Genomic DNA, 56,093 nt, shown 5'->3' on the forward strand with positions numbered 1-56,093 from the left:
GCGGGCCGGCGCCGGCAATCCGGACGATGTCGCGGCCAGGGTGCGTGCCGAGGGCGGCGTTCCCGACGCGCAGGTCATCGGCGACACCGAGGGCGCAGTGAAATGGGTGCGGGCGCTCAAGGAGCACAACGGCAAGGTCGGTCTCTTCGGCTCCTGCTCGGGCGGCCGGCACGCTTTCCTCTATGCCTGCCAGAAGCACGACGTCGACGCCTGCGCGGAGCTCTGGGGCGGGCGTGTCGTGATGGCGCCGGAGGATCTCAACGCCAAGACGCCGGTCTCGCCGATCACGCTGACCGAGGGCTTGTCCTGCCCGCTCATCGGCATCTTCGGCAACGAGGACCGCGCGCCGAGCCCAGAGCAGGTGAACCAGCACGAGGCGGAGCTGAAGAAGCACGGCAAGGCTTACGAGTTCCACCGCTATGACGGCGCCGGCCACGGCTTCTTCTACTGGAATCGCCCGATCTACCGGCCCGAGCAGGCGATGGACGCCTGGGGCAAGATCTTCGCGTTCTTCGGAAAGCATCTGTCGTAAGATATTCCCGCGTTTCTCCGAAAACGCGGGAATATCTTACCTTTTTGTTTTTCGCATTTTCTTCACGCGAACCGGTATCCACTTCGCTCGAAAATGCTCCTATCGGAGGCCCATCATGTGCACGTCGATTGTCGAGATCGTCCCGGTCGAGGGCATGGCCAAGCGCGGCGATGACTGGTTTTCGCTGACCCAGGCCGTCGTCGCCTATGACCATGCCCGCCACGCGCCGCTGGCGGATGTCGTCACGCTGGACTTCATCAACGCTTCGCTCGATGTCGGCGCGCGGGCCGGCGTCGAATTGACGCTCGAGACCGCGAAGGCGCTGCATGCGGCGCTGGGGCGGGCGATTGCCGAGGCGGAATTCGAGGAGGCAGAGGTGCGCGGCAAGGGCGCGCCGGCGAGTTTGGTCAGGGCGGCCTGAGGCGGTTGTTTCCGCCTGGTTTTTCCGCCGCTGCATTCAGGGCGGAGCGGTCGAGAGCCACCAGCTCCCTGCTTCGAGCCAGCAACTGTCGTCGGGCTCTCCATCGAAGCGGATCGACTGCACGCTCTCGATATCGCCCCGCTGGAAGGCGGCCACCAGATCGCGGCCGAGCTCGGCGTTCTGCTCGGTCTGGCATGCGATGAAACTCGCCCGCGAGATGAAGCGAGCAGGCCAGGACGATCCATCATCCTGTGGTTTCTCCACGAGAAGCATTCCACCGCGCGTCGTCTCGGCCTGTAGCGGGAACAGCAACCGGCCGCCCGGGTGCAAGGCTTCGAGCCAGTTGACACTGGGGTGGCTGATCCCGGCATTCACATAGACGATGTCGGCCTTCGGGAGGGGATCGGTCGTCCCGGATCGGGCCATCACCTTCGCCTGCGGCCAAGGGCCGAGATTGCTCGTCGCCCTCTCGGCCAGCGCGGGGTCGATCTCGTAGGCGTAGACCCGACCTTCGGGGCCAGCGAGCGTGGCGAGGATCGCCGTGTAATAGCCGCTCCCCGCACCGATCTGCAGGACGGTTTCGCCCGGCAGGACGCCGACGCAGTCGAGGCAGCGCGCATGCAGGCTGGGCTCGCCGATATTGATACCCCGCGCCGGATCGAGCGCGATCAGGACATCCTGATAAAGAAAGGCGGGATCGGCATCCGGCGTCTCGATATAGCCGGAGCGCTCGGGACCCCGCCTCCACGGGCTGGCGACGCGGATGAACCACGGCCCCGGCCCGGCAAAGGGCTCGCGGGGCACGGATGCGAAGGCGGCTTCGATGCGCGGATCGCGAACGGCGCCCGTATACGCCACGTAGCGCGCGAAGAAAGCCCGCAGCTTCGCAATCCGCTGCACCTCGGCGGTTGCCGATCGCTCATCTGCCATGCTCGCCTCCAAATGCGCCGCCACCTGACGGTATCGCTTCGGAGACGCGGATCAATCGCCGCGTGGCGACAGCAACCGATCCGCTGCCACGCGGCCGCTACTCCGCCGGCTCTTCGATGGTCGAGCGGAAATCGCTCGCCGGATAGACGCCCATGATCTTCATCTCCTTGGAGAAGTAGGAGAGTTCATCGAGCGCACGCCGCAGCGCCGGGTCGTCCGGGTGGCCCTCGACATCGGCGTAGAACATCGTGGCGGCGAACAGGCCGTCGACCATGTAGCTCTCGAGCTTGGTCATGTTGATGCCGTTGGTGGCGAAGCCGCCCATCGCCTTGTAGAGCGCGGCCGGGATGTTGCGGACGCGGAACATCAGCGTCGTCACGGTCTTCCCCGCGCCCTGGCGGGCATATTCCGGATATTTGGAGAGCACGACGAAGCGGGTGGTGTTGTGCTTCTCGTCCTCGATGTCCTCCATCAGGATGTTGAGGCCGTAGACCTCCGCCGCGATGCGCGGGGCGATGGCGGCGCGCGTCACGTCGCCGGTCTCGGCCACCTGCCGGGCGGAACCGGCCGTATCAGCCGCGACCTCGGCCTTGAGGCCGAGCTTGCGGATAATCTTGCGGCACTGGCCGAGCGCATGGATATGGCTCTGCACCACCTTGACCGTCGCCAGCGTCGCGCCCTCGACGCCCATCAGATGGAAGCGGATCGGCAGGAAATGCTCGCCGATGATGTGCAGGCCCGAGCGCGGCAGCAGATGATGGATGTCGGCGACGCGGCCGGCGATCGAATTGTCGATCGGGATCATGCCGTAGCGGGCCTTGCCGTCGCTGACGGCTGAGAGCGCGTCCTCGAAGGTGGGACAGGGCAGGAGTTCGCAATCCGGAAACACCTGGAGAGCCGCCTGAGAGGAGAAGGCTCCGGGCTCACCCTGATAGGACACGACGAAGGACATGGGGTCTCTCAGGCTCCTCAGCTTCTTGTCTTCGCCGTTCCAGCGAAGCCGCGATGCGGCTTCGCTGGAACGGCTTTAGCGGGACTTCAGGATCGCGCGGGCGCGATCGAGATCATGGGGCGTGTCGACGCCGAGCGGCACATCGTCGACGACGATGATGTCGATGCGCATGCCGTCCTCGACCGCGCGCAACTGCTCGAGGCGCTCGCGCTTCTCCAGCGGTGAAGGCGGCAGCGAGACGAAGCGGTCGAGCGCGCTGCGGCGATAGGTGTAGAGGCCGATATGATGATAGAGCGGCCCCTCCCCGCCCGGCGCGGTGACGCGGGTGAAATAGAGCGCCCGCATCCGGCCGGGGCCGATCTCGCTGCCGATCGCCTTGACCACGCTGGACTCGGTCTTCTCCTCCTCGCGCGTGATCACGGCGGCCAGCGTAACGATGTCGACCGCGGGATCCTCCAGCGGCGCCACCGAGGCGATGATCACGTGCGGGTCGATGGTCGGCAGGTCGCCCTGGACGTTGACGATGACGTCATGGCGGCCCTGCGGATCGACGATGTCGGCGGCCTCCTTGATGCGGTCGGAGCCGGAGGGATGATCGGAGCGCGTCAGGGCGGCGCGGCCGCCCGCTTTTTCCACAGCCGCGACGATCTCGGGCGTGTCGGTGGCGACCACGACGGGTCCGAGCCCCGTCTCCATCGCACGGCGCCAGACATGCACGATCATCGGCTCGCCATGGATGTCGGCGAGCGGCTTACCCGGCAGGCGGGTCGACTGCATGCGGGCGGGGATCAGAATCAGCGGATTCGGCATGATCGGCGGCGGGTCCGGCTGGGATGCCGCTTCGGGACGGGAAGCAGCGTCGAAAGGTCTCAAAACGAAGCGCGCTTATACGAGTTGCAATCGGGCGCGCAAAGCGGTTAAGCAGCATCCGAGGCTGGAGGCGTTGAAGACTTCGGCTAAGGCTCTATCTCGTCTCCCGCGCCTCGGCCGCGGAGGGTCCAGGGTTCGGATACGATGAATATCGAAGCCAACAAGATCGCCGGCGCGGTTCTGTCCACGCTCCTCGCGGTGATGGGTCTCCAGATGGTCGCCGGAATCGCCTTCACGCCGCATAAGCCGGCCGTGCCGGGCTACGACCTTCCCACCGCCGAGCCGGCCTCCGCCGGCGGCGCCGCTCCCGCGGCCGTGGAAGATCCGCCGATCGCCGACCGCCTCGCCAAGGCCGACCCGGCCAAGGGCGAGAAGGCGACCGCCGCCTGCAAGGCCTGCCACACCTTCGAGAAGGGCGGCCCCAACAAGGTCGGCCCGCATCTCTTCGGCGTCGTCGGCCGCAACGAGGGCACCGTCGAGGGCTTCGGCTACTCGGCTGCGATGAAAGGCCGCAACGACAAGACCTGGGATGCCGACGGGCTCGACCACTTCCTGAAGAACCCGAAGGCCTATGTCGCGGGCACCGCGATGTCCTTCGCCGGCATCAGCAATCCCCAGACCCGCGCCGACGTGATCGCCTATCTCAGCACGTTGAAGTGATCGGTTTCGATCTCACCTCTCGCTGACCCTTCCGAGCCGGGCTTAACGCCCGGCTTTTGCTTGCGGTGCCCTGCTCCCGCCTTCACCATGGCGATAATCACCGCCATTGCCGTTCCGGCGCCTACGGGCGACAAGGAACAGGCGAATCGGAGAAGGAGACGCGAGACGATGGCGATGCGCATCACACGCCGCAGGCTGCTCGAAGCCGGAGGCGTCATGGCGGCAACGGCCGCTTTGCCGGAACTGTCCGGGACGGTGCTCGCACAGGAAGCCGAATCGCACGGGCTCTCGACCTTCGGCGAGCTCGGCCTGCCGCCGGATTTCCCACATTTCCCCTATGTGAACCCGCAGGCGCCGAAAGGCGGCACGCTGACCCTGCAGATCAAGCAGGCCGGCGGCAACCAGAGCTTCGACACCTTCAACACGCTCAACACCTTCGTGCTGCAGGGCGACGGTGCGGCCGGCATGGATGCCTGCTTCGACAGCCTGATGGCCGGTTCGGGCGACGAGCCGGGCTCGCTCTATGGACTCCTGGCCAAGAGCGTCGCGGTCTCCGTCGACAGGCTGACCTATCGCTTCCGCCTCAGGCCCGAGGCGAAATTCCAGGACGGTTCGCGCGTCACGGCGAAGGATGTCGCCTTCTCGCTCAACATCCTCAAGGAGAAGGGCCACCCCTCATACCGGCTGACGCTGAACGAGATGGTCTCGGCCAGCGCCGAGGGTGACGACATCGCCATCGTGCAGTTGTCGCCGAAGCGCAGCCGCGACCTGCATCTGGTCGTCGCAAGCCTGCCGGTCTTCTCCGAAAAATACTGGTCGACGCGGGATTTCACCGCCGCGACGCTGGAAGCGCCGCTCGGTTCCGGCCCCTACAAGGTCGGGCGCTTCGAGCAAGGCCGCTTCATCGAGTTCGAGCGCCTGCCGGATTACTGGGGCAAGGATCTGCCGGTGAATGTCGGCACCAATAATTTCGACCGGGTGCGCTGGGAATATTTCCGCGACCGGCAGGTGGCGTTCGAGGGCTTCAAGAGCGGCGTCATCACCTTCCAGGAGGAGTTCACCTCACGCATCTGGGCGACCGGATACGACTTCCCGGCGCTGAAGGAGGGCAAGGTCAGGAAGGAGTCCCTGCCGCGGACGGAACCGGTGGCCTCGCAAGGCTGGATCTATAATCTGCGCCGCGAGAAATTCGCCGATCCGCGCGTCCGCGAAGCGCTGGGCCTCGCATTCGACTTCGAGTGGACGCGCAAGAACATCATGTTCGGCTTCTACGAGCGGCTGACCTCCTATTTCGAGAACTCGGATTCGAAGGCCGTCGGCAAGCCCTCGCCCGCGGAGCTCGCGCTGCTCGAGCCCTGGCGCGGCAAGGTGCCGGACGAAGTCTTCGGCGAGCCCTGGCTGCCGCCGGTCTCGGACGGCTCGGGCAGCGACCGCAACCTGCTGCGCAAGGCCGACGAGATGCTGCGCGCCGCCGGCTGCAAGCGCGACGGCAATGTGCTCAAGCTGCCGAACGGGCAGCCCTTCGAGATCGAGTTCCTCGATTCGAACCCGGCGCTGCAGCCGCATACCCAGCCCTTCCAGGCGAATCTCAAGCGGCTCGGCATCAATGCCACCTCGCGCTTCGTCGACCCGGCCCAGTATCAGCGCCGCCTCGACGAGTTCGATTTCGACATCATCACCCGCGCGCTCAGCGGCAGCGCCATTCCGAGTGACACGCTGCGCATCGTTTATGGCTCGGAAGCGGCCAAGACGCGCGGCTCGCGCAACCAGAACGGCATCAGCGACCCGGCGGTCGATGCGATGATCGAGAAGATCGGCCAGGCGCATAGCTATGCCGACGCCGTCACCGCCGCGAAATGCCTCGACCGGCTGCTTCGCGCCGGCCGCTACTGGATCCCGATGTGGTGGAACGACGAGGTCTGGCTCGCCCATTGGGATATGTTCGACCGGCCGCAGACCAAGCCGAAATTCAGCTCCGGCGCTCCGGGAACCTGGTGGTACGACGCCGAGAAGGCCAAGCGGATCGGGAAGGCGTGATGACCGCACCGTTCTCCGTCGGCCAGGTTCAAGGCGCGCCGCGCCTGCTGCTGCGGTTGGAAGGGCTCGCGCTCGGCCTGCTCTGCATCTGGCTGTTTCACAAGTCGGGGGCCTCATGGTGGCTGTTCGGCAGCCTGATCCTGGCGCCCGATCTGACAATGCTGGGCTATCTCGCCGGACCGCGTTTCGGCGCGGTGCTCTACAATGCCGGGCACACGCTGCTCTGGCCGGTCCTTCTCGCGGTCATCGGTTGGGGTGTCCAAGCCTCCCTCGCGCTCGCCCTCGCTTTGATCTGGGCAGCTCACATCACCCTCGACAGGGCACTCGGCTACGGCTTGAAATATTCGAGCGCGTTCAACCACACGCATCTGGGAACCATCGGCCAGCCCGGAAAGGCGCAGTGAGCGAATGCTGAGCTATATCGCCCGGCGTCTCGCCCTGATGGTGCCGACCCTGTTCGGCATCCTGCTGGTCGCTTTTACCATTGTACAGTTCGCGCCGGGCGGACCGGTCGAGCGCGTGATCTCGCAGCTCCAGAACCCCAATAGCGGCGCGGCCGACCGCGTCGGCGGCGGCCAGGGCGGCGATGCCGGCGCCCATGGCGGCGAGGCATCAGCCTATCGCGGCGCGCAGGGCCTCGACCCCGCCTTCATCAAGGAGCTGGAGAAGCAGTTCGGCTTCGACAAGCCGGCGCCCGAACGCTTCTGGAAGATGCTGACCGACTATGCCCGCTTCGATTTCGGCCGCTCATACTTCCGGGGCGCGCCGGTGCTCCAGCTCATCAAGGAGAAGCTGCCGGTCTCGATCTCGCTCGGCCTGTGGATGACGCTGCTCTCCTACATGATCTCGATCCCCCTCGGCATCCGCAAGGCGGTGAAGGAGGGCTCGCGCTTCGACACCTGGACGAGCGCGGTCGTCATCGTCGGCTATGCGATCCCGAGCTTCCTCTTCGCGATCCTGCTGATCGTGCTCTTCGCCGGCGGCTCCTTCTGGCAGATCTTCCCGCTCCGCGGGCTGACCTCCGACAACTGGAGCGACCTCTCCCTGATCGGCAAGGTGAAGGACTATCTCTGGCATATCTGCCTGCCGGTGACGGCGATGGCGCTCGGCGCCTTCGCGACCTCGACGCTTCTGACCAAGAACTCCTTCCTCGACGAGATCAGGAAGCAATACGTCCTGACCGCGCGGATGAAGGGCCTGACCGAGCGCGGCGTGCTCTACGGCCACGTCTTCCGCAATGCGATGCTGATCGTCATCGCGGGCTTTCCGGGCGCCTTCGTCAGCGCGCTCTTCGCCGGCTCGCTGCTGATCGAGACGATCTTCTCGCTCGACGGGCTCGGGCTTCTCTCGTTTGAAGCCATCGTCAACCGCGACTATCCGGTTGTCTTCGCCAATCTCTACATCTTCTCGCTGATCGGCCTCGTCGTGCATCTCATCACCGACCTGACCTATAGCTGGGTCGACCCCCGCATCGATTTCGAGACGCGGGAGAGCTAGGGATGAGTGACACGCTGCTCGATGTCCCGCCGCCCTCTCTCCGCAGCGACGCGCCGCTCGCGCCGGTCGAGGCGAATGAAGGCTGGCTCAAGCTGACGCCGATCAACCGGCGCCGGCTCAACAATTTCAAGGCCAACAAGCGTGGCTGGTGGTCGTTCTGGCTGTTCCTGGCGCTGTTCGTGTTGTCACTCTTCGCCGAATTCATCGCCAATGACCGGCCGTTGCTCGTCCGCTACAAGGGCGAGTGGCTGTTCCCGGTCGCGGTGACCTATCCCGAGGAGAAATTCGGCGGCTTCCTCGCCACGACGGATTATCGCGATCCGGTGATCGCCAAGGAGATCGCGGCGCATGGCTTCGCGATCTGGCCGCCGATCCGCTACAGCTACAACACCAACAATCTCGACCTGCCCGTCCCTGCCCCGGCCCCGCCGACCTGGCTGCTCAAGGACGAGCAATGCAAGCCGATCGCGGAGCGCAATGGCGGGGCGACCTGCCGCGACCTCGAATGGAACTGGCTCGGCACCGACGACCAGGGCCGCGATGTCGTTGCGCGATTGATCTACGGCTTCCGCATCTCCGTGCTGTTCGGACTGATCCTCTGCGCCTTCTCCTCGGTGATCGGCATCGCGGCCGGCGCGGTGCAAGGCTATTTCGGCGGCTGGACGGATCTGATCTTCCAGAGGCTGATCGAGATCTGGACCTCGATACCGGCGCTCTATCTGCTGATCATCGTGGCAGCGATCATCACGCCGGGCTTCTTCGTGCTGCTCGGCATCCTCCTGCTGTTCTCCTGGGTTTCGCTGGTCGGCGTCGTCCGCGCCGAATTCCTGCGGGCGCGCAACTTCGAATATGTCAGGGCGGCGCGGGCACTGGGCTTGTCCAACCGCACGATCATGATCCGCCACCTCCTGCCCAACGCGATGGTGGCGACGCTGACCTTCCTGCCCTTCATCCTGAACGGCTCGATCACGACGCTGACCTCGCTCGACTTCCTCGGCTTCGGCCTGCCGCCGGGCTCGCCCTCGCTCGGTGAGTTGCTGGCGCAGGGCAAGGCCAATCTCCAGGCGCCCTGGCTGGGCTTGTCCGGCTTCGCCGTGATCGCGCTGATGCTGTCGCTGCTGATCTTCATCGGCGAAGCGGTCCGCGACGCCTTCGACCCGCGGAAGACCTTCGCATGACGGCCCCTCTCCTCTCCGTCGAAGAGCTCTCCGTCGCCTTCCGCCAGGGCGGCAGGGACACGCTCGCGGTCGACCATGTCTCCTTCCAGGTCTCCAAGGGCGAGACGCTGGCGATCGTCGGCGAATCCGGCTCGGGCAAGTCGGTCTCGGCGCTGTCGATCCTGAAGCTCCTGAACTATCCGGCGGCGCATCACCCTTCCGGCAAGGTGCTGTTCAAGGGGCAGGACCTGATCGCGGCCGACGAGGACGCGATGCGCAAGGTGCGCGGCAACGACATCACCATGGTGTTCCAGGAGCCGATGACCTCGCTCAATCCGCTGCACAGCATCGAGAAGCAGATCGGCGAGATCCTCGAACTGCATAAGGGCCTGCGCGGCGAGAAGGCGCGCGCCCGCACGCTCGAACTGCTGAGCCTCGTCGGAATCCGCGATGCGGAAAGCCGGCTCGGCGCCTATCCCCACCAGCTCTCCGGCGGGCAGCGCCAGCGCGTGATGATCGCCATGGCGCTCGCCAACGAGCCCGATCTGCTGATCGCCGACGAGCCGACCACCGCGCTCGACGTCACCGTGCAGGCGCAGATCCTGAAGCTGCTCAAGGAGCTCCAGGGCCGGCTCGGCATGGCCATGCTGTTCATCACCCATGATCTCGGCATCGTCAGGCGCATCGCCGACCGCGTCGTGGTGATGCTGAAGGGCAAGGTCGTCGAGGAAGGTCCGGTCGCGGAGATCTTCGCCAACCCGCAGCACGCCTATACGAAGCGCCTGCTGGCGGCCGAGCCGAAGGGGCGGCCCGAACCGATCGCACCCGACGCGGCAACGCTGCTCGAAGCCGGGCCGATGAAGATCTGGTTCCCGATCAAGTCGGGCTTCCTGCGCCGCGTCACCGGTCATGTGAAGGCGGTCGACGGCATTTCCGTGAAGGTGCGCGAGGGCGAGACGCTCGGCGTCGTCGGCGAGTCCGGCTCGGGCAAGACCACGCTCGGGCTCGCGATCCTCAGGCTCATCTCCTCCGAGGGGCCGATCGTCTTCCTCGGCGACCGCATCGACGGGCTGTCGAGCAAGCAGGTTCGCCCCAAGCGCAAGGACCTGCAGGTGGTCTTCCAGGACCCCTATGGCTCGCTCTCGCCGCGCATGTCCGTGGCCGAGATCGTCGCCGAAGGGCTCGGCGTGCAGCAGCAGGGCCTCTCCTATGCCCAGCGCCGCGAGATCGTGGCGCAGGCGCTCGCCGATGTGGGCTTGGATCCGGCGGCGATGGATCGCTACCCACACGAGTTCTCCGGCGGCCAGCGCCAGCGCATCGCGATTGCGCGGGCCATGGCGCTCGATCCCAAATTCGTGGTGCTGGACGAGCCGACCTCGGCGCTCGACATGTCCGTGCAGGCGCAGATCGTCGATCTGCTGCGCGGGCTGCAGGCGAAGCGCAAGCTGGGCTATCTTTTCATCAGCCATGATCTCAAGGTGGTCAGGGCGCTCTCGCACCGGCTCGTCGTGATGCAGAACGGCAAGGTCGTCGAGGAGGGCCCGGCCGAGGAGGTCTTCGCCCGGCCGCGCGAGGCCTATACGCAGGCGCTGCTCGCCGCCGCGCTCAATCTCGAGCCGGCCGGCGGCGACGCCGTCAGGGAGTGAGCATGGCGCGCGCGCTGCTCATCGTGCTGGATTCGGTCGGCTGCGGCGCAGCCGAGGACGCGGGCGCCTATGGCGATGCGGGCTCCGACACGCTCGGCCATATCGCGCAGGCCTGCGCGGAAGGGCGCGGCGACCGGGAGGGGCTGCGCAGCGGGCCGCTGAACCTGCCGAACCTGTTCCGCCTCGGCCTCGCCCATGCCTGCGAGGCCTCGACGGGCCGCCCGCTCGCCGGCGTCGCCAAGCCGGCCCAGCCGCAAGGGCGCTGGGGCTACGGCGTCGAGGTCAGCCAGGGCAAGGACACCCCCTCCGGCCATTGGGAGATCGCCGGCTGCCCGGTGAGCTTCCGCTGGGGCTATTTCACCGCGCTGGAGAACTCCTTCCCGGCCGAACTGGTCGCTGGAATCGTCAAGGAAGGCTCCCTGCCCGGCATCCTCGGCAACAGGCATGCCTCCGGCGTCGCGATCATCGATGAGCTCGCGGCAGAGCATATCCGGACGGGCAAGCCGATCTGCTACACCTCGGTCGACTCCGTGCTGCAGATCGCGGCGCATGAGGAGCATTTCGGTCTCGACCGGCTCTACGCGCTTTGCAGGACGGTCCGCACGCTGGTCGATCCGCTCAGGATCGGCCGCGTCATCGCCCGGCCCTTCACCGGTTCGCCGGAAGAGGGCTTCACCCGCACCGGAAACCGCAAGGACTTCGCCATCCCGCCGCCGCAGGAGACGATCCTCGACCGGCTCGCGGCGCTGGCGCGGCCCATCGTCACCGTCGGCAAGATCGGCGACATCTTCGCCCACCGCGCAACCGGCGTGGAGATCAAGCCCTTCGGCAACGCCGCGATGGTCGAGGCGGCGCTCGAAGCCTGGGACGGGCTGCCCGATGGCGGCTTCTGCTTCGTCAACCTCGTCGATTTCGACACCGAGTTCGGCCATCGCCGCGACGTGCCCGGCTATGCCGCCGCGCTGGAAGCCTTCGACCGGCTGGTGCCCCATCTGGAAGCGGCGCTGCGCCCTGGCGACATCGCCGTGATCACCGCCGACCATGGCAATGATCCGACCTGGCCCGGCACGGATCATACCCGCGAGCATGTGCCGATCCTCGCCTTCGGCCCCGGTATCCCGCGCACGCCGCTCGGGCGGCGCGAGAGCTTCGCCGACATCGCCGCCAGCCTCGGAATCTGGCTCGGGATCGGGCCGGTCGGACCCGGCCGTCACTGGTAGGGATCAGGCGGCGGCGACGTTGTTGCAGAAGACCGCGACATCCTGCCGGATGGTCTGGGCCTGCCGCGCGAGACCGGCGGCCGTCTCCTGCAGATTCTCGGCCGCGCCATGCGTCTCGACCGTCATGGCCTCGAAGCCACCCGCGATGTCGGCGCTGCGCTGCGCGCCCTCGAAGGACAGGCGCACCTGATAGGCGATCTCGGAGGTCGCCCGGCTCTGCTCGTCCACCGACAGGGCGATCGCATTGGCAACGCTCTCGACCTCGCCGACGGCCTCGACGATCTCGCGGATCGCCCGGAGCGAGCGCTGGGTCGCATCCTGCATCGCCCCGATATGGGCCGATACCTCGTCGGTCGCCTTCGCGGTCTGGGCGGAGAGCGTCTTGACCTCGCTGGCGACCACGGCGAAGCCGCGCCCCATCTCGCCGGCGCGCGCCGCCTCGATCGTCGCGTTCAGGGCCAGCATGCTGGTCTGGGAGGCGATGCCGCGGATGATCTCGACGACCGCGCCGACATCCTGGCTGCGTCCGGCGAGATCCTGGATCTCGCGGCTGGCATGGCGCGCCAGCTCGGCCGTGGATTTGGAGCCGTTGGCGGATTCGTCGGCATTGCGGCCGATCTCCGCGATCGAGGCCGCGAGTTCGGTGCTGGCGGCCGAAAGCTGGTCGATGCTCCCCATCGTGCCCGCCGCGGCGTCGGCGACCAGCGCGGTCTGTCCGCGCGCCCGGTCGGAGGTCTGCGTCAGGGCACTTGCCTTCACCTTCATGTTCTCGGCCGAGTGATCGAGCATCGCCATGGCCTGCTCCATCTGGTGGCGAAAGCGCGAGACGAGCGCCTGCAGCGCCTCTGCCCGGCGCCCCATCTCCTCCGACAGCGCCTTCTCCTTTTCCGTCGCCCGCCTTTCGCGCTCGGCCACTTCCTGCGCGTGGGCGAGGCCCGCCTCGCTCTCCTGGAGCCGGCGCTGCAGGAAAACCGCGAAGGTCGCGAGGAACGCGGTTTCGATGACCACGATCACCGCATGCAGGAGAACCCGCAGAATGCTGCCGCCCTGATAGAAGACGGCGGCCGGCAGGACATATTGAAGAACCAGATGGTGCAGCGCGGTCAGGGCCGCGCCCAGAATGATCGGCCGCCAGTCGCAGAAGCCCGCCAGAAGCGCCAGCACCGCGAAATAATACATATGCATGTCCGGCTGCCACGGATGGCCGGCGAAGCTGTAGACCAGTGCGGACACCTGCCCGATCAGAACCACCACGATGGCCAGCTGCGTCACCAGCGCCATGCCCGCCACACGGTAGAGAACCGGCAGGATCGCGGCCGCGATCGCGATGATCAGGATCGGCGCGAGGCCGGACTGGCCGTGAATCCAGAAGCTGAGCATGAGCAGCGGCACATGAAGCAGCGCCAATGCGATCAGCGACAGGCCGACGCGACGCCGGACGAGCCGTAGAGACCAGTTCATTGCCGCTCTTCCGCTAAGGATTGACTGTCGAGACAGCCTGCGAGCCCCGCCAGCCGCAATGAAAACCAGGCACCGCGCGGCAATTCTCCCGAGCGGGAGCCCGGAACCGTCACCACGATGGAGCCGAGCCGCCCCGTTCGCAGCACGCGCTCGCCCGCCTCGAAACTGCGCGCCAGCGCTTCGTCTCTCGCCATCCAGAAGGGGAACACGATGGCGACGGGCTCGTCGCGGCCATCAGCGCCGGGCAAGCTCGCGAAAACGCCGATGCCGACGAACACGCTGAGCGCGACAAGCAGGAGCGCAGCTGGAGCCGTGAGCTCCTGGCTGCGGCCGTCGGCCGGGGGGATTTTCGCGGCACAGACGGCAGGCATGGGCGTGGCATTTCCGGGCGCAAGCAACACGCTCCACGCAACGGCAACCCGGTAAAATTTTACTTAAGTTCAAAATCTTTCACCAAGCAAAATCCCGCTTAAATCCGCCTGTTAAGGGTTCATAAACGCGAAAAATACAACCTATGAGAGCGATCTTTGCTGGAGCTCTCCTATGGCTGCTTCGCTAGAACGTTTGACAAGGGACGAAGGCGGGACGAGCGCCATCGAGTTCGCCTTCGTCGCGCCGGTGCTGCTGATCCTGCTCTTCGGCATCATGGGCTACGGCTACGTCTTCGGCATCTATCACAGTATTCAACAGATCGCGGCCGAGGCGGCCCGTTCTTCCGTGGCGGGGCTGAGCGATACCGAAAGGGCCCAGATCGCGAAGGACTACGTCGCGGCCAACGCCCAGGCCTATGCCTTCATCGACCCGTCGAAGGTGAAGGTCCGCACAAGCCAGACCGGGCCACAGCAGCAAAGCTTCGAGATCGCGGTCAGCTACGACATGAGCGGCACGGTCTACGACCAGCTCAGCCGGCTGGCAGCGCTGCCGCCCCCTCTGATCGAACGCCGCGCGGTGGTGCAACGCGGCGGCTACTGAATTCGTCATTTCGGGCTGGGGAGGCCTCGATATGCGCAAATTCCGGAATTTCGCAAGCGACGAGCGCGGCGCCACCGCCATCCTCTTCGCCTTCTCGCTGGTCGCCCTGCTGGGCTTCGGGGCGATGGCGGTGGATGTCGGCAGCTTCTTCTACGAAAAGCGCAGGCTGCAGACCGCAAACGACCTCGCGGCGCTGGCCGCGGCGAGCGACATCCCCCGGGCGCAGGCAGCCGCACAGGCGAGCGTGACGCAGAACGGCTTCCAGAACGGCAACATCCGGGCCATCCAGCCGGGCGTCTATACCCCCGACCCGGCCAAGGCTGCCGAAGACCGCTTCGTGTCGGGGCCGGCCGCCACGGCGAACGCCGTCAGGATCGACATGCGGATGACGACGCCGCTGCTGCTCGGGCGCGCCTTGGCCGCCTCCACCACGACGAAGCCGGAGCCCGGCACCAAGGTGGCGCCGATCCAGGCGAGCCTCGATACGGGCGAGGTGCCGATCGGCAGCAGCGCCATCGCCTATCAGGATGCGCAGGCCTCCTTCGCGATCGGCTCGCGCCTCGTCAAGCTCGAGGGCGGCTTGCTCAACGGTCTGCTGAGCAGCCTGCTCGGCGGCGGCGTCTCGCTGTCGGTGATGGACTATGAAGCGCTGATCAAGGCGCGGGTCGATCTCTTCGATTTCTCGAAACATCTGGCGACGCGGCTCAACCTCACCGCGGCCAGCTATGACGACGTGCTGAAGGCCAATGCGCGGCTCGGCGACGTGCTCTCCGCGATCGTCGACGCCTCGCGCGACAACGACGCGCGCAGCGGCACCGCCACCGCCGCGCTGGGCAAGCTCGCCTCGGTCGCCGCCAGCGGCCTGCCGGTCGACCTGTCCCAGCTCGTCTCCTTCGGCCCGGCCGGCGACCGGCCGGCCTCGGGGCCGAAGCCGCTCGCAGCGTCCGTCTCGGCGCTCGACATCGTCTCGGCGGTGGCGCAGATCGCCAACGGCAAGCGGCAGATCGATGTCGGACTTGCGCTCAACCTGCCGGGCATCGCCGCGATCAACCTCAAGCTCGGCATCGGCGAGCGGCCGGTCGGCAGCCCGATGGTCCGGGTCGGCCGGACGGGATCGAGTGTCCATACGGCGCAGACCCGCCTGCTGCTGACCGTCGACCTCATCGGCTCGGGCGCCGCCTCGCTCGTGCGGCTGCCGGTCTATCTGGAACTCGCCGCCGCGACCGCGAAGCTCAACGCGGTGCAGTGCTCGCCCGGCGACGTCTCGACCTCGCGCGTGACGCTGGGGGTGAGGCCGGCGCTGGTCGATGCCTGGATCGGCCAGGTCTCGATGACCGAGTTCAACAATTTCAGCACCGCGCCCAACCCGCCGGCCGCGACGCTGGTCAACGTCGCCGGTCTCGCCAAGGTCAGCGCCCGCGCCCATGTGACGATGACGAACCTGGCCGACACGCCGGTCACCTTCAGCTATGCCGAGATCCTGCGCGGCGACAAGAAGACGACCTCGACCCAGGATTTCGTCGCGACGCTGCTCGGCCGCCTCGTCGGCGATCTCGAATTGCGGGTCGAGGCGCTGGGTCTGGGCATCGGCCTGCCCGGGCTCGACGGGCTGGTCAGCGGCATCGTCGGCAAGGCCGTGACGCCGCTCGACCAGTTGCTCAACGGCGTTCTCGGCACGCTCGGCATCGGGCTCGGCCAGGCCGATAGCTGGGTGACGGGCGTGCGCTGCGGCGGGGCGGTGCTGGTGCGGTAACGCCCTCAGCTCCTGAGCCTCTCCTTGATGCGCCGGGTCAATCCGTCACGCAGGTCACGATAGGCGTCGAGTTTCTGCTCGCGCGAGCCCTGGACGAGGGTGGGGTCCATGGTCGGCCAGTATTCGACCTCGGCCGCCAGCGTCCGGGTCAGCTCCAGAGCCCTGTGGTGAGCCTCCGGCGAGAGCGACACGATGAGGTCGAAATTGAGCCCCTCCCATTCCTCCAGCTCCTCCACCGATTTCGGCTTGTGGCGGCTGAGATCGATGCCGATCTCTTCGAGAACCTCCCGGGCGAAGCCGTCGATCTCCCCCTTCCGCGCACCGGCCGACTGGACGTAGATCGACTTGCCGAAGAAATGCTTGGCCAGGGCTTCCGCCATCGGCGAGCGCACGGCGTTCATCGCGCACATGAAGAGCACGCTCTGGACCTTGCGCGGAGCGGTCCATGCATTCGGCGCATTTTCTTCAGGCGAACCGGTAGCCACTTCGCTCGAAAATGCTTTCTGCTCCAAGCGCGTCAGCCTTTCCAGTGCAGCGCATAGATCAGCGTGAACAGGCGCCGGGCGGTATCGAAGTCGATCTCCACCTTGTTCGACAGCCGATCGACGAGGATGGCCGCCGCCTCGTCGTGCAGGCCGCGGCGGCCCATGTCGATCGCCTCGATCTGCTCGGGCGTCTGGGTGCGGATCGCGGCATAGTAGCTCTCGCAGATCAGCTCGTAGTCCTTGACGATGCGCCGGAACGGGCTGAGCGAGAGATGGTGCGTGACGACCGCAGACCCGTCCGACTCCTTGATGTCGAAGACGAGGCGGCGCTCGACCAGCGCGAGATGGGCGAGGTAGGGCCCGCCCTCATGACCCGGTACGTTGAAGCGGTTGCGCTCGATCAGATCGTAGATCGCGATGGCGCGCTCGTGCTCCTGATCGGGCGAGCCGCGCCCGAGCGAGGATTCATCAAGGGTGACGCCGACGAGGGACTGCTTTTCCGAAGACGGGACGGCCGACATCGCTCCTCCTGTTACGGCACGGCCCTTTCGGCAGCGCCGAAAGAATGCGCCGGTCAGATTGCAACGCGATCTGATCGGATCACGCTTTCTCTATCAAACATCGAGAGACGGATTCACCGATCGGGCCGATTCAATCCGACCGAATCCGTCTCTAGAGATTGAGCCTGATCGTCACGGAACGGCCATGCGCCTGCAAGCCCTCCGCTTCGGCCAATTGCGTGGCGGCGGGTGCGAGCCTGCGCAGCCCCTCCGGCCCGCATTTCAGCAGCGAGGTGCGCTTCATGAAATCGCCGACGCCGAGACCGGATGAAAAGCGGGCCGAGCGGGCGGTCGGCAGCACATGGTTGGGGCCGCCGACATAATCGCCGATCGCCTCGGGCGTATGACCGCCGAGAAAGATCGCGCCGGCATTGCGGATGAGGCCGGCAAGACGCTCGGGATGTTCGGTGATGATCTCGAGATGCTCCGGCGCGAGGCGGTCGACCAGCGGCACGGCCGCCTCCAGATCGGCAACGAGCAGGATCGCGCCGAAATCCTGCCAGCTCTTTCCGGCGATCCCGGCGCGCGGCAGCGTCGCAAGCTGGGCCGCGACGGCCTTCTCCACCTCGGCGGCGAGCGCGGCATCGTCGGTCATCAGGATCGACTGGGCGGAAACGTCGTGCTCGGCCTGCGCCAGAAGATCGGCCGCGATCCAGTCGGGATTGGCGGTCCGGTCGGCGATGACAAGGACTTCGGAGGGGCCGGCGATCATGTCGATGCCGACCTGGCCGAAGACGCGGCGCTTGGCGGCCGCGACATAGGCATTGCCGGGGCCGACGATCTTGGCGACGGGCGCGATCGTTTCCGTGCCATAGGCCAGCGCCGCGACGGCCTGCGCGCCGCCGATGCGGTAGACCTCGTCGACGCCGGCGAGCCGGGCCGCTGCGAGGACGAGCGGGTTGGTCTCGCCGCGCGGCGTCGGCGCGACCATGACGATGCGCGGCACGCCGGCGACCTTGGCGGGGATCGCGTTCATCAGCACCGAGGAGGGGTAGCTCGCCGTGCCGCCCGGCACATAGAGGCCGACGGCCTCGATGGCGCTCCAGCGCCAGCCGCTCTCGACGCCCGCCTCGTCCTTCACCCAGGAGTCTTCGGGCTTCTGACGGCGGTGATAGGTCTCGATGCGCGCACGCGCCGTTTCCAGCGCTTCCAGCAGCTCCGGCGAGCAGGCCGCGACGGCGGCGTCGATCTCGGCTTCGCTGACACGCAGCGTCCGCGGCGCCAGATCGAGGGCATCGAAGCGGCTGGTATAGGCGATCAGCGCCGCATCGCCCCTGGCGCGGACCTCGGCGATGATGTCGGCGGCAACGCGATCGACCTCCTCGGAGACCTCGCGCTTGGCGGAAAGCAGTGCCGCGAAGCCCTCGGCAAAGCGCGCATCGCGGTCGTCGAGCCTGATCGGCATGGATATCCTCGCTATTGGCAGACCGGACCGCGCTTCCGGGAAAAAAGCCGAACCAGCAACCGCCATCCCAGGCGGACCGACGCGGCCGAAGCCGCTTGTCCGGGATGACGCGCGTTCTTTAGACGAAGGGTGGCGGCGATTAAAGTTGTCGCCGGAGGAAAAGCGGCGCGCTCAGGTGTCCGGATGGCCGGGCGTCGCCACCGCTTCCCAGACCGGGCCGAGATCCTTCATCTGGGCCTCGACGCATTCGACGGAGAGCCGGATTGCGGCCCCTTCCGAGAAGTGCAGCGTCACGTCGCCGGCAGGCTCCGCGCTATGGTCGAAGGTGATCGCCAGCAGGTTCAGCACCTTGCCGGGCTCTGCCTGATCGAGCCTGGCGCTGCGGACGGCGAGCACGCGGTCGAAATGCAGCGCGGCCAGCCGGCGGCGACGCTTGCCATGCGCCGCGCCCTCCCAGTCGAAGCGGCGCGCCGCGAGGGCGAAGCGCTTCTCGGACGGCAGATAGACGATATCTGCCGTCTTCAGCACCGCATCCTGAAGATGGGCGGAGACAATGGCGAGGTCGTCGGCGTCGAGCGCGACGAGCTTCAGCGGTTCGGCGGCATCGTCAGACATGAGATTGTTCTGACGAGCCGCCTCAAGAAAATCAACAACCTAAAATCGGGAGCCCGCAATCAGCTGCTGATGCGCTCGACGACGGCGCCGCAACGGCCGAGCTTGGCCTCCAGCGCCTCGAAGCCGCGATCGAGGTGATAGACCCGGTTGATCGTGGTGTCGCCCTCGGCGGCGAGACCGCCGATCACGAGCGAGACCGAGGCGCGCAGATCGGTCGCCATCACCGGCGCGCCGGTCAGCTTCCGGACGCCCTCGACATGGGCGACATCGCCGTCGAGCCGGATCCTGGCACCGAGGCGGGCGAGCTCCTGCACATGCATAAAGCGGTTCTCGAAGATGGTTTCGCGGATGCGCGAGGTGCCCTTGGCCTTGGTCATCAGCGCCATGAACTGCGCCTGCAGATCGGTCGGGAAGCCGGGGAAGGGATCGGTGTCGACATCGACGGCATCGATGCCGTGGCCGTTGCGGCGCACGCGGATGCCCTCGTTCGTCTCGCTGATATCGACGCCGGCCCTCACCAGCGCGTCGAGCGCCGATTGGAGCAGGTCGGCGCGGGCACCCTCGAGCATGACATCGCCACCGGTCATGGCGACGGCCATGGCATAGGTGCCGGTCTCGATGCGGTCAGGCAGGACGGCATGGTGAGCGCCACCCAGGCGCGCGACGCCGGTGACGACGATCCGCGAGGTCCCCGCCCCCTCGATCTTGGCGCCCATCTTGACGAGGCAGGCCGCGAGATCGGTGACCTCGGGCTCACGCGCCGCGTTCTCGATCACGGTCGTGCCCTCTGCGAGGACGGCGCCCATCAGCGCGGTATGCGTGCCGCCGACCGTCACCTTCGGGAAGACGATCTCGCCGCCCTTCAGCCCCTTAGGCGCCCGCGCCAGCGCATAGCCGTTCTCGATGACGATCTCGGCGCCGAGCTTCTCCAGCGCCATCAGCAGCAGGTCGACCGGGCGGGTGCCGATGGCGCAGCCGCCCGGCAGCGAAATCTTGGCCTCGCCCATGCGCGCCAGGATCGGCGCGATGACCCAGAAGCTCGCCCGCATGGTCGAGACCAGCTCGTAGGGCGCGCAGGTGTCGACGATCTGGCGCGCGGTCAGCGAGATCGTCTGACCGGTCTCGGCCGACTGGCCGATGCGCTTGCCGGCGACGGTGCGGTCGACGCCGTGGTTGGAGAGGATGCGCGACAGGGCGGTGACATCGGACAAACGCGGGACATTGGTCAGCGTCAGCGTCTCGTCCGTCAGCAGGCTCGCGATCATGAGCGGCAGGGCGGCGTTCTTGGCGCCGGAAATCGGGATGGCGCCATTGAGGCGCTGGCCGCCGGTGATGCGGATCTTGTCCATCGTCAGGTCCTGCTCGGCCGGCGGGGTCAAGGGCCCGCGGCGCGTGGAAATCGGGAAAATCAGGTCCGCGGAGTGTCGGCCTGAGCTGGCGGCGCCGGTTCATGCGCTTGCGCCTCCTCCACACGGCGAGCGCGAGCCTGCGCCTTGCGGCGCTTCAGGTTCTCGCGAAGGGCGGCGGCAAGGCGCGCCTGCTTCTCGTCGTCGGCGGTCTGGCGAGTCACGGCATCAACTCGGCATCGGTGTTTGAACGCGGGAACGCGGCGAATTCGCGGCATCATGGTTAGCCGGACAGCCGGCCGCGGACAAGCGCGGCCGCAAAGCGGGCCGTGGGACGCAGCTGTGCCATGGCGGCGCCGGTTCCGTGCCGTTCCGTGACAACGCATGGACAGCCGCGCGCTCGCTGGAATCGGACGCGCCCGAAGGTTTCGCAGACAGCCGCAACGAAACCATTTTTAGCCCATTAATCAACAAATCTCGCAATTTTATTGCACGATCTTTGGCCGAGCTCCGAGGCCCGTTTTTTGCCGGGTGGACGCGACAGACGCGCATCCGAGGGAAACCATGACGATAGGTAAATCGGAAATATTAATGAAATTAACCATTTCCGCCGGAATGCGTTTACAGTTTGTTAAGCTCGTTTACCCTGACTATGTCGATATTGCGGGGATTGCGTCATGCTCGAGTCCTTCACGATGAATGGAGATCATGCCGGCTCTGCGCTCATCGAGAGCTGCGAGGTGATCGACGCCATTCGTTACAAGGCGGGATTTCTGCCAGAGGTGGAAATCGCCTATGAATCGGCGATCAAAACGCTCTGGGTGACGATCCGACCCGAGCTGAAACCAGTCTTCACGCTGCAGTTGCTCGACAGCCTGGTGAAGATCCAGAGCGCGATCGTCGCGCTCTGGGGCGCGCCCGACCAGTATCACCGTGCACCGGTGCGCTTCCTCGCCTTCCGCGGAACCGGCCCCTTCTTCACGCTGGGCGGCGATCTCGACTTCTACCTGGATTGCCTGGCGAAGAACGACCGCGCGGCCCTGGCGGAATATGCGCGCCTCTCGGCCGAGGGCGCGATCTGGAACACCGGCGGCCTGAACGGGCTCGTGGTGACGCTGTCGACGATCCATGCCAAGGCGATCGGCGGCGGCATCGACGCGCCGCGCTCATGCAACGTCATGATCGCCGAGGAGCAGGCCTCGTTCGTCTATCCGGAGATCAAGTTCAACCATTTCCCGATCACGGCCGTAGCGATCCTGTCGCGGCGGATGGGCCCACGCGCGGCGGAGAAGCTGCTGATGTCCGGCGAGGAAATGAGCGCCGAGGCCTTCATGGAGGCCGGCGGGCTCGAGGCCGTCGTGCCGACCGGGACCGGCGAGGCCTGGATCCGCAAGTACTGCGCCGATACCCTGCCGATCCATGCCGCCAGGACGGCTCTCTTCAGGGCCTTCAACCGCCGCGCCGGCGATCTGCGCGAGGAATTGTCCCATCTCGGCCAGATCTGGACCGACTGCATGCTGCGCCTGAGCCCGAGCGCGATCTCGAAGCTGCAGCGCATCGCGCAGACTCAGGACCGGATGCTGGCGCGCGTCTATCAGCGTCAGGCGGAAACCGCCTGACGCCTACCGCCGACTGTAAAACTTCCGACAATTCAATCGGGAGGATATATGGCGTTGCGTCATCCGCACGCCTGATCGAAGATTGGACCAGAATCTCACGAAGCATTTACTTCTACTCGCCTACAGCTTCAGATCACGTGGGACGTCCGGAAATCTCACGCATCGAGCCGCCAGAGGTGGCAAAGGCAGGAGTGAATGGCAGACGCTTTCCAGCGTTTGATCGCCACAGGACAGCGCGACCGGGGCGATGATTTCGACCTGACCGGCTATACCCTGCTGGTCAATTCCCTGTTCTCCTCGCCCGCCTCCATCATTCCCGGCGGGATCGCCGGCATCCTCACGCCCTTTCTCTGCTGGATTTCGACCGGGTCCGACATCTTCATCCAGCTGACGTTGCTGGTGGCCCTCGTCGTCGTGCTGCGCATCTCGACCGTCATCACCTATCGGCGCCGCAACCATGCGCATGACAACTATGCCCAGACGCGGCGCTGGGATCGCGACTATTTCCTCGGGGCGACGGCCTTCAGCGCCGTGCTCGGCTACAGCTGCTACGTCGCGCTCGTCCACACCGACGACCCCGCCGCTCACATCACCTCGGTGTCGTCGACGATCGCATTGGCCTCGGGCTATGTCTCGCGCAATGCCGGGCGGCCGAAATTCGTCGCGGTCCAGCTGCTGACCTTCTGCGTCCCGATGGCCATCGGCCTGATCGCGGCCAGCAATCCCTATTACAAATATATCGGCTATTTCGCCTTCCTGTACGTGGCGGCCAATATCGCGATCACCAACTCGCTCCATCGCAACCTGCTCGCGCTGAGCGACGCGACGAAGCAGTCGAAGGCGCTCGCCACCGCGCTGCATTCGCAGAACCTGACGCTGGATGCGGCGCTCAACACCATGATCGACGGGCTGGCGATGTTCGACCGCAGCCTCAAGCTCGCCGTCAGCAACGCCCCGCACAGCGCGCTCTACGGCCTGCCGGAGACGCTCGCCCTGCCCGGCACGCCGCTGACGGCGATCGCGCGCTTCCTGGTCGAGCGGCAGGTCATCAGCTCCGAGCAATTGCGCGACATCCGCTCGGCCCTGGTCACCGTGCAGTCGACACAGCAGGCCGCCAGCCAGGAGGTCGTCACCCGTGGCGGCCTCGTGCTCGTCGTGACCTTCGCCCCGGCCGCCGAAGGCGGCATCCTGATGCTGACGGAGGACGCGACCGAGCGGAAGCGGACGGAAGCCCGCATCGAGCAGATGGCCCGCTTCGACGAATTGACCGGGCTTGCGAACCGCTTCGAGTACAACCGGCATATCGACGAGGCTTTCGCGCGGCTCGAGCGGACGGGCGAGACCTTCGCGCTGCTCTATGTCGATCTCGACGGCTTCAAGCAGGTCAATGACAGCCTGGGGCACGATATCGGCGACCAGGTCCTGATGGAGACCGCCAGCCGGCTGCGCAGCGCAATCCGCAGCAACGACATGCTGGCGCGCTTCGGCGGCGACGAGTTCCTGCTCATCCTGCCCTCCGCCGACCATGCGGTGGTCACGGCCGTTGCCCAGCGCATGATCGACAGCATGACGCGCTCCTTCGACGTCGACGGGAAGACCGTCTACGTCACGGCCAGCATCGGCATCGCGATGGCGCCCGTCGACGGCGCGTCGTCGGCCGACCTGCTGCGCCACGCCGACACCGCGCTCTACAAGGCGAAATCCGCCGGCCGCAACATGCTGATGTTCTTCAACCCGGCCATGGCCGAGGAGATGATGGAGCGGCACGAGATCGAGGTCGACCTCCGCAAGGCCAGCGTCGACGGCTCGCTCGAACTCTTCTACCAGCCCATCGTCGACCTGAAGACGCAGGTGGCCGTGTCGCGCGAGGCGCTGATGCGCTGGCGCCATCCGGTTCGCGGCATGGTTCCTCCCGGCGTCTTCATCCCCATCGCCGAGCAGTCCGGGCTGATCGCGGCCATGGGCGACTGGGCCATCCGGCAGGCCTGCAAGGACGCCGCCGGCTGGGAGCCGGGAATCAGCGTCTCGGTCAATGTTTCGCCGCTGCAATTCCGCGAGCCGCGGCGCCTTATCGACACGGTGAAGGAGGCGCTGATCGCCTCCGGCCTCAGCTCGCGGCGGCTGACGCTCGAGATCACGGAATCGCTGCTGATCGAGGACAACAAGCTCACGCTCTCCGTGCTCGAGGAACTCAGGGCACTCGGCGTGAGCTTCGCCCTGGACGATTTCGGCACGGGCTATTCCGCCCTCGCCTATCTCTCGACCTACCCGATCGCGCAGGTCAAGATCGACCAGAGCTTCGCGCGCGACGTGCACAACAGCGAAGCCCCCAAGGCCATCATCGAGGCGGTCTGCCAGCTCGCGCGCCGGCTGCAGATGAACGTGGTGGTCGAAGGCATCGAGACCGAACAGCAGCGCATCGCGGTGCAGCTTCTCGGCGCCCATCGCGCCCAGGGCTATCTGTTCGGCAGGCCGGAGAGCCTTTCCAACCTCAAGCAGGGCGGCGGCAACCGCAGCGTCGCCTGAGACGTCCGAACGATCTCCCGCCAGGCCGGCCTTTGCCAAATCGGCCTTGATTCCGCCCACTCGACAACGCATCAGCGATGGGGACAGCAGGCGGAGCGGATCACCCGGTGAGCAATGCCAAGGCCAAGGCGGCGAAACCCGCCGCGTTGACACCCGATCTTTGCGTCATCGGCGCCGGCGCCAACGGCATCGCGCTGGCGATCGCGGCAGCGGCCTTCGGCGCGCCGGTCGTGCTGATCGACCGTCAGGCGACGGGCGGGCGAACGACGTCGCTCGCCACCAAGGCGCTGGTCGAGGCCGCCGCCCGCATCCAGGACATGCGCGAAGCCGGCCGGCTCGGCGTCCCGGTCGAGGTGCCTGAGGTCAACGACGCGCTGATTCACGACCATGTGCAACGGGCGCTGGCCACGACCGCCACCAACCAGCAGCCGGAGCGGCTCAAGGCACTCGGCATCCATCTGATCCAGGGCGAGGCCCGCTTCATCGACCGCGGCAGCGTTCAGGTCGGCGACATCGCCATCAAGGCCCGCCGCTTCGCCATCGCGACCGGATCGCGGCCGGACATCCCCGCATTGCCGGGGCTGGCCGAGCTCAATCCGGCACTCATCCTGAGCGAGGACGCGCTGTCCGAACTGACGCGTCTGCCGGGACGGCTGGTCGTCCTGGGCGGCAGCGGCCCCGCCGTCGCCCTCGCCCAGGCTTTCCGTCGCCTCGGCAGCACCGTCGCGCTGATCTGCCCTGCCGGGATTCTGCCGGAGCATGATGCCGAGGCGGTGATGATCCTGCGGCAGAAGCTGCTGCGGGAAGGCGTGACGCTGCACGAGGACAGCGAGGCGGTGCGGGTCGAGAACCGCCGGTCCGGGTTCAAACTGACCCTCGCCGGGTTGTCGGGAGAGGGGACGCTCGAAGCCTCGCATATCCTCGTCGCCGGCCGCAGGCGGGCCGATATCGAAGCGCTCGACCTCGATCTCGGCGGCATCCGCAGCGATGCGGACGGCGTGGTGGTCGACCGCAGCCTGCGGACGGCCAATCGCCGGGTCCATGCGCTGGGGAGCTGCGCCGGCGGCGCCGCGGCCGGCTCCCGCGAGCTTGCGGGCAACGACCATGTCGGCATCGTGCTGCGCAGCGTCCTGTTCCGTCAAAAGGGCTCGCTCGATCCGAGCGGCAATCCCCGCATCGCCTGGAGCCGGCCGGAGATCGCCTCCATCGGCGACTGGCGCGCCGTCAAGGATGCGCGGCCGGGCACGCTGCGCTTCCTGCGCTGGCCCTTCGCCGAGGTGCCGGCGGCAATCGCGGCCGGACGGACCGAGGGCTATGTCAAGCTCGTGACTGACCGGAAAGGGCGGCTGCGCGCCGTCACCATCGTCGGCGATGGCGCAGGCGAGCTGATCGCGCCCTGGTGCGTCGCGCTGAACGCCGGGCTCGACGTCAAGGCCATGGCCGGGATCGCCCTTCCGGAGCTGGCGGCCTCCGATGCGTCGCGGCGTGCGGCGCTCAGCTTCCTCGCCTCCGCCACGACGAGCCCGCGCCTGCGCAGGCTCATCGGCTTTCTGCGCCGTTTCGGCTAAGATTGGGTCGATGCATCCACCCGGCCTGCCCAGACACAACCTGTCGATCAGCGTACCGCGCGGCCTGACCCGGCTCGGTCTTTCGGCCAAGCTCCTGCTCGTCACCGTGCTGTTCGTGATGCTGGCGGAGGTGCTGATCTACGTCCCCTCCATCGCGAATTTCCGGCGCAATTGGCTGAACGACCGGATCGCCGCGGCGCAGGTCGCGGCGCTGGTGCTGGAGGGCGCCCCCGAGGACGGGTTGCCGGAAGGCAGCGAGAACCGGCTGCTCATGGGCGTCGGCGCCCGCTCCATCGCGGCCCGCGTCGCCGGCGCCCGCCGGCTGCTCAGCCTGGATTCGATGCCTCCGCCCGAGGTCTCGCGCTCCGTGGACCTGCGCAATCTCGACTGGTGGACCTCGATCCGCGAGGCGATCTCGGTGCTGGTCGCGCCCGCCACCATGCCGATCCGCGTCGTCGGCGAGGCCGTCGGCGGGGCGGATTTCGTCGAGATCGTCATCGACGAGGCGCCGCTGCGGCGGGCGATGCTGAAATTCTCCTGGAGCCTGCTGCTGATCTCGCTCTTGCTGACCGGGCTCACCGCGCTTGCCGTCTATATCGCGCTCAACGCGCTGATCGTCGGGCCGATCCGGCAGCTCGCCGCCAATGTGATGGAGTTCGAGGCCGATCCGGAAAACCCGCAGCGGATCATCGAGCCCTCGCTCAGGGCCGACGAGATCGGCGAGGCCGAGCGCGCGCTCGCCCGCATGCAGGGGACGCTCGCAGACGAGCTGCGCACCAAGAAGCATCTCGCCGAGCTCGGGCTCGCCGTCAGCAAGATCAATCACGATCTGCGCAACATGCTCGCCGCAGCGCAGCTCATGTCGGACCAGCTCGTCGAGACGCGCGACGCCAAGATCAGGCGCTTCGCGCCCCGGCTGATCGCGACGCTGGGACGCGCCATCGAATTCTGCCAGGCCACCCTCGCCTATGGCCGCGCGGCCGAGGCGACGCCCGCGATCAGGCAGGTAGCGCTGCGCCAGCTCGTCGCCGAGCAGGCCGAATTGCTGGGGCTCTCCGACAACAGGCACTTGCGCTTCGACAATCAGGTTCCGGCCGAGCTCGTCGCACCCTGCGACCCCGACCAGATGGCCCGCGTGCTGACCAATCTCATGCGCAACGCCATCCAGGCCCTGACCCAGGCAGGCACTGAGGGCGACAACCAGCCGATGCTGACCGTGAGCGGGATGCCGGCGAACGGCTCGGCCACGCTGCGCGTCATCGACAATGGCCCGGGCGTGCCGCTGCGAGCGCAGGCCAATCTGTTCCAGGCTTTCCGCGGTTCGGTCACGCCCGGCGGCACCGGTCTCGGCCTCGCCGTCGCGGCCGAGCTCGTCCGGCTCCATGGCGGCACCATCGAACTCGAACCCTCGCCGGTCGGAGCCGTCTTTCGGGTCTCATTGCCGCTGCGCCGCAACGGGCACTGAATCGCGGCGCGCGATGTCCCGCCGCTACTGGCTCGCCCAAATCACGCGGGCCATGAAGGCGATCTCGGCGAGGTTCAGCACCCTGTCGGAATGCTCCGGATTGAGCGAGGCGAGTTCGACGGTCTTGGCGGTCTGGCGCTTGAGCTGCTTGGCCAGCACCTCGCCTTCCACCGTCTTGACCACGACCCGGTCGCCGCGCCGGACCGTCGCGGTCGGCGAGACGATGATGGTGTCGCCGTCGCGATAGAGCGGCAGCATCGAATCGCCCGAGATCTCCAGCGCATAGGCCTTCTCGTCGGTCACGCCGGGGAAGGCGACCTCTTCCCAGCCGGTGCCGGCCGGAAAGCCGCCATCGTCGAAGAAGCCGCCCGAGCCGGCCTGGGCGAAGCCGATCAGCGGGATGGTGCGTGCCGGCGCGGGCGCGCGCTTGAGCACCACGCTCATGAACTCGTCGAGCGAGGCGCCGGTCGCGGCCAGGATCTTGGCGATCGATTCGGTCGAGGGCCAGCGCTCGCGGCCATCGGGCCCGAGGCGCTTCGAACGGTTGAAGGTCGTCGCGTCGAGCCCGGCCTTGCGAGCCAGCCCCGAGGCGGTGAAGCCATAGCGCTGGGCGAGCGTGTCGATCGCCCCCCAGATCTGGTCATGTGACAGCATCGCTCAGGGCCTCGCATGGCTCTTGCCGTTCGGCGGGGATAGGCAATAGGAAATATCCCCTATCTCATAAGATTTCAATCCGATTCTTGCCACATTCACGGCATGGCTTGCGGAAAGCTCCTGCCACTGGCCATACCGTCCATGACCGTTCTCGCACGAGACTCAACGATGCCGCTGATCTACAAGATATGCCCGGCCGCCCTCTGGCGCGAAGCCGAGGAAAAAGGCCGCTTCGAGGGTGCGCCCGTCGATCTCGCCGATGGCTACATCCATTTCTCGACCGGCACGCAACTCGCCGAGACCGCCGCGAAGCATTTCGCCGGACAGGACGGACTGCTCCTGATCGCGATCGAGGATTCGCGGCTCGGGACCACGTTGCGCTACGAGCCGTCGCGCGGCGGCGCGCTGTTTCCGCACCTCTATGGGTCGCTCGATCCCAAGGCCGTGCGCTGGGTAATGCCCCTGCCGTTGAAGAGCGACGGCAGCCACGCGCTTCCGGCCGAGATCTGAGCCCATCACAGCCTCGCGGCTGCGGCGAAAAATCCATATCCAACAGCGCGTAGGATGCTCTAAAGACCCCGGCATGTTCGCAAGCCTCTTCCATCTCGCCCGCCCCCTGATTCACCGGATGGACGCGGAGGCAGCGCACCGGCTGACGGTCGCGGCGCTGGCGGCGGCGCCGGCGCTGAAGCCGGCTCCCGACGACCCCGTGCTGGCGATGGAAGCCTTCGGCCTCTCCTTCCCGAATCCGGTCGGGCTTGCGGCCGGCTTCGACAAGCATGCCGAGGCGATCGACGGCGCGCTGGGGCTGGGCTTCGGCTTCGTCGAGGCAGGGGGCGTGACGCCGCTGCCGCAGCCCGGCAACCCGCGCCCGCGCGTCTTCCGGCTCGTCGAGGACGAGGCCGTGATCAACCGCTACGGCTTCAACAGCGAGGGCGTCGAGGCCATGGCGCGGCGTCTCGCGGCCAGGCAGGGACGCGGCGGCATCGTCGGCATCAATCTCGGCGCCAACAAGGAGTCGGCCGACCGGGAGGCGGATTACGCGATTCTGGCACGGCGCCTCGCGCCGCTCGCCGATTTTCTCACCATCAACGTCTCCTCGCCCAACACGCCGGGCCTGCGCAACCTGCAGGCCGAGAGCGCGCTGGACGATCTGGTGGCGCGTACGCTCGCAGCCCGCGACGAGGCCGCGGCCGGGGGCAAGCGCACGCCGGTCCTGCTCAAGATCGCGCCGGACCTGACGCTGCCCGAGCTCGACGGCATGGTCGCGGTCGCGCGCAAGCGCGGCATCGACGGGATGATCGTCTCGAACACCACCGTCGCGCGGCCGCAGAGCCTGCGCAACGCGGCGAAAGCCGAGACCGGCGGGCTTTCCGGCAAGCCGCTCTTCGCCGCCTCGACCAAGATCCTGGCCGAGACCTTCCTGCGCGTCGAGGGACAGTTTCCGCTGATCGGGGTCGGCGGCATCGATTCGGCCGAGGCCGCCTTCGCCAAGATCCGGGCCGGCGCGACCCTGGTGCAGCTTTATTCGGCGCTGGTGTTCAAGGGGCCGGGGCTGGTCAAGGAGATCAAGACGGGGCTGGCCGCGCAGGCACGCCGGGCGGGGCTGCCGCGCCTCACCGCCCTGATCGGCCGCGACGCTGCCGCGATCGCGCGTGGCGAGGGGCTTTAGCCGCGGCTATTTCCGCGCCGCGAAGAGCCGCATCAGCAGCCAGAGCGGCACGACGACCAGCGCGCCGGCGATGAGCCAGTCACCGACCTCGCGGATGGCGCCGAAGCCGAGCCCCGTGATCGAGCGGATGAAGCGGGAGGCCGCCTCGAAGAGCCCGCGCGGCGAGAGGCCGAGAAAGGCCATGGCGGCGCCGACGAGCAGCGAGATGAAGATCAGCCTGACGAGGACGCTGAGCGGCGAGCCGCCGATGAACCGTTCCATGAAAGCCCTGGCATCCTGCTACGCGCCCACGGATCTGCGGGGCGCTTTCCACCTGTCTTAACCTGAAACCCGCCGCGCTTGAACGGCGCCTGAACGCCGTTTGCACAGCCGCGCTGCGTCCGGGCGGGAGCCCCGAGGGGGGCCCGGCAGCCTCAGGCGGAGGCGCCGGCTCCGGTGGTCGCCCAGGCGGTGCCGGCGATCTTCGAGGCGGCGATGACGGCCTGCGTGCGGCTGTCGACGTCGAGCTTGGTCAGGATCGCCGAGACATGCGCCTTCACCGTCGCCTCGGAGACGCCGAGCTCATAGGCGATCTGCTTGTTGAGCAAACCTTCCGACAGCATCATCAGCACGCGCACCTGCTGCGGCGTCAGCGTCGAGAGGCGGCGGACCATGTCGGCCACCTCGGCATCGACGGGGGCTGCGAGATCGACGCCGGGCGGGGTCCAGACGCCGCCGTCGAGCACGGCGCGGATCGCCTCGCCCATCTGGGCGACATCGGCCGTCTTGGGAAGGAAGCCGAGCGCCCCGAACTCGATGCAGCGGCGGATCACCGCCGGGTCGTCATTGGCCGAGACGACGATGACCGGGATCTCGGGATGATCGGCCCGCAGGAAGAGCAGGCCGGAGAAGCCCTGGACGCCCGGCATGGTCAGATCGAGCAGGACGAGATCGGCATCACCGCCGCTCGCCAGCGCCTCGGTCAGCGCTTCGAGCGAGCCGACCTCGCTGACCTCCGCGCCCGCAATGGCGTGCGAGACGGCCTGTCGCAGCGCCCCGCGAAAGAGCGGGTGGTCGTCCGCGATGACGATCCGTGTCGAAGGCTGCTTGCTCATCGCGCCACTCCGTATTGTCCTTATTGCGACCCTGTGGTTGCGACTCTTTTATTTTGCCTCAGGCGCGAGGCGGATCACAAGCATTGCCAGCGCATGGGCGCAACCCATCCGCCGTCAGCCATTGGTCGGCAATAGCGCTTCCAGCACCTCGATATGGTCGGCCTCACCAGGCGGCTTGTCCCAGCGGATGCGGTTGATGCGGGGAAAGCGCATGGCGAGCCCGGATTTGTGCCGCGTCGAGCGCTGCAACCCCTCGAAAGCAACCTCGAAGACGAGGCCGCTTTCAGCCGTGTGCACCACCTCCCGCACCGGGCCGAAGCGGTTCAGCGTGTTCTTGCGGACATATTTGTCGATCTCGAGCAGTTCCTCGTCGGTGAAGCCGAAATAGGCCTTGCCGACCGGCACCAACTCGAGACCGCCCTCCTCGCCCACCCGCCAGACGCCGAAGGTGTAGTCGGAATAGAAGGAGGAGCGCTTGCCGTGGCCGCGCTGGGCGTACATCAGCACGCAATCGACCAGCCGGGCATCGCGCTTCCATTTCCACCAATAGCCCTTGGGTCGGCCCGGCAGATAAGGCGAGTCGCGCCGCTTGATCATGCAGCCCTCGACCGCTTCCGCATCGGCGCCCGCCCCGGCCGAGGCCGGATCGGCCCGCGCCGTGGTCAGTTCCTGCCATGACCCGAAGGGGATCAGCGGCGAGAGATCGAAGCGCGGGCTGGCAAGCCGCGACAGGAAGGCCTCCAGCCGCTCGCGCCGCTCCCCGAAGGGCAGGTGGCGGATGTCCTCCTCGCCATCGACCAGCAGATCGTAGACGCGGATATGGGCAGGGAATTCGCCCAGCATCTTCACTGTGACGGTCTTGCGGTTGAGCCGCTGCTGCAAGGTGTTGAAGCTCTGGACCGCGCTCTCGCGCATCACCAGCAACTCGCCGTCGAGCGCGCCATCCTGCGTCAACTCCTCGACGAGATCGGGAAAGGCGTTGGCGATATCCTCTCCGGTGCGGGAATAGAGCCGGGTCACGCGGCTTCCGTCACCGCGCCGGCCGCTGGCGGCCTGGACGCGGATACCGTCCCATTTCCACTCGGCTGAGAATTCGGCCGGATCGAGCTTGTCGAAATCGCCGTCCTCGATCGGATGCGAGAGCATGACCGGGCGAAACGGTGCGGGATCGCGGGCCTCCGGCCGCGGGCCCCTGCCCTCCAGCCAGGCGAAGAGCGCGGCATAGGGCGGCTCCAGCCCGTGCCAGACCTGCTCGACCTCGTCAGCCGGCACGCCGCCGAGGCTCGCCGCCGCCGTCTTGGCGAGGCGAGCCGAGACGCCGATCCGCAAGGCGCCGGTGATGAGCTTCAGGAGCGCCCAGCGGCCGGTCTCATCGAGCGCGTCGAGCCAGGAGGCGACGAGGCGCGGCAGGTCGGTCTTGCCGGCCTCGCGCAGACTCTCGACGACCTCGGGCAGATGCGGCACCGCGTTAGTGCCATGCCGGGCCGGCCACATCAGTGCGACCGTCTCCGAGAGATCGCCGACATAGTCGTAGGACAGCGCGAACAGCACCGGATCGGTGCGCTCGGCGATCAGCGCGCGGATCAGCCCGGCCTTGGCGTTGCGGAAGACGAGCCCGCCGGTCATCGCCGCCAGCGCATAGCCGCGATCGGGGTCGGGCGTGGTGCGCAGATAATCGGCGATCAGCGCGAGCTTGGCGTTGCGGCGCGGCTCATAGGCGAGGCGGTCGAGCAGCCAGGCGAAGCGATTCATGGTGTCACCGCGCCGCCACATCGAATCGTTGCATGCTTCTTGCAGCGCATCGTTCAGATACCGTTCATGAAGCAAACCTTAACGGCAGCAGTGTAGCTAGGAGACAGACGCCAATGCGTGCCGCGATGCGGTTTCTTGCCTTGCCTGCCGTCATCGCTGCCACGCTTTCGGTCGGAGCCCCTGCCCAGGCAGCCGGCTTCTCCTGCCGCGAGACGCCGATCGTCCAGTCGCGTGCGGTTCTCGCGCCGCTGGCCGACAAGGTCGCGCAAGGGCGCCCGCTCACCATCCTCGCCATCGGCTCCTCCTCCACCGAGGGGATCGGCGCCAGCGCCAAGGACAAGACCTACCCCGCCCGTCTTCAGGCTTTGCTCGGCAAGGCCTGGTCGAAGGCGCCGGTCGAGATCGTCAATGCCGGCATTGGCGGCGAGACCGCGCCGCAGACGCTCGCGCGCCTCGAAACCGCGCTGGCCGGGCGCCATTACGATCTGGTGATCTGGCAGGTCGGCACCAACGACGCCGTCAAGGGCGGCGATCTCGAGGCCTTCCGCGGCATGGTCCGCGAGGGCATCCGGCTGGTGAAGCAGGCGAACACCCCTCTCGCCATCCTCGACCCGCAGTTCTTCCCGACGGTGCGCGATTCCGACAATTACAAGCGCTTCGTCGCGGTTGTCGGCGATGTCGCGCGGCGCGAGGCCGTGCCGGTCTTCAGCCGCTACGAGACGATGCGGGAATGGCACGACAGCGACGCCGAAGCCTTCAAGGCCGCGCTCTGGACCGACGGCTTCCATATGAGCGATGCGGGCTATGACTGCCTCGCCCGCGACATGGCGAATGCGCTTGTCGGCATGACCGCGCCGAGCCGCCCGGTCGTCGCCTCGGCGCGCTGATTCACGCTCCCAGCCGTCGTTTTCACGCCACCGGCGCATCGGCTGCCTCCCCTTCCGACTCCGCCTCGCCCTCGTCGCCATAGCCGACGAGATGCAGCGGCTTGGCCTTGAGGCCCGCCGTGCCGCACCAGTGGACGAGGGCTTCGGCCTCGCCATGGGTCACCCAGATCTCGCCGGCCTGAACCTCGCGGATCGTCGCCAGCAAATCGTCCCAATCGGCATGGTCGGAGATCACCAGCGGCAATTCGACGCCCTTCTGGCGGGCACGCGCCCTGATCCGCATCCAGCCCGAGGCGAAGGCCGTGACGGGGTCGGGGAAGCGCCGCGCCCAAAGGTCCTGTGTCGCGCTGGGCGGGCAGATGACGATCTCGCCACCGAGCGTCTTGCGGTCCATGCCCGCGACCAGGCGGATCTCGCCGAGCGGGATGCCGTCCGCTTGATAGAATTCGGTGATCGTCTCGACGGCACCGTGGATGTAGATCGGCTTTTCGTAGCCGGCCTCGCGGATCAGGGCCATGACGCGCTGCGCCTTGCCCAGTGAATAGGCGCCGACGATATGCGTCCGCTCAGGGAAGAGCCTGACGGATTCCAGGAGCTTCCCGACCTCGCCATCGGCCGGCGGATGGCGGAAGACCGGCAGGCCGAAGGTCGCCTCGGTGATGAAGATGTCGCAGGGCACCGGCTCGAACGGCGCGCAGGTCGGGTCACGCTCGCGCTTGTAGTCGCCGGAGACGACGATCCGCAGGCCGCGGCTTTCGACCACGATCTGGGCCGAGCCGAGGACATGGCCGGCGGGAACGAAGGTGAAATCGACCTCGCCGATGCGGACCACCTCTCCAGGCACCGCGACCTGCTGCGAACCGGCGAACCCCTCGCCATAGCGCAGCGCCATGATCGCCAGCGTCTCGCGCGTCGCCAGCACGCTGCCATGGCCGGCGCGAGCATGGTCGGAATGGCCATGGGTGATGAGCGCGCGCGGCACCGGACGCACCGGATCGATATGGATATCGGCCGGCGGGCAGAAGAGCCCGGCCGGGGTCGGCACGAGCAATTCGGCGGGGCGCCAGCGCGGGCTTTGTCTGGCCAGTGTCATTCTCCTCGGCTAGACCGGCTGGCATGAGCGAGACCGGCCAGACCACGCATCATTCCAGTTCCGGCGATCCGATGCTCGACCGACGCTACGCCTGGGCGGAAGCCGCGCTCAAGGAGGGCGACGCACAAGCCGCCGTCGAGATCCTCGACCAGACCCTGGCCGGGGCCTATCACTTCACCGCAGCCTGGCATCTCTACGGGCTCGCCAAGGAGGCGCTCGGGCACCGGGAGGACGCCGCCACCGCCTGGCGGCAATGCCTCGACCTCGACCCCAACGACCATTTCGGCGCCAGGCTCGACCTCGCCCGCATCGGCGCCATGCCGGCCGAGGAGGCGACCTCGGAGAATTTCTCCGGCGCTCTGTTCGACGGTTACGCCGAGCGCTTCGACAGCCACCTGACCCAGACCCTGCACTACAATGCCCCTGCTCTGCTGAAGGATGCGCTGCGGCGCTGCTGCGACAACGCCGCGCGGCCCTTCCGGTTCGACACCGTCTACGATCTCGGCTGCGGCACCGGGCTGATGGGCGAGGCGATCCGCACCGAGAGCGGTTTCCTCGCTGGCTGCGATCTCTCGCCGCGCATGATCGCGCGGGCCCAGGTCAAGACGCGGGAGGATGGCGCGCCGCTCTACGACAAGCTCGCCGTCGCCGGGCTGACCGCCTTCCTGGCGAGCCGCCCGGACCAGTCGGCCGATCTGGTGATCGCGGCGGACGTCTTCGTCTATCTCGGCGAACTCGCGCCGAGCTTCGCCCAGAGCGCGCGGGTGCTGCCGACCGGCGGGCTCTTCGCCTTCACGGTGCAGAGTCATGCGGGCGAGGGCGTGGTCGTCGGCGATGACAGGCGGTTCGCGCATGCGGAAGGCTGGCTGCGGGAGCGGCTGGGGGAAGCGGGGCTTACCCCCCTACTCGTCGAGCCCGCCAGCACGCGGCAGGATCGCGGCGTGCCCGTGCCGGGGCTGCTGGTCGTGGCGGAGCGGCGGTGAAGGCATCCCGCCGGGGATGCCCCCCCGGCATTTCCCGGCCGGCAGAACAAGCGGATCGCGCCAATTTCACCTGCCGGATGGTGGGCAGGCGCAGAATCTCGCGAAAGCGGATCGCCCGAAGACGGGCATCCTCGCCCGCAGGCCGTGCAACTCCGTATACACATTGACGGCCCTTGAAGCGGCGGCTTTCGCCTGAGCAATAGGGACATCCACACATCGTCTCAATGGGAGTGCCCGCATGGCCAAGGAATTCACCGGCAAGCGCGTGATCGTGATGGGTGGCAGCCGTGGCATCGGGCGCTCCATCGCGCTGGGCTTTGCAGCAGGCGGCGCGTCCGTTTCGATCTGCGCCCGGGGAGCGGGGCCGCTGGAAGCGACGCGCCGGGAGATCGAGGCGCTCGGAGTCACGGCTCACGCCGCCTGTGTCGACCTCGCCGACGCGGAGGCGATCGCGACCTATGTGCCGGAGGCAGTGAAGGCTCTCGGCGGTCTCGACATCCTGGTCAACAACGCATCGGGCTTCGGCCATTCGGATGACGACGAGGGTTGGGCCGCGTCCTTCAACATCGACATGATGGCGGTCGTCCGCGGGAGCCATGCAGCCATCCCGCACATGAAACCGGGTTCGTCGATCGTCAATATTTCGTCGATTTCGGCTCTGCGAGCCTCGTCACGCTCGGCACCTTACGGCGCGATCAAGGCGGCGGTCATGCATTACACCGCCAGCCAAGCGAAGATGCTGTCGCGGAAAGGCATTCGGGTCAATTGCGTCGCGCCGGGCTCGATCGAATTCCCAGGCGGCTCTTGGGAAGATCGAAAGACATCGAATCCCGAGCTCTATCAGGCGACGCTGGCCAACATCCCCTTCGGCCGCATGGGAAAGCCCGAGGAGGTCGCCGCGGTCGCGCTCTTCCTTGCCTCCGACAAGGCCAGCTGGGTCACGGCCCAGACCGTTGTTGTCGATGGGGGGCAGCTCGTAGGCCCCTGATCGCGAATCGGCGACGAGCCGCCACAACGCGTTATTCCCCTTTCGTTCTCCTGTGCCACCCCCTATCTTCGGCCGGCATGGCCGCCCCCTCCCCGCTCCCTCCCGCCTTCGAGGCCTGGTTCGCCAGCCGCGGCTGGAGCGTGCGGCCGCATCAGCTCGCCTTGCTGGAAGAGGCCCGCGCCGGGCGCTCGACGCTGCTGGTGGCGCCGACCGGCGCCGGCAAGACCCTCGCCGGCTTCCTGCCTTCGCTGATCGAACTCGCAGAGCGCGGTGGCCGGCATGACGGGTTGCATACGCTCTACATCTCGCCGCTGAAGGCGCTCGCCGTCGACATCGCCCGCAATCTCGAAGCGCCCGTGCGCGAGATGGGATTGCCGATCACGATCGAGACGCGCACCGGCGACACCTCCGCCGCCAAGCGCACACGCCAGATCCAGCGCCCACCCGATATCCTGCTGACGACGCCGGAGCAGCTCGCGCTGCTCGTCTCCCATCGCGACGCCGCGCCGTTCTTCTCATCCTTGCGCCGCATCGTGCTCGACGAGTTGCACGCGCTCGTCACCTCCAAGCGCGGCGACCTGCTTTCGCTCGATCTCGCGCGGCTGAAGGCGCTGGCGCCGCAGGTTTCCGCCGTCGGCCTCTCGGCGACGGTGCGCGAGCCCGCCGATCTCCAGCGCTATCTCGGCGGCAGCGAGACACCGGCCGGGCTGGTCACGGTCGCGGGCGGCGCCAAGCCGCGCATCGGCATCCTCGACACGGAACGACGCCTGCCGATCGCCGGCCATACGACCCTGCATGCGATGGCCGAGGTCTATGAGGCGATCCGTACGCACAAGCTGACATTGGTCTTCGTCAACACGCGCATGCAGGCGGAATTCGCCTTCCAGGCGCTGTGGAACCTCAACGACGACAATCTGCCGATCGCGCTGCATCACGGCTCGCTCGACGCCCAGCAGCGCCGCAAGGTCGAGGCGGCGATGGCGGATGGGCGGCTCAAGGCCGTGGTCTGCACCGCGACGCTCGATCTCGGCATCGACTGGGGCGATGTCGACCTCGTCGTCAATCTCGGCGCACCGAAGGGGGCGAGCCGCCTGATCCAGCGCATCGGCCGCTCCAACCATCGCATGGACGAGCCCTCCGAGGCGCTGCTGGTGCCCTCCAACCGTTTCGAGCTGCTGGAGTGCCGCGCCGCGCTGGAGGCCGTCCACGAGGCCGCGCAGGACACCCCGCCGCCGCGCATCGGCGCGCTCGACGTGCTCGCCCAGCATGTGCTCGGCGTCGCCTGCTCGGACGGCTTCCAGGCGGATGCGCTCTATGAGGAAGTCCTCACGGCTTCCCCTTACGCCGAGCTTGCCCGCGCGGATTTCGACGCAGTCGTCAATTTCGTCGCGACCGGCGGCTATGCGCTGAAGAGCTATGAGCGTTTCGCCAAGCTCCGGCAGGACAAGGCCGGTCTGTGGCGCGCCAGCAATGCCCGCGTCATCCAGCAATATCGCATGAATGTCGGCACCATCGTCGAGGCGACGATGCTGAAGGTCAGGCTCGGCCGGGCGCGCGCCGGCAGGCCTGGACAGCCCGGCATGATCACCCGCGGCGGGCGCGTGCTCGGCGAGATCGAGGAGTATTTCGCCGAGACCATGGTGCCGGGCGACACCTTCGTCTTCGCCGGCGAAGTGCTGCGCTTCGAGGGCATCGTCGAGAACGAGGCGGTCTGCTCGCGCGCCACCGCCGGCACCGATCCGAAAATCCCCTCCTATGACGGCGGCAAGTTTCCGCTCTCGACCTTCCTGGCCGAACGCGTGCGCGCCATGCTCGCCTCACCGAACCTCTGGCATACGCTGCCGGAGGAGGTTTCCGCCTGGCTGCATGCGCAGAAGCTGAAATCACGGCTGCCCAAGCCCGGCGAATTGCTGGTCGAGACCTTCCCGCGCGGCGGGCGCTTCTATCTCGTCGCCTATCCGTTCGAAGGCCGCCTCGCCCACCAGACGCTCGGGATGCTGTTGACGCGCCGGCTGGAGCGCGCCCGGATGCGCCCGCTCGGCTTCGTCTGCAACGATTACGGCATGGCCTGCTGGACGCTCGGCGACATGACGGCGGCGATCGCCCGCGGCGCACTCGATCTCGACGAGCTCTTCGCGCAGGACATGCTCGGCGACGATCTCGAGGAGTGGATGGCGGAATCGGCCCTGATGAAGCGCACCTTCCGCTCCTGCGCGATCATCGGCGGCTTGATCGAGCGGCGCTATCCCGGCCAGGAGAAGAGCGGCCGGCAGGTGACGATCTCGACCGATCTCGTCTACGACGTGCTGCGCCGGCACGAGCCCGACCATATCCTGCTCAAGGCAGCGCGGGCCGATGCGGCGACGGGCCTGCTCGACATTCGTCGGCTTGGTGAGATGCTGACACGGATCAGCGGCCGAATCGTGCATCAGCCGCTCGACCATGTCTCGCCGCTCGGCGTCTCGGTGATGCTCGAGATCGGGCGCGAGGCGGTCTTCGGCGAGGCGGCCGACGAGATCCTGGCGGAGGCAGAGGCGATGCTGACGGAAGAGGCGATGGCGTGACGGTTGCCGCGCCAGGACCAGACAGAGCGCTGGCGACAACGGGCGAGGCCTTCATGCTGGGCCGGCTTGCGCTCGTGCCGGATATTTCGGGCGCGCTCTGGCTGCCGGAGGAGCGCACGCTCGTCGTCGCGGATCTGCATCTGGAGAAGGGCTCGGCCTATGCGGCGCGCGGCGTGATGCTGCCGCCCTATGATTCGACCGCGACACTGGCCGCACTTGGCCACGCGATCCTGCGCCATCAGCCGGCGCGCGTGATCGCGCTCGGTGACTCCTTCCACGACCGGCAGGCCGAGGAGCGGCTCGCGCCACAGACGCTCTCTTCGCTGCACCTGCTGCAGCAAGGCCGCGACTGGCTCTGGATCACCGGCAATCATGACCCGTCGATCAGCCACCGCGTCGGCGGCGAAAGCGCGGCAGAGATCAATCTCGCCGGCGTGACGCTGCGCCATGAGCCCGATCCGGCCGAGAGCGGCTACGAGATCGCCGGGCATCTGCACCCTGCCGCCAAGGTCAGGATGCGCGGGCGGGCGGTCCGGCGGCGCTGCTTCGCGCTGTCGACGCGCCGCTGCGTGATGCCGGCGATGGGCGCCTATGCCGGCGGGCTCAACCTGCGGGACGCCGCTTTCCGGCCGTTGTTCGGCGGGCGGCTCAGCGCGCATCTCATCGGCGACGGCCGTCTTTTTCGAATTGATCCACGGTTATTGCTGCCGGATTGAGAGAGCGGGTTGCGTCCGCCCCGCGCTTATGGCATCAGGGCGCCGCTTCGCAACGATGCCGCGCCGCAGCCGCCCTCCGGGACGACCCAGCGCGACTTGGCTGACGATCCTGCTGCCGTAGCTCAGTGGTAGAGCACTCCCTTGGTAAGGGAGAGGTCGAGAGTTCAATCCTCTCTGGCAGCACCAGCCGGCTCTCGAAGAGCAAAACACCTCACATGACGTCGGCCGGCGAGCATGCGGGCTCAATGCGCGATCGACTGGCATAAGCCTGGCCGGCTCCGGACATCATCGCCGATGCTCCGGTCAAGCCCGAGCATCGGCGGCGGAGGCTGTCGAAGCACAGCAGGCTTCGACTCAGACCAATTCCGAGACGAGCTTGGACACCAGGCTGTTGGAGAGGATGACCGGCAGCCCCGCCGCCGCGGCCGCCCGCCGATGGCTTTCGACGAAGCCCATGCAATCCATCAGCAAGATTTCGGCGCCCCGGTCGCGGAGGTCCCGAGCGGCGACGGCGACGGCGTCGAGATCGCCTTGATAGGGCGAGGCGGCCGCGTAGAGCGGCGCCGGATCGAGACCGGCCCATTTGCCGGCCTCGCTGTCGATCTGCTCGACGAGCGGCACGATGATGCCGAGCCGCGCGCCGCGCACCAGCGCCGCCACCGTCGGCGGCAGGATGCGGTCGGGCTCGAGGAAGCGGGCCTTTCGGGTCGAAAGCTTCTCGAAATGCCCGGTGCACAACATCAGGATGGTGGTGCAGCCCGCGGCTTCCAGAGCGTCGAGCTTGTGCTGGGCGGCAGCTTCCGTGCGGGCGCGGTCGATCACGACCGAGGAGCCGTCCAGCAGGCGGGTGATCAGCGGAGCCCTGCCGGGAAGCGGGGTGAAATCCCGCGCGATCTCATCGCGGCTGAGGCCATCGAGCACGCCGGCATGGATGCGCGGAAGACCGGCGTCCAGCACCGCATCGAGAATCGGGGTGATGTCGGCGCGCGGCGCCTGCCCGATGGTGAGCGTTCCAAGCTTGCCCATGGCGATGATCCTCTTCCGGACGCGAAAGGCCCCGGGATGCTGGTCCCGGGGCCTGTTTTGGTCAGGGCTTGGTGACGTTCTTGATGACCGAATCGAAGAACGAGAAGATCGCGTCGCCGGCGATGATGCCGGCGGCGAAGACCTCCATGTCGCCCTCGCCGCTGTCGCCGCGCAGCTTCTCCCAGATCAGCCGGCAGACGATGCCCGCCAGCACCGCCCAGCCCGCCATCGGAAAGCTGATCAGCAGGCCGGTGGCGAAGAGCACGCCGATCTGCCGCTTCGGCCCGCCGATGAACTGCAGGATCGCGCCGGGGATGGCCCAGAGGAACAACTGCCAGGCGACGCCCGGCGCCACACCGGCCTTGATCGTCGCGGCATAGACCTTGTCGACGGGCGCCACGAGGTTCCGGTCGAAATAGGACTGGTAGGAGAACAGCACCACGATGCCGGCGATGACGAAGGCGAACATCGCGGCGAAGAGCTGCTGGCGGCGGCCTTCGCGCTCGAAGGCCGGATCGACGCCGTGGCCGCGCAGGATGTAGCCGGCCTTGAGGTCATAGCCCATATCGGCGAAAGCCGGGCCGGTCGCCGCCGAGAAGCCGACCAGCAGCGCCAGCGCCGGCATCGGGAAGCCGATGAGCATGCCGATGATCAGCGTGATCAGCGCCACCGCGAAGGCCGGGAACCAGCCGGAATGCATCGCGGCGAGGCCGACGATCAATTCATGCACATAGGCCGCGAAGGCGGCGTAGAGCACGAACAGGATCAGCATACCGATCGACATGTCGCTGATCAGCCCGCCGACCAGCGCGATGAAGACCGCGATGACGAGATAGCCGATGGTGCCGAGGCCGAGCGCCCGGCGGACTTCGGTGTCGGTGACACCCTCTTTGGCAACCCCGGATGTCTCGCCGCGCTTGAAGAGCAGCATTCCGACCTGGATCAGGGCGACGAGGCCGGCGCCGATCATGAAGCCGTGCGGAATATAGGCGGCCATCAGATCCCCCTTGGGGATGATGGTCTCGAAGAGCGGGCCGCCGAAGAGCTGGCCGGAATAGCCGCGCAGCAGCAGGCCGATGCCGAACATCGTCAACGCCCAGACATTGCCGATGAAGGCGACGCCGAAGGCCGACATCGGAATGCCGCTCACCGCCGTCGAGCCGGCGAAGCCGATCCAGGCCAGCGGAACCTTGACGAAGGAGACGACCACGCCGGTGAGGAAGCCGACGCCCATCAGGGCCGCCTTCCGCCCGCCCTCGTCGCCGGCCTTGATCGCCTCGGCGGCGGCGACGCCCGGCGGCCAGGCGCCCTGGGCGGGGAAGACGCGGGAATCGAACATCCGGTAAAGCAGATAGCCGTCGAGCAGCATGGCGAAGAAGGCGCCGGCCAGCATCGGCAGCACCAGATCCGGCCGGTTGAGCAGCCAGGGAATGCCGACCGGCAGGAGCAGGCTGTTCGCAGCGCCGAAGGTGGCCGAGGAGATCGCGCTCTGAGCCAGGTTCTGCACATGGATCGAGCGGTAGCGGGCGAACATGGCAAGCGGCACCCGCGCCAGTGCCATCGCCGCCAGCGCACCGATCAGCGAGGTGTTCGCGGTGATGCCGAGCGACACCAGAAGCTGCATGCCGATGATCGAGCCGAAGACGCAGAGAATGGCGATCAACGCCAGCGTCGCCGGCTCGAACAGACTCGGGTGCCGCTGAGGCACTCCGTTGTTTTGGTGTGTCATGCCTCAGTCCCCTCATTGCCCCTGTCGGGCTGTTGTCAATCTCGATGTCTGCCGTCAGGCAACAAGGATGCCGGCCTTGGCCTCGCCCACATCCTGCGTGGCATGCGCTCCCTGCACGCCGTAATCGCGCTTGGCCGCATCCGGAGAGACCAGACCAAGCGCGATGTCGCGGGCGATCGCCTCCCGCGAGCGCTCGGAGGCCGGGCCGTAGCCGGCGCCACCAGCGAGCACGAGCTCGACGATCTCGTGCGGCTGGTGGACCTGGACGAGCTCGCCGGTGCCGACGTCCTTCAGGACATGGCCCTGCTCGTCGATGACCCGGCCGGAGGCCCCGCCACCGGCCTTGCCGCCGAACAGGCCGGGAATCGGGTTGTTGACGCCTTCCGGATAGAGCGAGACCAGCGTCGGCAATCCGTCATCCGAAAGCTTGCGCAGCCGCACACGCTGGCCGAGGCCGCCGCGATGCTGACCGGCGCCGCCGGAATCGGTGAGATAGGCCTTCTCGACCACCAGCACCGGCACCCGCGATTCGAAGGTCTCGATCGAGGTGTTCGCGGCGGAGGTCGGGTAGAGCAGGCCGGACTTGCCGTCGCCCTGGGCCGAGCCGCCCTGGCCGCCGCCGCAGAAGAGCATGTCGGAATAGGTGTCGCCGGCCGAGTCCCGGCCATAGACACTCGCCGCAACGGGGAGGCCGGTGAAGGCCTGGACCTGCTTCGGCGCTGCTTCCGACAAAGCGCGGAAGATGTTCGGCGCCAGATACCAGCCGGTGCGGGTGCGCAGGTTTACCGCCAGCGGCTTGTCGCAGTTCAGGATCGAGCCCTTCGGGGCCTCGACCGTGAAGGCGCGGTAGCAGCCGGCATTGCCGCGGACATTCGGCGTCAGCATGCATTTCAGCGGATAGGTCGCATGCGCCATCGTGTAGTTGAGCGTGCAGTTGAGCCCGCCCTGCGGCAACTGCGGTGGCGCTCCGGCGAAGTCGAGATGGATCGTATCGTCCTTCACCGTCAGCGCCAGCGGATAATGCATCGGCGTGCCCAGCGGGTTGTTCGAGGCGGTGCCGTGATAGATGCCGTCCGGAATGGCGCGGATGGCGTCGCGCATCGCCTTCTCGGAACGGCTCTGCACGACATGGGCGAGCGCCCTCAGGTCCTGCATGCCGTAATCGGTGAGGAAGGACTGCAGGCGCTCGGCGCCGATGGCGTTGGCCGCGACGAAGGAGTGCAGGTCGCCGAGCACCTGCTCGGAATTGCGCACGTTCTCGGCGAGCAGGCGCACCAGGGTCTCGTTGATCCGGCCGGCCTCGTAGAGCTTCATCGGCGGGATCTGGAAGCCCTCCTCGTAGATCTCGCGGGCCCGCAAGCTGTCCTTGGTGCCGCCGATATCCGAGACATGGCCGACCGTGCCCATCAGCCCGACGACGCGCTCGCCGAGGAAGACCGGCGTCACCACCGCGATGTCGAAGAGATGGCCGGCGCAGAGCCAGGGATCGTTGGTGATGAGGACGTCGCCGGGCTTCAGCGTCTCGGCCGGATAGCGCTCCAGGAGCGCCTTGACCGCGCGCGGCAGCGTCAGGTTGAACACCGGCATGGCGCGGGGCGAATGCGCCAGCGTCTCGCCTTCGGGGTCGAGCAGTTCGCAGGCGAAATCCTGCGCTTCCGAGATCACCAGCGAGAAGGCGGTGCGGCAGACCGTCAGCCACATCTCCTCGACGACGTTGATCATCCGGCTCCACATGATCTCCAGCGAGATCGGATCGGCCTCGATCCGGCGCGCTGCCTCGGCCAGCGGCATGTCGGCGGTGATCGTCGTCTCGGCCGCATTCGGCTGGGCGACATGGACGATGAGGTTCAGGACATCGTCGATGGCGACGCTGTCGCCGGGCGGCACGATCGTGGTCGCCTCGCGCTCCTCGATGATCGCCGGCCCCGTGACGGTGTCGCCGGAGCGCAGGGCGTATCGGTCATAGACGGTCGCCTCGCTCCAACCGCCTTCGAACCAGGCCTTGCGGGTGCCCTTGATCTTGTTCTTGGCATCGCCGCCACCGGCCGCGCCCGAGAGCGAGAGCGTCGGCACCGGGCCGGCGCAGCGGACGCGGAAATTGATCGCCTCCAGCCGGGCGCCTTCGTAGACCGAGGTGTAGCGGGCGGAATAGGCCTTGCTGAAGGCCGCGCGGATGGCCTCCAGGCTCGACGCATCGATGGTGCCGGCCGGCAGCGTCACGGCGATGTCGTGCATCTGGCCGACGAGGCGCATATCGGCTGAGCGCTCGACCGTGACATCCTTCGGCTTCACGCCGGCCTCGATCAGGTGCTTGCGGCCCTCGGCTTCGAGATCCCTGAGCAGCGCGTTGACGGCGTCGGCGTCGAAGCCCTCCGAGAACTCGACCGGCAGCGAGCGCACCATGTCGAAGGAGAGCGGCGCGGCGAGAAAGCCGAGCGCCGAAGCTGCGCCGGAAGCCGGCGGTACGATGACCTGCTTGACGCCGAGCACGCGGGCGACATCGACGGCATGGGCCGGGCCGGCGCCGCCGAAGCCGACCATGGCGTAATGGCGAGGGTCCTTGCCCTTCTCGACGAGATGGACGCGGGCGGCAGCGCCCATGCTCTCGACCACGACCTTGTGGATGCCCCAGGCGGCTTCCTCGATCGAAAGGCCGAGCGGCGCAGCGACGGTCGAGACGGCCTTGCGCGCCGCCTCAAGGTCGAGCGCCATGCGTCCGCCCAGGAAGAAGCCGGGATCGTAATAGCCGAGCACGAGATTGGCGTCGGTCACGGTCGGCTTGGTGCCGCCCATGCCGTAGCAGGCCGGACCGGGATCGGAGCCGGCCGAATGCGGACCGACCTTGAGCAGGCCGACCTCGTCGATCGCGGCGATCGACCCGCCGCCGGCACCAATCTCGATCATGTCGATGACAGGGGCCTTGATCGGCAGGCCGGAGCCCTTGGCGAAGCGGTTGACGCGGCCGGCTTCGAGCATCGGCGCAATCTCGGCGCGGCCGTCCTCGATCATGCAGGCCTTGGCGGTGGTGCCGCCCATGTCGAAGGAGATCACGTCCTTATGGCCGGCGAGCTCGCCGAACAGGGCCGTGGCGAGGCCGCCGCCGGCCGGGCCGCTCTCCAGCAGGCGGATCGGGAAGGTGCGCGCCGTCTCTGGCGAGACGAGGCCTCCAGCCGAATGCATCAGACGGAGCGCCCCGGTGAAGGCGCGGGCCGCAAGCTCGCGCTCCAGCCGCTGCAGGTAGCGGCGCATCAGCGGCTGGACATAGGCGTTGGCCGCGGTGGTGACGAAGCGCTGATATTCCCAGATCTCGGCGACGACCTCGCTCGACAGCGAAACGGTCAGCTCCGGACAGGTTTCGCGGACGATCCGGCCGGCTTCCTGCTCGTGAGCGGGGTTGCGGTAGCTGTTGAGGAAGCAGACCGCGATCGCCTCGCAGCCGGCGGCTTCGAGCTCGCGGGCGGCCTTGCGCACGGCGTCCGCATCGAGCGCGGTGACGACTTGGCCGTCGCGATCCATGCGCTCGGCCACTTCGAGGCGATGTTCGCGCGAGACCAGCGGATCGGGGAAGGTCAGGAACAGGTCGTAGATGTCGTAGCGCTGCTCCGTCCCCATCTCGAGGATGTCGCGGAAGCCCTTGGTGGTGATCAGGCCGAGCTTCGAGCCCTTGCGCTCGATCACGGCATTGGTGACCAGCGTCGTGCCGTGGACGATATCGCCGACATCGGCCAGCGTGATCCCGGCCATCTCGGTGAGCTCGCCCAGCCCGATCAGCGCCGCTTCGGAGGGGTCATGCGGCGTGGTCAGGCGCTTGTGCAGGCGGACGGAGCGCTCCTGCGAATCGTAGAGGATGAAATCGGTGAAGGTGCCGCCGATGTCGAAGCCGATACGCCAACGATTGCTCATGGAGCGGTCTCCGCGATGGAAAGGTTCAAGGGATAGAAGCGCTTGTCCTGGGTCAGGGCCGCGATCTCGGCGGCCCCCTCTCCCAGCGATCGGATGATGGCGAGGCGCTCGGCCGGCTCGACGATGGCGGCCGGAAAGGAAATGCAGAGCGCGACCTCGTCGCCCGTCTCGGGATCCCCGACGGCGACCGAGACGGCATGCACCCCGCGCACCGCCTCGTCGTCGGATTCGGCATAGCCCACGCGGCGGGTCAGCGCGAGGCGGGCGAGCAGGTCGTCGATATCCTGCGGGGCGGTGACCGAGGGCGGGACGAGCCCATTCGGATAGAGCGCCCGGACCTCGTCGTCGCTCAGCCGGGCCAGCAGGGCGCGCCCGGTGCTGGAGGCGAAGGCAGGCAAGCCATCGCCGATCGTCGTGACGACCCTGAGCGCATGTCGGCCGGAATGGGCGGTCACGCCCATCACCTCGGTGCCGCGACGCACGCTGATATAGCCGGTATGGCCAACCGCGTCGGAGATGCGGCGGACAACCGCATCGCTACGGTCAACCAACGATGCGGCGAAACGATAGAACTGGCCAACCCGGCAGAGCAGCACGGCCGGACGGTAGCGCTTGCTGTCGCCGACCGTTTCCAGGAGCCCCTCGTCCCGCATCGCCCTGAGCAGGCGCGAGGCGTTGCTCTTCGGCATGCCCAGCAGCGTGACGAGATCCGTGACGGTGACATCGTGCCGCGTGCTGGAAAAGCAACGAAGCACATCCGCAGCCGCCGACAAGATCGACATTCGCACGCCTCAGAAAATGTTCCAAAAAATGGAACTTAAGTTCCATTAATAGAAACATGGCACCGAACGGGCGCAGCGTCAATCGGACGCGGCGGCTCGGATCGCTGAAAGATGGGGCGACCGCCGGGTTGGGCATCGCGGCCTCGGGCACCCGGCAAGTCGCGCACCGAAAACCCCGTCCAGGCCTCGCCTGCGGGGTTTTCGGGCCTGTTGCATCCGAGGGATGCGCGGAGCCGGGCGGCGTTCGCAGTCGACGGCTGCGTGCCGATGTCGAGTCGATGTCGATGGTGTCGAACAGCGACGACCTCGCGCCGTCCGGCTCCGCGCACGGGTATCTGGGGGTCCGCCTCGCTTGATGACGCCCGGCAAGGGCGGGGGCCTGCCTGTTCGGCCCGTGCGAAGTCGGCACCTCCGCGCCACCAAAGAGAGGACCACCGTGATCGCGTCCTGTCGGACGCGCGGCGATCCAGCGGACCCGCAACGGCCCGGGAGCGCGAAACCCGCAATCCCATCCGGCCGCACGATGCCTCGCGAAGCCCCTCGGTCGAATGGGACGAGGCGAGAATAGGCATGGGGCGGAAGGGCGGGGATAAGTTCCTCTTCCCTTCTCCCCTTGCGGGAGAAGGTGACAGCGCGAAGCGCTGACGGATGAGGGTCTCTCAACCTTGATCGTCAGCGCCCGATACCATCGACCCTGCCGGGCACCTTCTCCCGCAAGGGGAGAAGGGAGGGGCGCGTCCTATGCCCGCGTCATAACGAACACCGGCAGCACGCTCAGCGCGGCTCCTCGACATAGGTGGCGACGAAGCGGACGAGCTCGCTCTGGCGCGCGGTCCCGGTCTTGGCGAAGAGGCGCTGGAGATGGGTGCGGGCGGTGGTCGGGGCAATGCCCAGGCGCTTAGCCGCGACGATGGTGTCGAGCCCCTCGACGATCAATGCCAGCATGCGCTCCTCGGTCGGCGTCAGCCCACAGGCTTCCGCGACCTGATCGAGCTTGCGGCCCATGGCGACCTCGGGATCGTCGACCGAGAGGACGAAGAGGTCGATGCTTTCGAGATGGACGGCATCGATCGCGACCTGCCGGCCGCAGCGGAGCGCCAGCGGCAGCCGCGTCTCGCCGGCCATGCTGCCGGTACGGCAGCGCTTCAGCCAGGAATGGAGCCGCGCCATGAATTCCTTGTCGGCGGCGGTGAAGCGGTCGGGGGCGCCGAGCCCCTCGCCTGACAGGGCCCGGGCGCCGCGGTTGCTGAACTGGATGTTCAGATTGGCATCGATGACGAAAACGGGTTTCGAGGCATGGCAGGCGGGTTCAGGCATGGTCTCGCGGCGCGCCGAAAGGGGCGGGTAATTCGCGTGGCTGGAAACCGAGAAGTGGAGCGACATCGAAACATCCATCCCTGTTGTCTCGGATCGTCGCGACGCCCCCGCAGCGGCCGGTTCATCCAGCCGGGGCGGGCAGAGCGCGCGTCCGCATTCCTTCGTCGCGCCGGAATGCGAGCAGGTTCAAAGCGGATGCTGTTTTTTGGACTGGTATTGGACTGATTAAAATGCGAGCGACCTGCCGCCGCCGTCAAATATGGAGCGAGAGCCGGTAAGTGTAGCTGTCGCCGCGGAACAGGCCCTCGACATATTCCAGCATCTCGCCATCGGCGCCATAGCTGCGGCGCTTGATCAGCAGGCACGGAACCGGCCTCTCGAAGCCGAAGATCGCGCATTCTTCCGGCGTCGGCGCAGCCGCCTCGATCGTCTGGTCGCAGCGGATGAGAGGCGCTCCGAGATCGGCCAGCATCGCATAGACCGAGCCGCTGAGATCGGCCTGCGCCAGCCCGGGAGCCCGCTCGAGATTGTACCAGGCGATCTCGCGCGACATCGGCATCCCGTCGCCCGAGCGGACGCGCACGAGCTTGAGGAGATCGATATGCGAGGAGTGGCCGAAGATCGAAGCGATGGAGCGGTCGTTCACGATCTCCCGTTCGAGAATGCGCGACGACGGAACGCGCCCCAGCTCGCGCATCTCCTCGGTGAAGCCCTTCAGCCGGTCCATGCCGGGGTGCAGACGCGGCCCCGGCCCCTGCACGATGGAGCCGAGGCGCCCCTGCGCGCTGAGCAGCTTCCTTTCCCGCAAGGCGTTGTAGGAGCGCTGCACGGTGGTGCGGCTGATCTTCAGCCGCTCGGCCAATTGCCGTTCGGCCGGCAGCGTCGTGCCAGGCGGCAAGGTGCCGTCGCCGATCAGCCGCGTCAGCTGGTCTTCCAACTGCTGATAAAGCGGTTTGGCCGTGTCGTCGCGTAGGTCCAGCAGGTCCTGGAACACCGGCTTGGGCGTAGGCAATTCAAGCTCTGTCGATGGTTGCATGAGTGTGGCACAACCCGGGTAGCAGCAGTCGAGCGGGGAAATCAAACGCCATGACCGACCGGCCTGTCTTCGTGCTCGGAAGCTTCGTGGTTGCCTGCACGGCAACAGTGCCGCGCGTGCCGCGCCCCGGCGAGGCGCTCGCTGCCGAAATCGTAACGATCGAACCCGGCGGCAAGGGCCTCAATCTCGCGATCATGGCCCGACGGCTCGGCATGACGGTCGATGGGCTCCTCGCGATCGGCGACGATCTGGCCGCGGCCTTCGCCGCTCCGGCGCTGCAACGCGCCGATCTGCCGCAGGCCATGCTCGTCGAGATCGCCGGGCCGACCGGCAGTGGCGTCGGCTTCATCGACCCCCGCGGCGAGACCAGCGTGGCGATTGCCAGCGGCGTCAATTTCGCGATCACCCGCGCGCATATCCGCGAACGCGCCGGCGCCATCGCCGGCGCGGCCCTCGCATTGGCACAATTCGAGACCTCCGACGAGGCGGTTGCCGAAACCTTCGACATCGCCCGGCGGGCCGGCGTCCCGACATTGCTCAACCCCTCGCCGTTCCGGCCGGTCACTCCTGAAATCCTGCAGCGGACCAGCATCCTCATCGTCAACGAAACCGAAGCCGGAGACCTTGCCGCCGCCATCGGCCACGACCCGGCCATCACGGTCGATCCCGCCCACTTCGCGAGCACGCTGGCGCCGGCCATCATGGCGCTGGGGCCCGACCTCGTCGTCATGACGCGCGGTGCGGCCGGTGCCGTCGCCGTCCCCCGCGACGGAGCGGCGCTCTCGCAGGCCGGCATCGCCGTCACCACCGTCGATGCGCTCGGCGCGGGGGATGCCTTCGCCGCGACGCTCGGCGTCAGCCTGGCCCGGAAACACGGCCTCGCCGAGGCTCTGCGGCTGGCTGCCGCGGCCGGGGCGCTGACGACGACACGCCATGGCGTGTTCGACGCCTTGCCGACAGGCGAGGCCATTCGGGCACTGCTCGGCAAGAGCTGATTGAGCGATCGACAGCCTGCTAAATTTTTGGATTGCTTTTGGACTTCACGAAAGCGACGCGTCCTGCTAGCTTGACGTTGCTGCCGCCGGGCCCCGGCAGCTGTCGCGAGCGAGGTAGCGTCATGCCGGCACCGAATCTCGATACCGTCATGTCCGCCGTCGATCAGCTCCTGAGCGGAGCGATGGATGAAGAGCAGATGCCTGCCGCCGCCGAAACGCTGCGACAGCTCTTCAATGGCTCGAAAGCCTGTTTCGCCAGTGTCGGACCGAATCCCGAGGACTGGGTGGCCTATGCCACCAATGTCGACGAGGCCCTGCAGGCGCGGTGCTTCGGCGATCTCGCGCAGGATTTCGTCGAGATGGGCTTTGCCCTGCGCAACATCCCTCTCGGCCAAGTCTATCACGACCATGAGGTCTACGGCCGCGAAAGGCTGCACAGCAGCCGCATCTGGCAGGAATGGATGCAGCCGCAGGACATGCATGGCGGCATGGCCTGCCGCCTCGCGGAGAACGGCGAGGCGTTCTGGTTCTTCGACGTGCAGCGCGGCCGCCACCAGGAGGGGTTCGATCGGGAGGACGTCGCCCTGCTCGGCAAGCTCTATCCGGTCCTGCGGCGGATCGCCGAGGTCCGGCGCCATCTCGGCCGGGTCGCGATCCAGCGGGACGAGGCGCGCGGTGCCCTCGACAGCCTCGCCATGGGCATCGTCATCGTCGATCAGGACCTGCGCATCATCTACGCGAATGAAGGCGCCGACGAGATTTTGGCCGAGCCCGACGGAGCGCTCTCGCTCCGGCAGGGGCGCGTCTTCGCCCGTCAGCCGAGCGACCACCGGCAGTTCAGGCAACTGGTCGAGGCCGCGGCGCATGGCAGCCGCGACCCGCTGGGCCAGCAGCGTAGCAGCCTGATTCTGCGGGGCGACGACCGCGCTCATTCGCTGTCTGCCTGCGTCATGCCTGCGGCCCTCTCCCTCGCGCCCGCTGGATCACACAGCAAGGTCATGATCGCGCTCCGCCGGCTCGAGATGGCGACCGACATCGTCGCCTGCTCGCGCCAGCTCTTCGACCTGACCGAAACCGAAGCCAAATTTGCCTCCGCCCTGGCGAGCGGATTGTCACTGACGGAAGCGGCCGCTGCTCAACGCGTCAGGATCTCGACCGCACGGACCCATCTGGCGCGGATTTTTCAGAAGACCGACACCCGGCAGCAAAGCCAGCTCGTCTCCCTGCTGCGCAGCGCGGACCTCCCCCTCCGCTCTCGTTGAGAACAGTTCGGCGAAGCGCTTTTGCTTCGCGGGCTGGCTCGTTCAGGAGCACAGGGCAAAATTAGTCAGCTTCAGCCTAAATCTTCATCATCCAAATGACGGAGAAGACGGGTTTTTAGACTGAGACGGCCGGCCGGTGCAGATGCCCGCCGGTCAGCGGCTGCGGCACGCCCGTGGTCGAAGGCAGGCTGAGGGGCAGGCCACGGACAGAGCGGATCGCGAAATAGGCGAAGATCTGCGCCTCCAGCGCATCGCCGTTCCAGCCGACGGCCTCGACCGGCTCGACCGGCACGCCCAGGCGCTGGCCGAGCCTTTCCATGAAATGCCGGTTGAGCCGGCCGCCGCCGCCGACGAGCCAGCGCCGTGGCGCGCCCGGGACATGGCGCAGCGCCGCGACAATGCTTTCCGTGGTGAAGGCGGCGAGCGTCGCGGCTCCGTCGGCGTCCGAGAGCGGCTCGACCACCTGAGCGCGACGATGAAAGTCGTTGCGGTCGAGCGATTTCGGCGCCGGCCTGTCGAAATAGGGATTGGCCATGAAGCCGGCGACGAGATCGTCATGGACCCGGCCGCTTGCGGCAAGCGCGCCGTCGGCATCGTAGGGGCGGCCGAGCCGGCGCAGCATGAAGTCGTCGAGGATCGCACTGGCCGGCCCGGTGTCGAAGGCGATGACGGTGTCGCCGTCGACATAGGTGACATTGCCGACCCCGCCGAGATTCAGCACCATCACCGGCTGCTCCAGCCCCTGCACCAGCGCGCGATGGTAGAGCGGCGCGAAGGGGGCGCCTTCGCCACCGGCCGCGACATCGGCATCGCGGAAACGGTCAACCGTGGGGATGCCGAGCGCGTCGGCCACGGCCTGCCCGTCGATGAGCTGGCGGGTGAAGCGCCGCTCCGGGCGATGATAGATCGTCTGGCCGTGCAGCCCGACGAGATCGACGCTGCCGAGATCGAGCCCCTGCTCCTCGGCATAGCTGCGGATGGCGGCGAGATGATCGGCTGTGACGGCCGCCTCGAGCTCCGTCAGAGGTTCGGAGGAGGCGCGTTCGGCATCGGCGATGACAGCCTGCAGGGCGCGGCGCGTCTCGTCGCGATAGGGATAGGAGGCGCCGGGACCGAAGGAGAGCCGGTCGCGCCCGTCGCTCGTCACCAGCGACACGTCGATGGCATCCATCGAGGTGCCGCTGATCACGCCGATGGCGGTCAGGGTTGCGGACGGGTCAGAGAGACGATCCGCCACCTGCGGCTCCTTGCAGTGCTGCGATGACATCCCGGGCAACCGAAGAGAGACCCGGAATTCGGATTCAGCTCACTCGCCCGGCTGCGGGCCTTCATAGCCGCCGATGATGACGAGATCGGACTTGCCGGCGGCGCTGAGATGCTTCACCGCCTCCTGATATTCCGGCGAGGCGTAGCAGGCGCGGGCCGTCTCCTCGTCCTTGAACTCGAGGACGACGTTGTGCTTGCGGCCCTCGCCGCGGGCGAGCTTGTACTCGCCGCCGCGAACGAGGAACTTCGCGCCGTATTTGGCGAAGGCGACGGCGTTCAGCGAACGGTACTTGGCGTAAGCCTCGTCATTCTCGACGTCGACGCGTGCGATCCAGTAACCCTTCGCCATGGCTCAGGCCCCCTCGACCGCGACGAGGTCGATCTCGCCGGCACCTTCGCGCAGCTTGCGGGCCTCGGCATATTCCGGCGAGAACAGATAGGCGCGCGCCGAGGCGAAATCGTTGAACTCGATGACGACATTGCGGGCGCGGCCCTCGCCTTCGCCCACCGTCATCTGGCCGCCGCGCACGATCGGCGTGCCGCCATAGATCTTCATCACCTCGGAGGACTTGGCGGCATAGGCCGCCCATTTGGTCGCGTCGGTGACCTTGGCGCGGCCGATGACATATCCCTTGGGCATGGTGCAATCCGTTCGCTGAATCGGTTTCGGGCGGAGATTACGAAGCCGCGACGATCTCGTCCATGACCGCGCCCGCCGCCGCACGCGGGTCTGCCGCGCGGACGATGGGACGCCCGACGACGAGATGGTCGGCGCCGATGCGGATCGCCTCGGCCGGTGTCAGCGTGCGCTTCTGGTCGCCGGCAGCACTGCCGGACGGGCGGATGCCCGGCGTGACGATGAGCATGTCCTTGCCGATCACGTCGCGGACGATCTCGGTTTCGGCCGCCGAGCAGACGATGCCGTCGATGCCGGCGATGCGGGCCTGTTCGGCGCGCAGCCGCACGAGATCGCGCACCGCAAGGCCGTAGCCGGCATCGCGCAAATCGCCGTCGTCATAGGAGGTCAGCGCCGTGACCGCGAGGAGCTTCAGCGCCGCGTCGCCCCGGCCCTCGACCGCGCCGCGCATGGTCTGCGGATAGGCGTGGACGGTGAGGAAGGTGACGCCGAGCTTGGTCAGCGATTCCACGCCCTCGGTCACGGTGTTGCCGATGTCGTGCAGCTTGAGATCGAGGAAGACCTTCTTGCCCTCGGCGACGAGCTGGCGCGCGAGGTCGAGCCCGCCGGCGAAGGCCAGGCGATAACCGATCTTGTAGAAGGTGACGCCGTCGCCCAGCGTCGAGACGAGGCGGTAGGCGTCCCAGACAGTCGGCACGTCGAGGGCGACGATCAGGCGGTCGCGGACATCGTTGATCTTCTGCATCTGGCGGCTCCCTGAGTTTCGAGGGAAGGCGCATGATTCGAAGCAGGAGGCAAGGGCGCAAGCCACCGCGACGCCTCGCAGAACAATCTCCTACGCATTGGTGCTTTTCCGAAAACAATATTCCCCAAAACGGGCCAATCCTCTAGGCGTCGTTCTCCGTTCTTCCGGAGGCCGCCTCACGATGTCATGGACCGCGCTGACCGGCTTCCTGCTGCTGACGGGCGTCGCGGCCTATGCCCAGACGCTGACGGGCTTCGCCTTCGGGCTCATCACCATGGGCGGGGTCGGCCTGACGGGCCTGCTGTCCCTCCCCGATGCGGCCATGCTCGTCAGCGTGCTGACCCTAGTCAATGCCTGCCAGATGCTGCTGAAAGGCTGGCGCGACGTCGCCTGGCGGACATTCGGGCTGGTCACGCTTGCGAGCCTGCCTTGCCTCGTCCTCGGCTATGAGCTGCTGATCTGGCTGGCGGATAGCCGCGCCGATGTCCTGCGGGTGGCGCTGGGCCTCACCATCATCGTCTCGAGCCTCCAGCTCGCACGCAAGCCTCAGCCGCTCCAGCGCGAATCGGGCCGTTTCGGCTTTCTGTTCTTCGGCGGCGTCGCCGGGTTGATGGGCGGTATGTTCTCGACCTCGGGGCCGCCGCTGGTCTACCACCTCTACAGGCAGCCGCTGGCGCTCGCGACGATCCGGGAAACCCTCGTCACCATCTTCGCGCTCAATGCCACGGTCCGCACCGGAATGGTCGCCGTCTCGGGCCAGGTTCCGTCAGCCTCGACGCTCACCGGCCTGATCGCCGTCCCCGTCGTGATGATGGCCACCCATCTGGCACGGCGCTACCCGCCGCCGCTGTCGCAGCGCGCCATGAGGCAGATCGTCTTCGCGCTGCTCTTTCTCTCGGGCGTCGCGCTGGGCGCCCCGGCGCTGATCCACCTGACGGCTCAGTTCGGCCGCTAGAAACTGTTATGGACCCTCGACAGGCATCGAGCGCAGGCGAAGAACGAAGGGAAAGGCGGCGCATCATGAGCAAGGCCGATACCGGTGCATCCCCATCCGAGCTGATCGACGCACGGATCGCGGAGCTGGACGATTGGCGCGGCCGGACGCTGGCCCGCATCCGCAAGCTCATCAAGGAGGCGGTTCCGGATGTCGCCGAGGAGTGGAAATGGCGTGGCGTCCCGGTCTGGTCCCGGGACGGAATCCTCTGCACCGGCGAGACCTACAAGACCGTCGTGAAGCTCACCTTCGCGAAAGGCGCTTCGCTCGACGATCCCGCCGGCCTGTTCAACTCCAGCCT

52 protein-coding genes and 1 tRNA gene (2 of these 53 only partly in view) are annotated in these 56,093 nt (G+C 67.3%); 28 read left to right on the forward strand and 25 right to left on the reverse strand.

Annotated elements, in window-relative coordinates; translation table 11 throughout:
• Both IED13_RS13950 and IED13_RS13955 read left to right on the forward strand, forming a co-directional pair.
• On the forward strand, window positions 1–532 hold the 3' portion of the coding sequence (locus IED13_RS13950) for a dienelactone hydrolase family protein (protein WP_208112866.1). The gene continues 215 nt to the left of window position 1, outside the view; 532 of the gene's 747 nt are visible here — the last part of the coding sequence; its start codon lies beyond the left edge, outside the window; it ends in the stop codon at window positions 530–532.
• Between the two features lie 115 nt (window positions 533–647).
• Entirely contained in the window at window positions 648–953 is a 306-nt protein-coding gene (locus tag IED13_RS13955; protein WP_133562488.1) for a DUF6295 family protein, read from the forward strand.
• 36 nt (window positions 954–989) lie between these two features.
• Here the strand turns inward: IED13_RS13955 and IED13_RS13960 are convergent, their stop codons facing one another.
• From IED13_RS13960 to IED13_RS13970, 3 genes are all read right to left on the reverse strand, one after another.
• Window positions 990–1,883 carry a protein-L-isoaspartate O-methyltransferase family protein gene (locus IED13_RS13960; RefSeq protein ID WP_191124523.1) on the reverse strand — a complete coding sequence of 298 codons (894 nt, stop codon included), beginning with the start codon at window positions 1,881–1,883 and terminating at the stop codon, window positions 990–992.
• A gap of 97 nt (window positions 1,884–1,980) precedes the next feature.
• Entirely contained in the window at window positions 1,981–2,835 is an 855-nt protein-coding gene (locus IED13_RS13965) for a prephenate dehydratase (RefSeq protein WP_038360590.1), read from the reverse strand.
• 75 nt (window positions 2,836–2,910) lie between these two features.
• On the reverse strand, window positions 2,911–3,645 hold the full coding sequence (locus IED13_RS13970) for a 3-deoxy-manno-octulosonate cytidylyltransferase (protein WP_191124524.1): 735 nt from the start codon (window positions 3,643–3,645) through the stop codon (window positions 2,911–2,913).
• A 204-nt stretch (window positions 3,646–3,849) separates the two neighbouring features.
• Here IED13_RS13970 and IED13_RS13975 point away from each other — a divergent pair, with 204 nt between their 5' ends.
• From IED13_RS13975 to IED13_RS14005, 7 genes are all read left to right on the forward strand, one after another.
• Window positions 3,850–4,365, forward strand: coding sequence for a c-type cytochrome (locus IED13_RS13975; protein WP_191124525.1), 516 nt, complete (start codon window positions 3,850–3,852; stop codon window positions 4,363–4,365).
• 174 nt (window positions 4,366–4,539) lie between these two features.
• A complete protein-coding gene (locus IED13_RS13980) occupies window positions 4,540–6,402 on the forward strand; it encodes an extracellular solute-binding protein (protein ID WP_191124566.1) in 1,863 nt (620 codons plus the stop codon).
• The gene (locus IED13_RS13985) at window positions 6,402–6,806 is read left to right on the forward strand and encodes a DUF4260 domain-containing protein (RefSeq protein WP_112763044.1); all 405 of its coding nucleotides are present in this window, start codon (window positions 6,402–6,404) and stop codon (window positions 6,804–6,806) included. The genes IED13_RS13980 and IED13_RS13985 overlap by 1 nt, the downstream gene beginning before the upstream one ends.
• 4 nt (window positions 6,807–6,810) lie before the next feature.
• Window positions 6,811–7,899 (forward strand): microcin C ABC transporter permease YejB, encoded by a 1,089-nt coding sequence (locus IED13_RS13990; protein ID WP_038360579.1) that lies wholly within the window; start codon window positions 6,811–6,813, stop codon window positions 7,897–7,899.
• A gap of 2 nt (window positions 7,900–7,901) precedes the next feature.
• The gene (locus IED13_RS13995) at window positions 7,902–9,077 is read left to right on the forward strand and encodes an ABC transporter permease (protein ID WP_051987652.1); all 1,176 of its coding nucleotides are present in this window, start codon (window positions 7,902–7,904) and stop codon (window positions 9,075–9,077) included.
• Window positions 9,074–10,702 (forward strand): ABC transporter ATP-binding protein, encoded by a 1,629-nt coding sequence (locus IED13_RS14000; protein ID WP_038360576.1) that lies wholly within the window; start codon window positions 9,074–9,076, stop codon window positions 10,700–10,702. Before IED13_RS13995 ends, IED13_RS14000 begins: the two co-directional genes overlap by 4 nt.
• A 2-nt stretch (window positions 10,703–10,704) precedes the next feature.
• Window positions 10,705–11,922, forward strand: coding sequence for a phosphopentomutase (locus tag IED13_RS14005; RefSeq protein WP_191124526.1), 1,218 nt, complete (start codon window positions 10,705–10,707; stop codon window positions 11,920–11,922).
• Between the two features lie 3 nt (window positions 11,923–11,925).
• Here IED13_RS14005 and IED13_RS14010 read toward each other — a convergent pair whose 3' ends face one another.
• The gene (locus tag IED13_RS14010; protein ID WP_113254221.1) at window positions 11,926–13,383 is read right to left on the reverse strand and encodes a methyl-accepting chemotaxis protein; all 1,458 of its coding nucleotides are present in this window, start codon (window positions 13,381–13,383) and stop codon (window positions 11,926–11,928) included.
• Window positions 13,380–13,754 (reverse strand): hypothetical protein, encoded by a 375-nt coding sequence (locus IED13_RS14015; RefSeq protein ID WP_113254222.1) that lies wholly within the window; start codon window positions 13,752–13,754, stop codon window positions 13,380–13,382. Before IED13_RS14015 ends, IED13_RS14010 begins: the two co-directional genes overlap by 4 nt.
• 172 nt (window positions 13,755–13,926) lie before the next feature.
• On the opposite strand from IED13_RS14015, the gene IED13_RS14020 reads away from it, so the two are divergent.
• Together IED13_RS14020 and IED13_RS14025 are read left to right on the forward strand one after the other, a co-directional pair.
• Window positions 13,927–14,355, forward strand: a complete 429-nt coding sequence (locus tag IED13_RS14020; protein ID WP_112763049.1) for a TadE/TadG family type IV pilus assembly protein — start codon at window positions 13,927–13,929, stop codon at window positions 14,353–14,355.
• A 31-nt stretch (window positions 14,356–14,386) separates the two neighbouring features.
• A complete protein-coding gene (locus tag IED13_RS14025) occupies window positions 14,387–16,108 on the forward strand; it encodes a pilus assembly protein TadG-related protein (protein WP_191124527.1) in 1,722 nt (573 codons plus the stop codon).
• A 5-nt stretch (window positions 16,109–16,113) separates the two neighbouring features.
• On the opposite strand, the gene IED13_RS14030 is transcribed toward IED13_RS14025, so the two are convergent.
• The 5 genes from IED13_RS14030 to murA all read right to left on the reverse strand — a co-directional run bounded on the left by IED13_RS14030 (window position 16,114) and on the right by murA (window position 20,522).
• Window positions 16,114–16,518: an arsenate reductase/protein-tyrosine-phosphatase family protein gene (locus tag IED13_RS14030; RefSeq protein WP_191124528.1), complete on the reverse strand. Its 405-nt coding sequence runs from the start codon at window positions 16,516–16,518 to the stop codon at window positions 16,114–16,116.
• Window positions 16,519–16,625: 107 nt separating this feature from the next.
• Window positions 16,626–17,114 carry a UPF0262 family protein gene (locus tag IED13_RS14035; RefSeq protein ID WP_038360563.1) on the reverse strand — a complete coding sequence of 163 codons (489 nt, stop codon included), beginning with the start codon at window positions 17,112–17,114 and terminating at the stop codon, window positions 16,626–16,628.
• Window positions 17,115–17,265: 151 nt separating this feature from the next.
• Window positions 17,266–18,558, reverse strand: coding sequence for a histidinol dehydrogenase (gene hisD / locus IED13_RS14040; protein WP_191124529.1), 1,293 nt, complete (start codon window positions 18,556–18,558; stop codon window positions 17,266–17,268).
• 171 nt (window positions 18,559–18,729) lie between these two features.
• Complete coding sequence (locus tag IED13_RS14045) at window positions 18,730–19,173, reverse strand: DUF2948 family protein (RefSeq protein WP_038360557.1); 444 nt, start codon at window positions 19,171–19,173, stop codon at window positions 18,730–18,732.
• 59 nt (window positions 19,174–19,232) lie between these two features.
• Window positions 19,233–20,522: a UDP-N-acetylglucosamine 1-carboxyvinyltransferase gene (murA, locus tag IED13_RS14050; protein ID WP_191124530.1), complete on the reverse strand. Its 1,290-nt coding sequence runs from the start codon at window positions 20,520–20,522 to the stop codon at window positions 19,233–19,235.
• A 101-nt stretch (window positions 20,523–20,623) separates the two neighbouring features.
• Between murA and IED13_RS29225 the strand changes: the two genes are divergently transcribed.
• From IED13_RS29225 to IED13_RS14075, 5 genes are all read left to right on the forward strand, one after another.
• Entirely contained in the window at window positions 20,624–20,806 is a 183-nt protein-coding gene (locus IED13_RS29225; protein ID WP_038360554.1) for a hypothetical protein, read from the forward strand.
• A 390-nt stretch (window positions 20,807–21,196) separates the two neighbouring features.
• Window positions 21,197–22,138: an enoyl-CoA hydratase-related protein gene (locus tag IED13_RS14060; protein ID WP_112763052.1), complete on the forward strand. Its 942-nt coding sequence runs from the start codon at window positions 21,197–21,199 to the stop codon at window positions 22,136–22,138.
• Window positions 22,139–22,333: 195 nt separating this feature from the next.
• Window positions 22,334–24,664 carry a putative bifunctional diguanylate cyclase/phosphodiesterase gene (locus tag IED13_RS14065; RefSeq protein WP_051987649.1) on the forward strand — a complete coding sequence of 777 codons (2,331 nt, stop codon included), beginning with the start codon at window positions 22,334–22,336 and terminating at the stop codon, window positions 24,662–24,664.
• A gap of 107 nt (window positions 24,665–24,771) precedes the next feature.
• Window positions 24,772–26,232, forward strand: coding sequence for an FAD-dependent oxidoreductase (locus IED13_RS14070; RefSeq protein WP_191124531.1), 1,461 nt, complete (start codon window positions 24,772–24,774; stop codon window positions 26,230–26,232).
• Window positions 26,233–26,242: 10 nt separating this feature from the next.
• Window positions 26,243–27,697, forward strand: a complete 1,455-nt coding sequence (locus tag IED13_RS14075; protein ID WP_051987647.1) for a sensor histidine kinase — start codon at window positions 26,243–26,245, stop codon at window positions 27,695–27,697.
• 24 nt (window positions 27,698–27,721) lie between these two features.
• Here the strand turns inward: IED13_RS14075 and IED13_RS14080 are convergent, their stop codons facing one another.
• Complete coding sequence (locus IED13_RS14080; protein WP_038360547.1) at window positions 27,722–28,351, reverse strand: S24 family peptidase; 630 nt, start codon at window positions 28,349–28,351, stop codon at window positions 27,722–27,724.
• A 168-nt stretch (window positions 28,352–28,519) separates the two neighbouring features.
• On the opposite strand from IED13_RS14080, the gene IED13_RS14085 reads away from it, so the two are divergent.
• Together IED13_RS14085 and IED13_RS14090 are read left to right on the forward strand one after the other, a co-directional pair.
• A complete protein-coding gene (locus tag IED13_RS14085; RefSeq protein ID WP_191124532.1) occupies window positions 28,520–28,861 on the forward strand; it encodes a DUF952 domain-containing protein in 342 nt (113 codons plus the stop codon).
• Window positions 28,862–28,934: 73 nt separating this feature from the next.
• Complete coding sequence (locus tag IED13_RS14090; protein ID WP_191124533.1) at window positions 28,935–30,023, forward strand: quinone-dependent dihydroorotate dehydrogenase; 1,089 nt, start codon at window positions 28,935–28,937, stop codon at window positions 30,021–30,023.
• Window positions 30,024–30,029: 6 nt separating this feature from the next.
• Here the strand turns inward: IED13_RS14090 and IED13_RS14095 are convergent, their stop codons facing one another.
• The 3 genes from IED13_RS14095 to IED13_RS14105 all read right to left on the reverse strand — a co-directional run bounded on the left by IED13_RS14095 (window position 30,030) and on the right by IED13_RS14105 (window position 32,869).
• Entirely contained in the window at window positions 30,030–30,284 is a 255-nt protein-coding gene (locus IED13_RS14095; protein WP_038360541.1) for a DUF6460 domain-containing protein, read from the reverse strand.
• 152 nt (window positions 30,285–30,436) lie between these two features.
• Window positions 30,437–31,117, reverse strand: coding sequence for a response regulator (locus IED13_RS14100; protein WP_038360538.1), 681 nt, complete (start codon window positions 31,115–31,117; stop codon window positions 30,437–30,439).
• A 114-nt stretch (window positions 31,118–31,231) separates the two neighbouring features.
• On the reverse strand, window positions 31,232–32,869 hold the full coding sequence (locus IED13_RS14105; protein WP_191124534.1) for a cisplatin damage response ATP-dependent DNA ligase: 1,638 nt from the start codon (window positions 32,867–32,869) through the stop codon (window positions 31,232–31,234).
• A gap of 113 nt (window positions 32,870–32,982) precedes the next feature.
• Here IED13_RS14105 and IED13_RS14110 point away from each other — a divergent pair, with 113 nt between their 5' ends.
• On the forward strand, window positions 32,983–33,756 hold the full coding sequence (locus IED13_RS14110) for an SGNH/GDSL hydrolase family protein (protein WP_191124535.1): 774 nt from the start codon (window positions 32,983–32,985) through the stop codon (window positions 33,754–33,756).
• Between the two features lie 22 nt (window positions 33,757–33,778).
• Here the strand turns inward: IED13_RS14110 and IED13_RS14115 are convergent, their stop codons facing one another.
• Window positions 33,779–34,849: a ligase-associated DNA damage response exonuclease gene (locus tag IED13_RS14115; RefSeq protein ID WP_191124536.1), complete on the reverse strand. Its 1,071-nt coding sequence runs from the start codon at window positions 34,847–34,849 to the stop codon at window positions 33,779–33,781.
• Between the two features lie 23 nt (window positions 34,850–34,872).
• On the opposite strand from IED13_RS14115, the gene IED13_RS14120 reads away from it, so the two are divergent.
• The 5 genes from IED13_RS14120 to IED13_RS14140 all read left to right on the forward strand — a co-directional run bounded on the left by IED13_RS14120 (window position 34,873) and on the right by IED13_RS14140 (window position 40,286).
• Entirely contained in the window at window positions 34,873–35,832 is a 960-nt protein-coding gene (locus IED13_RS14120; protein WP_142019892.1) for a methyltransferase domain-containing protein, read from the forward strand.
• A 238-nt stretch (window positions 35,833–36,070) separates the two neighbouring features.
• Window positions 36,071–36,820 carry an SDR family NAD(P)-dependent oxidoreductase gene (locus tag IED13_RS14125; RefSeq protein WP_112763060.1) on the forward strand — a complete coding sequence of 250 codons (750 nt, stop codon included), beginning with the start codon at window positions 36,071–36,073 and terminating at the stop codon, window positions 36,818–36,820.
• A 77-nt stretch (window positions 36,821–36,897) separates the two neighbouring features.
• Window positions 36,898–39,384 (forward strand): ligase-associated DNA damage response DEXH box helicase, encoded by a 2,487-nt coding sequence (locus IED13_RS14130; protein WP_191124537.1) that lies wholly within the window; start codon window positions 36,898–36,900, stop codon window positions 39,382–39,384.
• Window positions 39,385–39,437: 53 nt separating this feature from the next.
• A complete protein-coding gene (pdeM, locus tag IED13_RS14135; protein WP_191124538.1) occupies window positions 39,438–40,100 on the forward strand; it encodes a ligase-associated DNA damage response endonuclease PdeM in 663 nt (220 codons plus the stop codon).
• 111 nt (window positions 40,101–40,211) lie between these two features.
• Window positions 40,212–40,286 (forward strand) — tRNA-Thr (locus tag IED13_RS14140).
• 168 nt (window positions 40,287–40,454) lie between these two features.
• Here IED13_RS14140 and IED13_RS14145 read toward each other — a convergent pair.
• The 6 genes from IED13_RS14145 to IED13_RS14170 form a co-directional block, all read right to left on the reverse strand.
• Window positions 40,455–41,126: an AroM family protein gene (locus IED13_RS14145; protein ID WP_191124539.1), complete on the reverse strand. Its 672-nt coding sequence runs from the start codon at window positions 41,124–41,126 to the stop codon at window positions 40,455–40,457.
• Between the two features lie 61 nt (window positions 41,127–41,187).
• Window positions 41,188–42,855, reverse strand: coding sequence for an OPT/YSL family transporter (locus IED13_RS14150; RefSeq protein WP_191124540.1), 1,668 nt, complete (start codon window positions 42,853–42,855; stop codon window positions 41,188–41,190).
• A 54-nt stretch (window positions 42,856–42,909) separates the two neighbouring features.
• Complete coding sequence (locus IED13_RS14155; protein WP_191124541.1) at window positions 42,910–46,758, reverse strand: hydantoinase B/oxoprolinase family protein; 3,849 nt, start codon at window positions 46,756–46,758, stop codon at window positions 42,910–42,912.
• On the reverse strand, window positions 46,755–47,540 hold the full coding sequence (locus tag IED13_RS14160) for an IclR family transcriptional regulator (protein ID WP_191124542.1): 786 nt from the start codon (window positions 47,538–47,540) through the stop codon (window positions 46,755–46,757). The genes IED13_RS14155 and IED13_RS14160 overlap by 4 nt, the downstream gene beginning before the upstream one ends.
• Before the next feature lie 774 nt (window positions 47,541–48,314).
• Window positions 48,315–48,923, reverse strand: coding sequence for a helix-turn-helix transcriptional regulator (locus IED13_RS14165; protein WP_162720126.1), 609 nt, complete (start codon window positions 48,921–48,923; stop codon window positions 48,315–48,317).
• A 187-nt stretch (window positions 48,924–49,110) separates the two neighbouring features.
• Window positions 49,111–49,869 carry a GntR family transcriptional regulator gene (locus IED13_RS14170; RefSeq protein ID WP_248311121.1) on the reverse strand — a complete coding sequence of 253 codons (759 nt, stop codon included), beginning with the start codon at window positions 49,867–49,869 and terminating at the stop codon, window positions 49,111–49,113.
• A gap of 74 nt (window positions 49,870–49,943) precedes the next feature.
• On the opposite strand from IED13_RS14170, the gene IED13_RS14175 reads away from it, so the two are divergent.
• Window positions 49,944–50,888 (forward strand): PfkB family carbohydrate kinase, encoded by a 945-nt coding sequence (locus tag IED13_RS14175; protein ID WP_191124543.1) that lies wholly within the window; start codon window positions 49,944–49,946, stop codon window positions 50,886–50,888.
• A 122-nt stretch (window positions 50,889–51,010) separates the two neighbouring features.
• On the forward strand, window positions 51,011–52,150 hold the full coding sequence (locus IED13_RS14180; protein ID WP_191124544.1) for a PAS domain-containing protein: 1,140 nt from the start codon (window positions 51,011–51,013) through the stop codon (window positions 52,148–52,150).
• A gap of 115 nt (window positions 52,151–52,265) precedes the next feature.
• On the opposite strand, the gene IED13_RS14185 is transcribed toward IED13_RS14180, so the two are convergent.
• The 4 genes from IED13_RS14185 to pyrF form a co-directional block, all read right to left on the reverse strand.
• Window positions 52,266–53,387 carry an anhydro-N-acetylmuramic acid kinase gene (locus IED13_RS14185; RefSeq protein WP_260368417.1) on the reverse strand — a complete coding sequence of 374 codons (1,122 nt, stop codon included), beginning with the start codon at window positions 53,385–53,387 and terminating at the stop codon, window positions 52,266–52,268.
• 69 nt (window positions 53,388–53,456) lie between these two features.
• A complete protein-coding gene (locus tag IED13_RS14190; RefSeq protein WP_191124546.1) occupies window positions 53,457–53,765 on the reverse strand; it encodes a DUF1330 domain-containing protein in 309 nt (102 codons plus the stop codon).
• 3 nt (window positions 53,766–53,768) lie between these two features.
• A complete protein-coding gene (locus IED13_RS14195; RefSeq protein WP_038360503.1) occupies window positions 53,769–54,056 on the reverse strand; it encodes a DUF1330 domain-containing protein in 288 nt (95 codons plus the stop codon).
• Between the two features lie 37 nt (window positions 54,057–54,093).
• Window positions 54,094–54,798, reverse strand: a complete 705-nt coding sequence (gene pyrF, locus IED13_RS14200) for an orotidine-5'-phosphate decarboxylase (RefSeq protein WP_038360500.1) — start codon at window positions 54,796–54,798, stop codon at window positions 54,094–54,096.
• A 181-nt stretch (window positions 54,799–54,979) separates the two neighbouring features.
• Here pyrF and IED13_RS14205 point away from each other — a divergent pair, with 181 nt between their 5' ends.
• Together IED13_RS14205 and IED13_RS14210 are read left to right on the forward strand one after the other, a co-directional pair.
• Window positions 54,980–55,753: a sulfite exporter TauE/SafE family protein gene (locus tag IED13_RS14205; protein WP_191124547.1), complete on the forward strand. Its 774-nt coding sequence runs from the start codon at window positions 54,980–54,982 to the stop codon at window positions 55,751–55,753.
• 65 nt (window positions 55,754–55,818) lie between these two features.
• Window positions 55,819–56,093, forward strand: the 5' portion of a protein-coding gene (locus IED13_RS14210) for a DUF1801 domain-containing protein (RefSeq protein ID WP_133562536.1). It continues 118 nt past the right edge of the window; only the first 275 of its 393 coding nucleotides appear in the window; the start codon lies at window positions 55,819–55,821; its stop codon lies off the right edge, out of view.

The sequence above is a fragment of the Allobosea spartocytisi genome (assembly GCF_014764685.1).
Classification (GTDB): domain Bacteria; phylum Pseudomonadota; class Alphaproteobacteria; order Rhizobiales; family Beijerinckiaceae; genus Allobosea; species Allobosea spartocytisi.

Bases quoted from the DNA above. Each gene is read 5' to 3' on its own strand.
- IED13_RS13955 (WP_133562488.1), top strand. From the start codon at position 648: ATGTGCACGTCGATTGTCGAGATCGTCCCGGTCGAGGGCATGGCCAAG.
- IED13_RS13960 (WP_191124523.1), bottom strand. From the start codon at position 1,883: ATGGCAGATGAGCGATCGGCAACCGCCGAGGTGCAGCGGATTGCGAAG.
- IED13_RS13965 (WP_038360590.1), bottom strand. From the start codon at position 2,835: ATGTCCTTCGTCGTGTCCTATCAGGGTGAGCCCGGAGCCTTCTCCTCT.
- IED13_RS13970 (WP_191124524.1), bottom strand. From the start codon at position 3,645: ATGCCGAATCCGCTGATTCTGATCCCCGCCCGCATGCAGTCGACCCGC.
- IED13_RS13975 (WP_191124525.1), top strand. From the start codon at position 3,850: ATGAATATCGAAGCCAACAAGATCGCCGGCGCGGTTCTGTCCACGCTC.
- IED13_RS13980 (WP_191124566.1), top strand. From the start codon at position 4,540: ATGCGCATCACACGCCGCAGGCTGCTCGAAGCCGGAGGCGTCATGGCG.
- IED13_RS13985 (WP_112763044.1), top strand. From the start codon at position 6,402: ATGACCGCACCGTTCTCCGTCGGCCAGGTTCAAGGCGCGCCGCGCCTG.
- IED13_RS13990 (WP_038360579.1), top strand. From the start codon at position 6,811: ATGCTGAGCTATATCGCCCGGCGTCTCGCCCTGATGGTGCCGACCCTG.
- IED13_RS13995 (WP_051987652.1), top strand. From the start codon at position 7,902: ATGAGTGACACGCTGCTCGATGTCCCGCCGCCCTCTCTCCGCAGCGAC.
- IED13_RS14000 (WP_038360576.1), top strand. From the start codon at position 9,074: ATGACGGCCCCTCTCCTCTCCGTCGAAGAGCTCTCCGTCGCCTTCCGC.
- IED13_RS14005 (WP_191124526.1), top strand. From the start codon at position 10,705: ATGGCGCGCGCGCTGCTCATCGTGCTGGATTCGGTCGGCTGCGGCGCA.
- IED13_RS14010 (WP_113254221.1), bottom strand. From the start codon at position 13,383: ATGAACTGGTCTCTACGGCTCGTCCGGCGTCGCGTCGGCCTGTCGCTG.
- IED13_RS14015 (WP_113254222.1), bottom strand. From the start codon at position 13,754: ATGCCTGCCGTCTGTGCCGCGAAAATCCCCCCGGCCGACGGCCGCAGC.
- IED13_RS14020 (WP_112763049.1), top strand. From the start codon at position 13,927: ATGGCTGCTTCGCTAGAACGTTTGACAAGGGACGAAGGCGGGACGAGC.
- IED13_RS14025 (WP_191124527.1), top strand. From the start codon at position 14,387: ATGCGCAAATTCCGGAATTTCGCAAGCGACGAGCGCGGCGCCACCGCC.
- IED13_RS14030 (WP_191124528.1), bottom strand. From the start codon at position 16,518: ATGTGCGCGATGAACGCCGTGCGCTCGCCGATGGCGGAAGCCCTGGCC.
- IED13_RS14035 (WP_038360563.1), bottom strand. From the start codon at position 17,114: ATGTCGGCCGTCCCGTCTTCGGAAAAGCAGTCCCTCGTCGGCGTCACC.
- hisD (WP_191124529.1), bottom strand. From the start codon at position 18,558: ATGCCGATCAGGCTCGACGACCGCGATGCGCGCTTTGCCGAGGGCTTC.
- IED13_RS14045 (WP_038360557.1), bottom strand. From the start codon at position 19,173: ATGTCTGACGATGCCGCCGAACCGCTGAAGCTCGTCGCGCTCGACGCC.
- murA (WP_191124530.1), bottom strand. From the start codon at position 20,522: ATGGACAAGATCCGCATCACCGGCGGCCAGCGCCTCAATGGCGCCATC.
- IED13_RS29225 (WP_038360554.1), top strand. From the start codon at position 20,624: ATGCGCTTGCGCCTCCTCCACACGGCGAGCGCGAGCCTGCGCCTTGCG.
- IED13_RS14060 (WP_112763052.1), top strand. From the start codon at position 21,197: ATGCTCGAGTCCTTCACGATGAATGGAGATCATGCCGGCTCTGCGCTC.
- IED13_RS14065 (WP_051987649.1), top strand. From the start codon at position 22,334: ATGGCAGACGCTTTCCAGCGTTTGATCGCCACAGGACAGCGCGACCGG.
- IED13_RS14075 (WP_051987647.1), top strand. From the start codon at position 26,243: ATGCATCCACCCGGCCTGCCCAGACACAACCTGTCGATCAGCGTACCG.
- IED13_RS14080 (WP_038360547.1), bottom strand. From the start codon at position 28,351: ATGCTGTCACATGACCAGATCTGGGGGGCGATCGACACGCTCGCCCAG.
- IED13_RS14085 (WP_191124532.1), top strand. From the start codon at position 28,520: ATGCCGCTGATCTACAAGATATGCCCGGCCGCCCTCTGGCGCGAAGCC.
- IED13_RS14090 (WP_191124533.1), top strand. From the start codon at position 28,935: ATGTTCGCAAGCCTCTTCCATCTCGCCCGCCCCCTGATTCACCGGATG.
- IED13_RS14095 (WP_038360541.1), bottom strand. From the start codon at position 30,284: ATGGAACGGTTCATCGGCGGCTCGCCGCTCAGCGTCCTCGTCAGGCTG.
- IED13_RS14100 (WP_038360538.1), bottom strand. From the start codon at position 31,117: ATGAGCAAGCAGCCTTCGACACGGATCGTCATCGCGGACGACCACCCG.
- IED13_RS14105 (WP_191124534.1), bottom strand. From the start codon at position 32,869: ATGAATCGCTTCGCCTGGCTGCTCGACCGCCTCGCCTATGAGCCGCGC.
- IED13_RS14110 (WP_191124535.1), top strand. From the start codon at position 32,983: ATGCGTGCCGCGATGCGGTTTCTTGCCTTGCCTGCCGTCATCGCTGCC.
- IED13_RS14115 (WP_191124536.1), bottom strand. From the start codon at position 34,849: ATGACACTGGCCAGACAAAGCCCGCGCTGGCGCCCCGCCGAATTGCTC.
- IED13_RS14120 (WP_142019892.1), top strand. From the start codon at position 34,873: ATGAGCGAGACCGGCCAGACCACGCATCATTCCAGTTCCGGCGATCCG.
- IED13_RS14125 (WP_112763060.1), top strand. From the start codon at position 36,071: ATGGCCAAGGAATTCACCGGCAAGCGCGTGATCGTGATGGGTGGCAGC.
- IED13_RS14130 (WP_191124537.1), top strand. From the start codon at position 36,898: ATGGCCGCCCCCTCCCCGCTCCCTCCCGCCTTCGAGGCCTGGTTCGCC.
- pdeM (WP_191124538.1), top strand. From the start codon at position 39,438: ATGCTGGGCCGGCTTGCGCTCGTGCCGGATATTTCGGGCGCGCTCTGG.
- IED13_RS14145 (WP_191124539.1), bottom strand. From the start codon at position 41,126: ATGGGCAAGCTTGGAACGCTCACCATCGGGCAGGCGCCGCGCGCCGAC.
- IED13_RS14150 (WP_191124540.1), bottom strand. From the start codon at position 42,855: ATGACACACCAAAACAACGGAGTGCCTCAGCGGCACCCGAGTCTGTTC.
- IED13_RS14155 (WP_191124541.1), bottom strand. From the start codon at position 46,758: ATGAGCAATCGTTGGCGTATCGGCTTCGACATCGGCGGCACCTTCACC.
- IED13_RS14160 (WP_191124542.1), bottom strand. From the start codon at position 47,540: ATGTCGATCTTGTCGGCGGCTGCGGATGTGCTTCGTTGCTTTTCCAGC.
- IED13_RS14165 (WP_162720126.1), bottom strand. From the start codon at position 48,923: ATGTCGCTCCACTTCTCGGTTTCCAGCCACGCGAATTACCCGCCCCTT.
- IED13_RS14175 (WP_191124543.1), top strand. From the start codon at position 49,944: ATGACCGACCGGCCTGTCTTCGTGCTCGGAAGCTTCGTGGTTGCCTGC.
- IED13_RS14180 (WP_191124544.1), top strand. From the start codon at position 51,011: ATGCCGGCACCGAATCTCGATACCGTCATGTCCGCCGTCGATCAGCTC.
- IED13_RS14190 (WP_191124546.1), bottom strand. From the start codon at position 53,765: ATGGCGAAGGGTTACTGGATCGCACGCGTCGACGTCGAGAATGACGAG.
- IED13_RS14195 (WP_038360503.1), bottom strand. From the start codon at position 54,056: ATGCCCAAGGGATATGTCATCGGCCGCGCCAAGGTCACCGACGCGACC.
- pyrF (WP_038360500.1), bottom strand. From the start codon at position 54,798: ATGCAGAAGATCAACGATGTCCGCGACCGCCTGATCGTCGCCCTCGAC.
- IED13_RS14205 (WP_191124547.1), top strand. From the start codon at position 54,980: ATGTCATGGACCGCGCTGACCGGCTTCCTGCTGCTGACGGGCGTCGCG.